General features: G+C 62.5%; 52 protein-coding genes and 2 tRNA genes (1 of these 54 only partly in view). 18 read left to right on the top strand and 36 right to left on the bottom strand.

Going from position 1 to position 57671, the window contains the following annotated elements:
• Positions 1-242: 242 nt before the first annotated feature.
• The 4 genes from ACB033_RS01065 to ACB033_RS01050 all read right to left on the bottom strand — a co-directional run bounded on the left by ACB033_RS01065 (position 243) and on the right by ACB033_RS01050 (position 4530).
• On the bottom strand, positions 243-746 hold the full coding sequence (locus tag ACB033_RS01065) for a GNAT family N-acetyltransferase (RefSeq protein ID WP_139725021.1): 504 nt from the start codon (positions 744-746) through the stop codon (positions 243-245).
• 40 nt (positions 747-786) lie between these two features.
• Positions 787-1968: a MerR family transcriptional regulator gene (locus ACB033_RS01060; protein WP_371140285.1), complete on the bottom strand. Its 1182-nt coding sequence runs from the start codon at positions 1966-1968 to the stop codon at positions 787-789.
• Positions 1969-2117: 149 nt separating this feature from the next.
• On the bottom strand, positions 2118-3848 hold the full coding sequence (recJ, locus tag ACB033_RS01055) for a single-stranded-DNA-specific exonuclease RecJ (protein ID WP_371140284.1): 1731 nt from the start codon (positions 3846-3848) through the stop codon (positions 2118-2120).
• Entirely contained in the window at positions 3811-4530 is a 720-nt protein-coding gene (locus ACB033_RS01050; protein WP_336288837.1) for a disulfide isomerase DsbC N-terminal domain-containing protein, read from the bottom strand. The genes recJ and ACB033_RS01050 overlap by 38 nt, the downstream gene beginning before the upstream one ends.
• A 258-nt stretch (positions 4531-4788) precedes the next feature.
• Here ACB033_RS01050 and mscL point away from each other — a divergent pair, with 258 nt between their 5' ends.
• Positions 4789-5199, top strand: a complete 411-nt coding sequence (gene mscL, locus ACB033_RS01045; protein WP_005298202.1) for a large-conductance mechanosensitive channel protein MscL — start codon at positions 4789-4791, stop codon at positions 5197-5199.
• 167 nt (positions 5200-5366) lie between these two features.
• Entirely contained in the window at positions 5367-6905 is a 1539-nt protein-coding gene (locus ACB033_RS01040; RefSeq protein WP_162519847.1) for a sensor domain-containing diguanylate cyclase, read from the top strand.
• On the opposite strand, the gene xerD is transcribed toward ACB033_RS01040, so the two are convergent.
• Entirely contained in the window at positions 6902-7801 is a 900-nt protein-coding gene (xerD, locus tag ACB033_RS01035) for a site-specific tyrosine recombinase XerD (RefSeq protein ID WP_139725018.1), read from the bottom strand. The genes ACB033_RS01040 and xerD overlap by 4 nt on opposite strands.
• 185 nt (positions 7802-7986) lie before the next feature.
• Here xerD and fldB point away from each other — a divergent pair, with 185 nt between their 5' ends.
• The 4 genes from fldB to ACB033_RS01015 all read left to right on the top strand — a co-directional run bounded on the left by fldB (position 7987) and on the right by ACB033_RS01015 (position 12111).
• Positions 7987-8505 carry a flavodoxin FldB gene (gene fldB / locus ACB033_RS01030; RefSeq protein ID WP_005298196.1) on the top strand — a complete coding sequence of 173 codons (519 nt, stop codon included), beginning with the start codon at positions 7987-7989 and terminating at the stop codon, positions 8503-8505.
• 297 nt (positions 8506-8802) lie between these two features.
• Positions 8803-10203, top strand: coding sequence for a TldD/PmbA family protein (locus ACB033_RS01025; protein ID WP_139725017.1), 1401 nt, complete (start codon positions 8803-8805; stop codon positions 10201-10203).
• Complete coding sequence (locus ACB033_RS01020; protein ID WP_139725016.1) at positions 10203-11543, top strand: TldD/PmbA family protein; 1341 nt, start codon at positions 10203-10205, stop codon at positions 11541-11543. Before ACB033_RS01025 ends, ACB033_RS01020 begins: the two co-directional genes overlap by 1 nt.
• 175 nt (positions 11544-11718) lie before the next feature.
• Positions 11719-12111, top strand: a complete 393-nt coding sequence (locus ACB033_RS01015) for a VOC family protein (RefSeq protein ID WP_043170234.1) — start codon at positions 11719-11721, stop codon at positions 12109-12111.
• A gap of 72 nt (positions 12112-12183) precedes the next feature.
• Here the strand turns inward: ACB033_RS01015 and ACB033_RS01010 are convergent, their stop codons facing one another.
• From ACB033_RS01010 to ACB033_RS00990, 5 genes are all read right to left on the bottom strand, one after another.
• Positions 12184-13110, bottom strand: coding sequence for a L,D-transpeptidase family protein (locus ACB033_RS01010; protein ID WP_139725015.1), 927 nt, complete (start codon positions 13108-13110; stop codon positions 12184-12186).
• 276 nt (positions 13111-13386) lie between these two features.
• Positions 13387-14670, bottom strand: a complete 1284-nt coding sequence (locus ACB033_RS01005; protein ID WP_139725014.1) for a nucleotide disphospho-sugar-binding domain-containing protein — start codon at positions 14668-14670, stop codon at positions 13387-13389.
• Positions 14670-15545, bottom strand: coding sequence for a TauD/TfdA family dioxygenase (locus ACB033_RS01000; protein WP_139725013.1), 876 nt, complete (start codon positions 15543-15545; stop codon positions 14670-14672). Before ACB033_RS01000 ends, ACB033_RS01005 begins: the two co-directional genes overlap by 1 nt.
• 10 nt (positions 15546-15555) lie before the next feature.
• Positions 15556-16530 (bottom strand): L-tyrosine/L-tryptophan isonitrile synthase family protein, encoded by a 975-nt coding sequence (locus ACB033_RS00995; RefSeq protein WP_017788430.1) that lies wholly within the window; start codon positions 16528-16530, stop codon positions 15556-15558.
• Between the two features lie 525 nt (positions 16531-17055).
• A complete protein-coding gene (locus ACB033_RS00990) occupies positions 17056-17904 on the bottom strand; it encodes a patatin family protein (protein ID WP_139725012.1) in 849 nt (282 codons plus the stop codon).
• 140 nt (positions 17905-18044) lie between these two features.
• On the opposite strand from ACB033_RS00990, the gene ACB033_RS00985 reads away from it, so the two are divergent.
• Positions 18045-19406 carry an endonuclease/exonuclease/phosphatase family protein gene (locus ACB033_RS00985; RefSeq protein WP_371140283.1) on the top strand — a complete coding sequence of 454 codons (1362 nt, stop codon included), beginning with the start codon at positions 18045-18047 and terminating at the stop codon, positions 19404-19406.
• 55 nt (positions 19407-19461) lie between these two features.
• Here ACB033_RS00985 and ACB033_RS00980 read toward each other — a convergent pair whose 3' ends face one another.
• Genes ACB033_RS00980 through dsrO form a run of 3 tightly spaced genes read right to left on the bottom strand, consistent with a single transcriptional unit; the run spans position 19462 to position 24453 of the window.
• The gene (locus ACB033_RS00980; protein ID WP_139723809.1) at positions 19462-22569 is read right to left on the bottom strand and encodes a tetrathionate reductase subunit A; all 3108 of its coding nucleotides are present in this window, start codon (positions 22567-22569) and stop codon (positions 19462-19464) included.
• A complete protein-coding gene (nrfD, locus tag ACB033_RS00975) occupies positions 22569-23675 on the bottom strand; it encodes an NrfD/PsrC family molybdoenzyme membrane anchor subunit (RefSeq protein ID WP_139431925.1) in 1107 nt (368 codons plus the stop codon). Before nrfD ends, ACB033_RS00980 begins: the two co-directional genes overlap by 1 nt.
• Positions 23665-24453, bottom strand: a complete 789-nt coding sequence (gene dsrO, locus ACB033_RS00970; protein WP_044800609.1) for a sulfate reduction electron transfer complex DsrMKJOP subunit DsrO — start codon at positions 24451-24453, stop codon at positions 23665-23667. The genes nrfD and dsrO overlap by 11 nt, the downstream gene beginning before the upstream one ends.
• A 258-nt stretch (positions 24454-24711) precedes the next feature.
• Between dsrO and ACB033_RS00965 the strand changes: the two genes are divergently transcribed.
• The 4 genes from ACB033_RS00965 to fumC all read left to right on the top strand — a co-directional run bounded on the left by ACB033_RS00965 (position 24712) and on the right by fumC (position 29741).
• Positions 24712-26643 carry a sensor histidine kinase gene (locus ACB033_RS00965; protein WP_139723811.1) on the top strand — a complete coding sequence of 644 codons (1932 nt, stop codon included), beginning with the start codon at positions 24712-24714 and terminating at the stop codon, positions 26641-26643.
• Position 26644: 1 nt separating this feature from the next.
• A complete protein-coding gene (locus ACB033_RS00960) occupies positions 26645-27256 on the top strand; it encodes a response regulator transcription factor (protein WP_139723813.1) in 612 nt (203 codons plus the stop codon).
• Positions 27257-27544: 288 nt separating this feature from the next.
• Positions 27545-28273: a dipeptidase PepE gene (pepE, locus tag ACB033_RS00955; RefSeq protein ID WP_042006908.1), complete on the top strand. Its 729-nt coding sequence runs from the start codon at positions 27545-27547 to the stop codon at positions 28271-28273.
• A gap of 73 nt (positions 28274-28346) precedes the next feature.
• Positions 28347-29741: a class II fumarate hydratase gene (gene fumC, locus ACB033_RS00950; protein WP_139431592.1), complete on the top strand. Its 1395-nt coding sequence runs from the start codon at positions 28347-28349 to the stop codon at positions 29739-29741.
• 67 nt (positions 29742-29808) lie between these two features.
• Here the strand turns inward: fumC and ACB033_RS00945 are convergent, their stop codons facing one another.
• Entirely contained in the window at positions 29809-30183 is a 375-nt protein-coding gene (locus tag ACB033_RS00945; RefSeq protein WP_139431593.1) for a DUF1090 domain-containing protein, read from the bottom strand.
• 177 nt (positions 30184-30360) lie between these two features.
• Here ACB033_RS00945 and ACB033_RS00940 point away from each other — a divergent pair, with 177 nt between their 5' ends.
• Together ACB033_RS00940 and ACB033_RS00935 are read left to right on the top strand one after the other, a co-directional pair.
• Positions 30361-30714 (top strand): DsrE/DsrF/TusD sulfur relay family protein, encoded by a 354-nt coding sequence (locus tag ACB033_RS00940; RefSeq protein ID WP_005298170.1) that lies wholly within the window; start codon positions 30361-30363, stop codon positions 30712-30714.
• A 135-nt stretch (positions 30715-30849) separates the two neighbouring features.
• Complete coding sequence (locus ACB033_RS00935; RefSeq protein WP_010633118.1) at positions 30850-31932, top strand: protoglobin domain-containing protein; 1083 nt, start codon at positions 30850-30852, stop codon at positions 31930-31932.
• On the opposite strand, the gene ACB033_RS00930 is transcribed toward ACB033_RS00935, so the two are convergent.
• The 16 genes from ACB033_RS00930 to rlmE all read right to left on the bottom strand — a co-directional run bounded on the left by ACB033_RS00930 (position 31926) and on the right by rlmE (position 48665).
• A complete protein-coding gene (locus tag ACB033_RS00930; protein WP_139431594.1) occupies positions 31926-33143 on the bottom strand; it encodes an MFS transporter in 1218 nt (405 codons plus the stop codon). The genes ACB033_RS00935 and ACB033_RS00930 overlap by 7 nt on opposite strands.
• A 128-nt stretch (positions 33144-33271) precedes the next feature.
• Positions 33272-35410 (bottom strand): polyribonucleotide nucleotidyltransferase, encoded by a 2139-nt coding sequence (gene pnp, locus ACB033_RS00925; RefSeq protein WP_005298164.1) that lies wholly within the window; start codon positions 35408-35410, stop codon positions 33272-33274.
• Positions 35411-35577: 167 nt separating this feature from the next.
• Entirely contained in the window at positions 35578-35847 is a 270-nt protein-coding gene (rpsO, locus tag ACB033_RS00920) for a 30S ribosomal protein S15 (protein WP_005298162.1), read from the bottom strand.
• Between the two features lie 143 nt (positions 35848-35990).
• On the bottom strand, positions 35991-36941 hold the full coding sequence (gene truB / locus ACB033_RS00915; protein ID WP_019839525.1) for a tRNA pseudouridine(55) synthase TruB: 951 nt from the start codon (positions 36939-36941) through the stop codon (positions 35991-35993).
• A gap of 1 nt (position 36942) precedes the next feature.
• Entirely contained in the window at positions 36943-37377 is a 435-nt protein-coding gene (gene rbfA / locus ACB033_RS00910) for a 30S ribosome-binding factor RbfA (protein WP_005298154.1), read from the bottom strand.
• A 55-nt stretch (positions 37378-37432) separates the two neighbouring features.
• Complete coding sequence (gene infB / locus ACB033_RS00905) at positions 37433-40135, bottom strand: translation initiation factor IF-2 (RefSeq protein ID WP_005298153.1); 2703 nt, start codon at positions 40133-40135, stop codon at positions 37433-37435.
• 20 nt (positions 40136-40155) lie between these two features.
• Complete coding sequence (gene nusA / locus ACB033_RS00900) at positions 40156-41658, bottom strand: transcription termination factor NusA (RefSeq protein ID WP_005298150.1); 1503 nt, start codon at positions 41656-41658, stop codon at positions 40156-40158.
• Positions 41659-41672: 14 nt separating this feature from the next.
• Positions 41673-42131 carry a ribosome maturation factor RimP gene (gene rimP / locus ACB033_RS00895; RefSeq protein ID WP_005298148.1) on the bottom strand — a complete coding sequence of 153 codons (459 nt, stop codon included), beginning with the start codon at positions 42129-42131 and terminating at the stop codon, positions 41673-41675.
• 166 nt (positions 42132-42297) lie between these two features.
• A tRNA-Met gene (locus tag ACB033_RS00890) sits at positions 42298-42374 on the bottom strand.
• A 92-nt stretch (positions 42375-42466) separates the two neighbouring features.
• A tRNA-Leu gene (locus ACB033_RS00885) sits at positions 42467-42551 on the bottom strand.
• 7 nt (positions 42552-42558) lie between these two features.
• Positions 42559-42885 carry a preprotein translocase subunit SecG gene (gene secG / locus ACB033_RS00880; RefSeq protein ID WP_010633113.1) on the bottom strand — a complete coding sequence of 109 codons (327 nt, stop codon included), beginning with the start codon at positions 42883-42885 and terminating at the stop codon, positions 42559-42561.
• Positions 42886-43650, bottom strand: coding sequence for a triose-phosphate isomerase (tpiA, locus tag ACB033_RS00875; RefSeq protein ID WP_139723815.1), 765 nt, complete (start codon positions 43648-43650; stop codon positions 42886-42888). It abuts the gene before it with no gap.
• Positions 43651-43781: 131 nt separating this feature from the next.
• Complete coding sequence (gene glmM, locus ACB033_RS00870) at positions 43782-45116, bottom strand: phosphoglucosamine mutase (protein ID WP_005298142.1); 1335 nt, start codon at positions 45114-45116, stop codon at positions 43782-43784.
• Positions 45117-45132: 16 nt separating this feature from the next.
• Positions 45133-45978, bottom strand: a complete 846-nt coding sequence (gene folP, locus ACB033_RS00865; protein ID WP_139431597.1) for a dihydropteroate synthase — start codon at positions 45976-45978, stop codon at positions 45133-45135.
• Positions 45979-46040: 62 nt separating this feature from the next.
• Positions 46041-47990, bottom strand: coding sequence for an ATP-dependent zinc metalloprotease FtsH (ftsH, locus tag ACB033_RS00860; protein ID WP_017765155.1), 1950 nt, complete (start codon positions 47988-47990; stop codon positions 46041-46043).
• A 45-nt stretch (positions 47991-48035) separates the two neighbouring features.
• Positions 48036-48665 carry a 23S rRNA (uridine(2552)-2'-O)-methyltransferase RlmE gene (gene rlmE, locus ACB033_RS00855; RefSeq protein WP_005298136.1) on the bottom strand — a complete coding sequence of 210 codons (630 nt, stop codon included), beginning with the start codon at positions 48663-48665 and terminating at the stop codon, positions 48036-48038.
• Between the two features lie 97 nt (positions 48666-48762).
• Between rlmE and yhbY the strand changes: the two genes are divergently transcribed.
• Entirely contained in the window at positions 48763-49059 is a 297-nt protein-coding gene (gene yhbY, locus ACB033_RS00850; RefSeq protein ID WP_005298134.1) for a ribosome assembly RNA-binding protein YhbY, read from the top strand.
• 105 nt (positions 49060-49164) lie between these two features.
• Positions 49165-49758, top strand: a complete 594-nt coding sequence (locus ACB033_RS00845; protein ID WP_010633109.1) for a hypothetical protein — start codon at positions 49165-49167, stop codon at positions 49756-49758.
• 47 nt (positions 49759-49805) lie between these two features.
• On the opposite strand, the gene greA is transcribed toward ACB033_RS00845, so the two are convergent.
• The 3 genes from greA to pomA all read right to left on the bottom strand — a co-directional run bounded on the left by greA (position 49806) and on the right by pomA (position 52100).
• Complete coding sequence (greA, locus tag ACB033_RS00840) at positions 49806-50282, bottom strand: transcription elongation factor GreA (protein ID WP_005298120.1); 477 nt, start codon at positions 50280-50282, stop codon at positions 49806-49808.
• A gap of 154 nt (positions 50283-50436) precedes the next feature.
• On the bottom strand, positions 50437-51333 hold the full coding sequence (locus ACB033_RS00835) for a flagellar motor protein MotB (RefSeq protein WP_005298118.1): 897 nt from the start codon (positions 51331-51333) through the stop codon (positions 50437-50439).
• Between the two features lie 8 nt (positions 51334-51341).
• The gene (gene pomA / locus ACB033_RS00830; protein ID WP_005298116.1) at positions 51342-52100 is read right to left on the bottom strand and encodes a flagellar motor protein PomA; all 759 of its coding nucleotides are present in this window, start codon (positions 52098-52100) and stop codon (positions 51342-51344) included.
• A 219-nt stretch (positions 52101-52319) separates the two neighbouring features.
• Between pomA and xseB the strand changes: the two genes are divergently transcribed.
• The 3 genes from xseB to dxs are packed head-to-tail and all read left to right on the top strand — an operon-like array spanning position 52320 to position 55349.
• Positions 52320-52571 carry an exodeoxyribonuclease VII small subunit gene (gene xseB / locus ACB033_RS00825; protein WP_005298113.1) on the top strand — a complete coding sequence of 84 codons (252 nt, stop codon included), beginning with the start codon at positions 52320-52322 and terminating at the stop codon, positions 52569-52571.
• Positions 52572-53462 (top strand): (2E,6E)-farnesyl diphosphate synthase, encoded by an 891-nt coding sequence (gene ispA / locus ACB033_RS00820; RefSeq protein WP_139723818.1) that lies wholly within the window; start codon positions 52572-52574, stop codon positions 53460-53462.
• A 21-nt stretch (positions 53463-53483) separates the two neighbouring features.
• Entirely contained in the window at positions 53484-55349 is a 1866-nt protein-coding gene (gene dxs, locus ACB033_RS00815; protein WP_042049657.1) for a 1-deoxy-D-xylulose-5-phosphate synthase, read from the top strand.
• Between the two features lie 78 nt (positions 55350-55427).
• Here dxs and ACB033_RS00810 read toward each other — a convergent pair whose 3' ends face one another.
• The 3 genes from ACB033_RS00810 to ACB033_RS00800 form a co-directional block, all read right to left on the bottom strand.
• On the bottom strand, positions 55428-56369 hold the full coding sequence (locus tag ACB033_RS00810) for an ABC transporter permease (protein ID WP_010633105.1): 942 nt from the start codon (positions 56367-56369) through the stop codon (positions 55428-55430).
• 4 nt (positions 56370-56373) lie between these two features.
• On the bottom strand, positions 56374-57348 hold the full coding sequence (locus ACB033_RS00805; RefSeq protein WP_010633104.1) for an ABC transporter permease: 975 nt from the start codon (positions 57346-57348) through the stop codon (positions 56374-56376).
• Between the two features lie 99 nt (positions 57349-57447).
• Positions 57448-57671, bottom strand: the end of a protein-coding gene (locus tag ACB033_RS00800) for an ABC transporter substrate-binding protein (RefSeq protein ID WP_005298104.1). Its footprint extends 1333 nt past the window's final position; 224 of the gene's 1557 nt are visible here — the last part of the coding sequence; the start codon falls outside the window, past its right edge; its stop codon occupies positions 57448-57450.

Here is a 57671-nt window from a genome sequence, read left to right as displayed (position 1 = left end):
AGGCAGGCGATGGCGAGGGCCATCGACCAGGTCGACAGTCGGCCAGGGGGCAGCAAGGGATGCATCCGGTTCAAACAAAGAGGAACAAGAGGGGCGAATTTATCACAATTCCTAGATTTATTGAATTTACCATATGGTAAATCAGCTTTAATCGATGCTAAAAACCCTGATTATCAAAAAATCCAGCAATTAAAAACCACCATGAGAGCAAGCGCCATGACGCCTGCTCTCATGGTGAGGACTCACCCCTGCTCAAAGGCCTGATGGTAGCGCACTTCACCACTGGGCATGGCAGCGCCGAACGAGCGGGCCATGAAGTACTCGGCCGGCACGCCGGGCAGCGTCAACCCCGGCTCGGACACGAAGCCGAAACGACCGTAGAAGCCGGGATCTCCCAGCACCACGCAGCCGGCCGCCCCCATCCCCTTGAGCTCGGCCAGACCCGCCTCCATCAGCCGTGATCCCAGCCCCTTGCCGTGCAGCTCGGGGGAGACGGAAATGGGGCCAAGACCATACCAGTGCAGGCTGCCATCGCTGATGGTCACCGGCGAGAAGCAGAGGTGGCCGACCACTCGCCCCGCCTGCTCCGCCACCAGCGACAGACTGAGTGCCCCGGCCTGGCGCAGGTCGCGCACGATCAGCTGCTCGTTGTGATCGGTATGGGGGGCCTTCAGGAATGCGGCCACGGTCACCGCTTCAATGGCGTCGTGATCGGCGCCCGTTTCGGGTCGAATGAGGATGTTCATAAGGGTTTCTCCGTTTGCTCTCTTTCAATGAATGTTCTGATCAGACTGCCTGCAGGCAGCAGATCACATAGCCATAGCTGCCCAGGTATTGGCGGTGGATGGCCACTTCTCGGCTCAGATCCTGCCAGGCTGGGCTATCCCCCAGCTCGGCGCGATGGCGCGCCAGATTGCGCTCGATGGGATCCAGATAGTTGTGCCAGGCCCTTTGCGGCAACTGGGTGTGCCACAGGCAACGATACCCCGCCTCCTGCACCGTCTTGAGCAGGCCAGCCAGGGTCTGCATGGCGGGATAATCCCGTTGCCAGAACGCCAGCGCCTCCTCTGGCGGCGTGTCCGTCAGCCACACCAGATCGCTCAGCACGATGCAGGCATCAGGGCCGGCAAGGGGCGCCCGCCAGGCTTTGAGCGCATTGGCCACACCTATGGTGTAGGCGCTCCCTTCGGCCCAGATAAGGTCGGCGGGGGCCAGCTCCAGCGGCAGCGCCGCCATGTTGGCGCACAGGGTAGTGACCTGCTCAAAGCCAGCCGCGCTGGCCGATCTGGCCACGGCGGCCAGCGCCTCCTCGTCGAGGTCAATGGCCACGATGGCGGCATCCGTCACCTGTGCCAGCGCCAGGGTGGCGGCGCCGCGCCCACAGCCCATGTCGAGGATCCGGCGAGGCGCCATGGGCAGCGCGGCAAACTGCTGCTGGGTGAAGAGGCTATCCCCCGGCCCCCAATAACTCATGCCATCCAGCAGCAGCTTGAAATCCCGGATGTAGCGCTCATGTTCATTCATGTCTTTGCTCAGCCACTGCAGGTGATAACGCTCTTTTTCACTGAATCCCTGCTTCATCACCCAGGCAAAGTAGGCCTGCGGGGCTTGATGCTGCAGTTGCCGCTGCCAGGCCTTGAACTCGTCGCCGGAGTGCGCACGCAAACCAGCGAGATCCGCCAGCAGATCCCGGGCGCGTTGCATCCGCGCCAGCTCCTCATCCAGCTCCCTGACCCGGGCTGCCAGTGTCGCCTGCTCCAGCTCCCCCGCCAGACAGGCGAGGCACTGCTTGAGGCTGAGCCCGCCGGCCTGCAGGGCCTGCACCATCCGCAGCCGCTGCAGATCTTCATCGTCGTAGTGGCGATAACCGTTGGCGCCCCTCGTTCCCGCAATTACCCCCAGCTTCTCGTAATAGAGCAGGGTGGAGCGGGCCAGGCCGCAGCGCCTGGCCAGTTCGGATATTTTCATGACAGCGACTCGCAGTGGGGTCCGTGACCCGATGAAGGGAAGCTTAAACTGTGAAGCAATAGACGGGTCAACGGCAAAATCCGGGTTCATACCATAAAAAAACGGCCACCCTGAGGTGGCCGTCATCGGCAGCAAGAGAGACTCACGGATCAGAGGCCGGCGGCCTCCAGATGCTCCACCAGCAGTTGCACGCTGCGGTTGCTGCGCCACTCGTTGACGTCGAGCCGGTAGACCAGCCGCACCCGTTTGACCGAGGCATCGGGCCAGCGCTGCAAGTCGACCCCGAAGGCGATGGCATCCACCGCGTGGCCGGAATCCGTGGTCAGCATCATCTTGAGGTGCTTCTCCCCCACCAGCCGCTGCTGCACCAGCACGAACTCGCCATCGAAGAGCGGCTCGGGGAAGGCCTGACCCCAGGGGCCGGAGGCACGAATAAGCTCCGCCAGCTCGAGGGTTAGCTCGTCCGGCAGCAGTTCGCCGTCGGTGAGCAGCACCCCGGTCAAGAGCTCAGGCGTCACCAGCTCACCGATGACCGCCTCGAAGGCGCGACCGAAGGCCTCGATATTGGCCTTGGGCAAGGTCAGCCCCGCCGCCATGGCGTGGCCGCCAAACTTGCCCATCAAGCCGGGGTGACGGGTGTCGAGCAGTTCCAGCGCATCGCGCAGGTGCACCCCGGGGATGGAGCGCCCGGAGCCCTTGAGCTCGGTCTCGCTGCTCTCGGCAAACGCGATGACCGGGCGGTAGTACTTCTCCTTCACCTTGGAGGCCACCAGCCCCACCACCCCCTGATGCCACTCATCCCGGTGCAGCACGATACCCGACGGCACCTCGCCGTCACGAAAACGGATCTGCTCCAGGGTGGCCAGCGCCTCCTGCTGCATCCCCTGCTCGATCTCCTTGCGCTCCTGGTTGAGGCTGTCCATCTCGGACGCCAGCTGGCGCGCCAGGTTGAGGTCGTCACTCAGCAGGCAGGCGACCCCGAGCGACATGTCATCGAGCCGGCCCACCGCGTTGAGACGCGGCCCCAGCGCAAAGCCGAGATCGGCGGCGCACAGGCGACGGCCGTCACGACCGGACACGTCCACCAGCGCCTGGATGCCGGGACGGCAGCGGCCGGCCCGGATCCGCTGCAGCCCCTGATGGACCAGGATGCGGTTGTTGCCATCGAGCGCCACCACGTCGGCCACGGTGCCGAGGGCCACCAGATCCAGGTAATCCGCCACGTTGGGGGCGCGCAGCCCCTGCCGCTCATACCAGCCACTCTGGCGCAGATGGGTGTTGAGGGCCGCCATCAGATAGAAGGCGACCCCGACCCCGGCCAGCGACTTGGAGGGAAAATCGCAGCCATGCTGGTTGGGGTTCACTATCGCGTCGGCGTCAGGCAGCTCCTGGCCCGGCAAATGGTGATCGGTAACCAGTACCTGCATGCCGGCCGCCTTGGCTGCCGCCACCCCGGCGATGCTGGAGATGCCGTTGTCCACCGTGATCAGGAACTCGGCGCCGCGGGCCACCGCCAGCTCGACGATCTCGGGGGTGAGGCCATACCCGAACTCGAAGCGGTTGGGCACCAGAAAATCGATGTGGCGACCCCCCATGGCGCGCAGGGCCAGCACGCACAGGGCCGAGCTGGTGGCGCCATCGCAATCGAAGTCACCGACGATGAGAATGCGCTTTTGCGCCGTCAGCGCCTCGGCCAGCAGGGGCACCGCCTGCGCCATACCGAACAGGCGCTGGGGTGGCAGCAGCTGATTGGCGCTGCGCTCCAGCAGGGCAGGGTCTTCGACCCCACGGCTGGCGAAGATTTGCCGCAGCAAGGGATGAAGGGTGGCGGGCAGATGGGAATCATCCACGCGCGGACGACGACGGATTAGCAGGGGCATCGATGTGATCCAGTATCTTGAGCAGTTGTTCAGGGCTCTGATAACCGCGCAGCAGGTCGCCATTTGGCAGGACCCAGCTCGGCAGCGCCTTGATCCCGAGCCACTGGCTCAGGCCGATATGATGGGCAAGGATCTCATTACAGCCGCTCTCAGGCAAACGATCACTGAGGTCGAGTTCACGCAGCAGCCCGGGATCGCACCAGCGCGCCTGCGCCTCGGCCAGTTCGTCAAAGGGGCCAAGCACCGGCAGCAGCTGCACGCTCACCCCCCTCGCCTGCAAGGCGGGCAACTCTGCCAGAGTGGTGCGACAGCCGCGGCAGGCGAGATCGGTAAACAGGGTTAGGCGGTGGCGCTCGGGCACGGCCTTGAGCTGCATCCGCCGCTCGCCGATCTGGGCCAGGGCCAGCTGCCGCTGTTGACGCTGGCCCAGCATGGTGAGGTTCTTCATGTCGTGGGCCAGATCCAGCATGGTGCCCAGCAGCACATGGTCGCCCCTGGCATCGGTATAGAGGGGCCCCTGCGCCGTGCCCAGCAGATAGAGGCCGGAGACCGGGGTCTCGTCCACCAGGTAGACCTGTACCCCGAGCCGCCGCTCTATGGTCTGTTTCAACAGTTGGGGATCCATCCCCGCGCTGACGGCAAAAGAGCCCAGCAGCATCATTCCCAGCAGTAAATAGTGCACTTTTTTACTCACTTGGCATGAACGAATGGACTCACAAGGTTACTCAGCAAATATGCTCGCCTCAACTGCTTAATTACTGATTGATTAATAGAAGGGTCGCAAAAAAATCCCGATCTGACAGGTTGCCAATCGGGCAAAGCCCCAGCAAGCTAACCGGGACGACAGGAAACACGACGGTCATCCTCTGTTTTCCTGATGCTTTATTATTCAAACACCAGGGCGGTCCAGGCCGCTGCTAGCCCATTTTTGGAGGGGAAAATGAGTCTGATTCAAGAGTTCAAGGCCTTTGCATCCAGAGGCAACGTCATCGACATGGCGGTCGGTATCATCATCGGGGCCGCCTTCGGCAAGATCGTCTCCTCCTTCGTCGGTGACGTGATCATGCCGCCCATCGGCCTGATCCTGGGGGGCGTGGACTTCAGCGACCTCGCCGTGACCCTGAAGGCCGCCGAGGGCAGTGCGCCGGCCGTGGTCATCGCCTACGGCAAGTTCATCCAGACCATCATCGACTTCCTGATCATCTCCTTCGCCATCTTCATGGGGCTCAAGGCCATCAACACCCTGAAGAAGAAGCAGGAAGAGGAAGCTGCGGCACCGGCCGGCCCCACCAAGGATCAGGAGCTGCTGACCGAGATCCGCGATCTGCTCAAATCCCAACAGGGAAAATAAGCGCCAGCTCCTGTCGTGTACTGGAAAAAAACCGCCTTCGGGCGGTTTTTTAGCTACATCAGCAACGGAACACTTTACACTTGGCATCACCCAGACCTTGATCTGCATCCGCCCCCATCCCACGCACATCATGCTTGAATGAATGTAAACCTACAGGAATCATCGCCATGACATCCCCGACAGTGAAGACCAGAGCGAAACATGGTTTCATTCTGCGCTATTTGCTGTTGCTCTCCCTGCCCCTGCTATTGATGACAGCCAGCAACCTCTATCTGTTTTTCATCAAACAACAGAACGTAGTACGTGAGCGCATGGAATTTTTCAGCAGCAGTACGGCCCAGCAATGGGACAACGCGCTGAGCTCGGTCGAAGAGCAACTCAATATTCTGGCGGTGGATCTCGCCAACCATGACGGCGTGCTCCCGCCGGAAATGCGGGCGCGGCACTACTCGGTGTGGCAGCAGCTCAGCCGCTCGGGCAGCCTGCTGAAGGGGCTCTACTATGTGCAGCGGGACAATACCCTGGTCAACTTCAACCACCAGCTCCCCCCTTCCCCCCAGGCAATGGCCAAGCAAGCATGGTATCTGGAGGCCATCCATACGCCGGGGATCAATATCTGGAGTACCCCCTATCTCGACACCGTCCAGCACATTCCGGTGGTGACCCTGTCGCGGGCGGTCTTGAACCACAGCGGCAAGATAGTGGCCGTGATTGGCCTGGACGTCGAGCTGTCGCGAGTCTCGGACCGGATCGGGCGCATGCTGCAGGGCGGCAAGCAGATGACTTACCAGCTCTACGATCGCAGGTATCAGCGCATCGTGGCGCACAGCAACCCGCTGCTGAACGCCACCCCGCTCGACGAGCCCTGGTTATCCCGGCTCCAGGGGAAAAATGGCGCGATCCAGAGCCAAGATGACGAACTCATCGCCTACTACACCCTGGCCAACAACCCCGGCTGGCAGGTCATCATCATCTATCCCTTCAGCAACTCCTTCGTCATCAGGGAGCTGCTGCCCAACATGATGATGGGGCTGTTGCTGTCGCTGGTCATGTTCATCCTGGTGGCCGTCATCTTCCATCAGCGGCTGGAGAACACCATCGGCATGCTGGTGCAGGTGGTGCGCCAGTTGCGGGTCACCCCGCCGGGACAGCCCCTCATCATCCCCCGCATTCCGGGCATCGAGGAGCTGGAGGACGAGATCACCCTGATTTCGGACCAGATGCAGGCGGAGAGCGAGAAGGCCCAGCGCGATGCCCTGACCGGGCTCTACAACCGCCGCTACATGGACACCCTGCTGAGCGGGCTGCACCAGCAACATACCCCCTATGTGCTGGCCATCATCGACATCGACAACTTCAAGCAGATCAACGACCGTCATGGCCACCCCGCCGGCGACAGCGTGCTCAGACGCACCGCCTCCCTGGGCAGCCAGTTGCTGGAGGGCAAGGCCACCCTCTGCCGCTTTGGCGGCGAGGAGCTGGTCGCCATCTTCGAGCAGGGGCGGCTTAAGGAGGCACAGCAGCAGATGGATCAGTGGCGCCGCGCCATGACCACGCAGAACTGGCGCGAACCGGGCTTGACCGTCACCTTCAGCGGCGGGCTGGCCGAGGCGCTGGATGCCCCGCCCGCCGAGGTGCTGGCCCGGGCGGATGCCGCCCTCTATCGCGCCAAGCAGGAGGGGAAAGATCGCCTCTGTCTGGCCTAGGCGCGCGGGTGGTGCTGGCCGTGCAGCGCCTTGAGCCGCTCGTTGGCCACGTGGGTGTAGATCTGGGTGGTGGAGAGATCCGCGTGGCCCAGCAGCATCTGCACCACCCGCAAGTCGGCGCCGTGGTTGAGCAGGTGGGTGGCGAAGGCGTGGCGCAGGGTGTGGGGAGATAGCTCCCCGCAGATGCCGGCCCGCAGGGCATAGAGCTTGATGCGGTGCCAGAAGGTCTGGCGGGTCATCATCTGGGCCCGCTTGGAGGGGAACACCACGTCCGAGCTGGTGCCCCCCAGCAGCAGGCCGCGCCCCTCCCGGTAGTAACGCTCCAGCCAGTGCACCGCCTCCTCGCCCATGGGAACCAGCCGCTCCTTGTTGCCCTTGCCCACCACCCGCACCAGCCCCTGGCGCAGGCTGACATGCTCGGCGGTGAGTCCCACCAGCTCGGAGACCCGCAGTCCGGTGGCGTAGAGCAGCTCGAGCATCGCCTTGTCGCGCAGCTCCAGCGGGTCGTCCACCAGCGGCGCTTGCAGCAGCGCCTCCACCTCGGCTTCGCTGAGATCCGATGGCAGCTTCTTGGGCAGTTTGGGCCCCTCCAGCAGCACGGTGGGATCGTCGCTGCGCAGCTTCTCGCGGTTGAGATACTGGTAGAAACGGCGCAGGGCCGACAGGAAACGGGCCGTGCTGCTGGCCGCGAACTGGTGGTCCACCCGCCAGGCGAGGTAGTGCTGGATGTCGTCCAGCCCCGCCAGCAGCAGGGAGCCCCCCTGCTCATCGAGCCAGAGGGAGAATTTTTCCAGATCGGTGCGATAGGAGCTGACCGTGTTGTCGGACAGCCCCCGTTCGAGCCAGAGGGCGTCGAGAAACGGCTCGATCAGGGGATGGGATTCAGCTTTGCTCATGGTACGCCGCGCTCAGGGAAACAGGCCCCCATTGTAACGTGTCGACCCACCCGGCCCGCAAGGCAGGCTTGTCCATGGCCCGGCAAGAAGTGAAGCGCGCCGGGCAATCTGCTAGACTGGCGCCCTCCCCCCGGGCGCCGCTGTGCCGGTCACGCCCCTTGCCTACTGCGATCAAGAGAAGAGCGATGAAGATAGGTTTGTTTTACGGCTCTACCACCTGCTACACCGAGATGGCCGCCGAGAAGATCCGCACCCTCATTGGCCCGGAGCTGGTCGATCTCCACAACATCAAGGACGTGCCCCTCATCCGCATGCAGGAGTACGACATCCTGATCCTGGGCATCTCCACCTGGGACTTCGGCGAGCTGCAGGAGGACTGGGAATCCCGCTGGGAAGACATTGCCGACCTGCATCTGGAGGGGCGCATCATCGCCCTGTTTGGCCTCGGCGATCAGCTGGGCTATGGCGAATGGTTCCAGGATGCCCTCGGCATGCTCCATGACCAGCTGGTGCCCAAGGGGGTCAAGCTGGTGGGCTACTGGCCCAACGAGGGGTACGAGTTCGACGCCTCCAAGGCGCTCATCGACGATGGTCGTCACTTCGTCGGCCTGGCCCTCGACGACGCCAATCAGTACGACCAGACCGAATCGCGCATCGAGCAGTGGGTCGACCAGATTTTGAGCGAGATCCACGAACTGCTGTGACGCCGGGTTTTCTGACAGCAGTGGCGATGGCCCCCTGCCATCGCCCGCTCCCCGTACGGCATGTCGAAAAGGCCTTGTGACAGGCCCCTTGAACAGACGTCAGCTGCGACGCTTCCCCGCCTGCCGCCCCAGGTTTCGGACCACCGGGCGCATAAATCGCACCGATTTTCTCAATCGGTATCATCGCATGACGCTATAGCGACTTTTTTATGCTGGTCTGCAACAATGGAAGCGACACCCCATAACAATCACAGCCGGGTGTCGGAAGCAAACGGACAGACCAGAAAAGGACATTCTATGACCCCATTCTCCCTGTTGGCCCCCGCCATCGCCCGCGACGTGCTCGATCACGCGCTGGCGCTGGGTGCCGACTTCGCCGAGCTGTTTGTGGAGCGCAAGCGCCGCAGCCAGCTCAGCCTGCTCTCAAGCCAGATAGAAAATATCAGCGGTGGCCTCGATTTCGGCATCGGCGTGCGCCTGTGCTACGGCCACAAGGTGCTCTACGGCTACACCAACCTGGCCGATCGCAACGAACTCTTGCGCATCGTCACCCTGCTGGCGGCCAAGGACAGGCGTGACCCCGTGGTCACCGCCACCGCCTTCGATTTCACCCGCCTGAACGATCGCAACCCGATCGCCCTGCCCCTGTCGGCCGACAAGCTGCTGGAGCAGAAGATCGCCTACCTGCACGCCATGGATGCCGCGGCCCGCGCCGAGAGTGACAAGGTGAGCCAGTTTGCCGGCAACGTGCTGGGCTGGGAGCAGGAGGTAGAGATCTTCAACAGCGAAGGGGTGCAGGTGAGCGATCGCCGCCACTACAACCGCATCATGGCCCAGACCATCGCCGCCCTTGGCAGCGAACAGAGCGTCGGTTACGAAGCCCCCGGTGCCATGATGGGCTGGGAGCACGCCGCCAGTATCGATCCCCGCGAGCTGGCCCTCACCGCCACCCGCCAGGCGCTGGTGAAGCTGGGGGCGGCTCCCTGCCCGAGCGGCAAGCTGCCGGTCATCATGGAGAGCGGCTTTGGCGGCGTCATCTTCCACGAGGCGTGCGGCCACCTGCTGGAGACCACCTCGGTGGCCAAGAAGGCCTCGGTATTCCACGACAAGATGGGCCAGCTCATCGCCAATCCGGTGGTCAACGCGGTGGACGAAGGCTTGCAGGGCAACGCCTGGGGCTCCATCAACGTCGATGACGAGGGGATGGCGACCCAGCACACCCAGCTCATCAAGGATGGCGTGCTGACCGGCTTCCTGGTGGACCGAATGGGGGCCCTTCGCACCGGCTACGCCCGTACCGGCTCCGGGCGCCGTGAATCCTACAAGTTCGCGCCGGCCTCGCGCATGCGCAACACCTACATAGAGCCGGGCAATCACAGCCTGGACGACATGCTGGCGACGGTGGAGCACGGCATCTATGCCAAGCGGATGGGGGGCGGCTCGGTGCAACCCGGCACCGGCGAGTTCAACTTCAACGTGCAGGAAGCCTACCTCATCGAACACGGCAAGATCACCCGACCCCTCAAGTCGGCCACCCTGATCGGCACCGGCCCGCAGGTGCTCAAGGAGATCTCCATGGTGGGGCGCGATCTCGCCCTCTCCGCCGGCATGTGCGGCTCGGTCTCCGGCTCCATTCCCGCCTCGGTCGGCCAGCCGCCGCTCAAGGTTGACAATATTCTGGTCGGAGGGAACGCCTGATGAGCCAGCTCGACATGAACCAACTGCTGACCCGCCTGCTGGACCAGGTCGCCGATCTTGGTGCCGAGGCGGACATCATCGCCAACCAGGACAAGGCCTTCTCTCTCAAAGCCGACAAGGGCGAGCTCAGCGAATACAAGGTCACCAGCAGCCAGCAGATCGGCATTCGGCTGATAAAAGAAGGCCGGGTCGGCATCGCCTATTCGGAGTCTCTCGACGAGTCTGCGCTGGCCGCCATGGTGCAGGATGCGCTCGACGCCAGCCGCTTCGCCAAGGTGGACCCGGATCAGACCATCGCCGTGCAGCAGAGCCGGCTCACCACCGGCTACGCCGAGATCAATCAGCCCGACACCACTCCCGTGGAGGAGAAGATTGCCCTGGCCCTGCGCCTCGAGTCGGAGATGCTGGCGCTGCCGGACGTGACCGGCGCCCCCTACAACAGCTTCTTCGAGGGGGAGAGCCGGCTGTGGCTCGCCAACAGCCAGGGCAGCCTCTGTCAGCACCAGGCGTTCAGCGTCGGCTGCTACAGCTCAGCCCTCATCGAGCGCGACGGCCGTCAGTCCATGTTCTCCCAGGGGCAGTATGAGCGCCGCTTCGATGCGCTGGACAGCCAGACCCTCATCCAGCAGATCCACGCCGTGGCCGACGGCCTGCTGGCGGGAGACGCGGTGCCGAGCGGTCACTACAGCGCCATCTTCGACACCAATGCCCTGGCCAGCCTGTTCGGCTGCTTCCAGGCCGCGCTGTCGGGCAAGTGGGCGCAGCAGGGGATCAACCCCTGGCGGGGCAAGCTGGGCCAAAGCGTGGCTTCCCGCTGGCTCACCCTGGAGAGCCGGGCCTATATGCCGGGCGGCATGCACATCAAGGCCTTCGATGGCGAGGGTGCCCCCACCCGGGATCTGCTGCTGATCGGCGAAGGGGAGCTCAAGACCCTGCTGCACAACAGCGCCACCGCCCGCCACTTCGGTGTGGCCAGCAACGGCTCGGCGGCCCGCAGTGCCCGCAGTGCGCTGGATGTCAGCCCGCGCCACCTGGTGTTCGGGCTCGGCCCCCACAGCGAGGCCGAGGCGCAAGCCGGCGAGTATCTGGAGCTGGTCAAGCTGGACGGCCTGCACTCCGGCGCCGATGCGGTGAGCGGCGACTTCTCGTTCGGCGCCTCCGGCTTCCTGTGCCGGGACGGCGTGCGGGTGGCACCGGTACGCGGCATCACGGTGGCGGGCAACTTCTACCGCCTGCTGAGTGAGCTGGAAGCAGTCGGCAACCTGCTGCACCACGACGATGGCAAGAGCTTCTATGCCCCGCTCATCCGCTTTGGCGGGCTGAGCATCGCGGGCAAGTAACTGTATATCGAGGGAAAAAACCTCCAGTTCCTCACCCAAAAGCGGCGCCATCAGGCGCCGCTTTTTTAGCTCTGGCGCTCCTCATGGGCCGCTCCTAACCTCTAAGAAGCTGTCTACGACCTGCCGCGAGAGGCCGTCAGCAAGGAACAGAGCCGCCGGTCGCATCGGCCAGCACATGCAGGAGATCACCAAGATGGACAATACCCTGGTCTGGGCCGACATTCCGACACGGGATCTGGATCGCGCCATGGCCTTCTACTCGGCCCTGCTCGACGTGCCGGTCACGCCGATACAGGAGGAGATCCGCTTCGCCATGCTGCGCCACGACGGCAACAACGCGGCGGCCTGTCTCGGTCCCATGGACAAGTACCACCAGCCGGGGCACTCGGGCCCCCTCATCTACCTCGCCCTTGGCGATCGCCTGCAGGAGGCCGAGCAGCTGGTGCCCAGCATCGGCGGACGGGTGCTGGAGCCCCTGCACAGCATCGGCAGCGGCCATGGCTCACGGGTCATCATCGAAGATACCGAGGGCAACTGGCTGGCCCTCTATGCCCCGCCGGCCGGCTGATGACGGCGGCTCCCAGAAACAACAACGGCGACCCGATGGTCGCCGTTGTGCATTAGTGGGTCTCCCGGGTCATCAGACCTGCGGGTTAAGACGAGTCGGCATGCCGGTACGCTGTTCCAGCACCTGCTTGACCACGTTGGAGTCGCTCTCCGCGTGGGCGATGAAGCGGGTGGTGGCCGGAGTCATAGGCAGCGGCACGGAGGCGGTGGAGTTGAACTCCTCCTCGGTGCGCGACAGCGGCTCGTGCACTTCCATGTAACGGCCGCCATCCGGCTCGACCGTGGTCTTGACCGGCTGGTTGACGAACTGGACGCGAGTGCCGACCGGCACGTTGTCGAACAGGTACTTGATGTCGTCGGCGCGCAGACGCACGCAACCGCTGCTCACCCGCAGACCGATGCCGAAGGTGGCGTTGGTACCGTGAATGGCGTACAGGTTGCCGATGTAGAGCGCGTGCAGCCCCATGGGGTTGTCCGGGCCGGCCGGCCAGACCGCAGGCAGGGTCTTGCCCTGGGCTGCGTAGCGGCGACGGATGTTCTCGGTCGGGGTCCAGGTCGGGTTGGCACGCTTGCGCTCAACCTTGGTGATCCAGTTCTCCGGGGTGTTGACCCCCAGCTGGCCGATGCCGATGGGCAGCACCTGCACCACCTTCTTGCCTTTCGGGTAGTAGTAGAGGCGCATCTCGGCCACGTTGATGACGATCCCTTCGCGGGGAGCGTTGGGCAGGATCAGCTGATGGGGAATGATCAGCTTGCTGCCAGCCTTGGGCAGGTAGGGGTCGACGCCCGGGTTGGCTTCCATGATGTTGGTCAGACCCAGCTGGAAGTCAGAGGCGATCTGCTCCAGCGGACGGTTGTCCGCGGGCACCACGTATTCCTGGTTCTCGCCGATCAGGCGGCTGTTGGCGGCGGGCAGCTGGTATTCAACGGCGGCAGCATGCTGGCCGGCCAGTGCCAGCGTACATAAAAGAGCCGAAGCGGCAATGCGAAGGGGATTCATAAAATTCCTGTGTGGTTTCCTGTACCAAGTTGGCCGAAGGCCGTGTCATCCTCGGTTGCGCCGGGGCGCAAAGGTGGCGTCCGCGGTCGATTACCGAGCGCGCATTCTTTCCTGAGTCGGCCAAAATTTCAACGTCGAAAACGCTCTTTTTTGCATGAAAAAGCGCATCCGGCGCCACCGGCACAGCCTGCTGTCATGATGGCCACGCTAGCAGCCCCAAACTGAGCAGAAGCTGAACAAAAAGGGAGGCCGCCTGGCCTCCCCTTCATCACGCTATCAAGGTCGTCCGCCGAGCAGACCCGCCACGCTCGTGGCGATGGCGGCGCGGCCATCGAGCGCCGCCATCTCCTCGGCCAGCAGCCGCGCCCGGGCGCGGTAGCGCGGCTCACTCACCACCTTGCGCACCGCTGTGGCCACGGCCTCTGCCGTCGGCTCGTTGCTGTGCAGATTGATGCCGGCCCCGCTCCAGGCCACCCGGGTCGCCACCTCCGCCTTGTCCTCTCCGGTGCCCGCCACCACCAGCGGCACCCCGTGGGCCAGCGCGGACTGCACCGAGCCGTAGCCGCCGTTGGTCACCAGGGCGGCGGCGCGGGGCAGCGCCAGCTCGAACGGCACGTGGTCGGTGACGATGGCATTGGCCGGGATGGCATCGCCCAGCAGCGCCGGATCCCGCCCGCCGGTGGTCAGCAGCAGTTGCAGCTCGTCGCCGGCCAGCCCCTGCATGGCCGGCAGCAGCAACTGCCCCAGATCCACGTTGGCCAGGGTGCCCTGGCTGACGATGACCAGCGGTCGCTCATCGAGCCTCTCCCACCAGGGCGGCGGCGTCAGCTCAAGCCGGGGTGGCAGCAGCGGGCCGACATAACGGATCACCCCCTCGAGTTCTGGCCGCTCATATTCAAAGCCGGCGCAGGAGAGCTGCAAGAAGGCATCGGGCGCCGTCACCATCACGTCGGTGAAGGGGGCCGTCAGCGGCGGCGCACCCGCCTCGGCCAGGGCGGCATCGAAGCGCTGTTGCACCTCTCTTTGCAGTTGCCGGGTCGGCTCATCGAGCCAGGGCAGCTCGCCAAGGGAGCGGCGCAGCTCGGGGGGAATGCGTGGGCCGTAGAAGATGGCGTCCGGACTCGAGTAAGAGACAGGGTTCACCCCCAGCATCAGGATCGGCACCGGCCGGCCATGGGGCTGCTGCAACAAGGGCAGCACGCCGTAGAAGCCGTTCTCCACCAGCAGCAGATCCACCCCCTCCGCCGCGATCAGCGCCCGCAGCTGCCTGTCGTGCTGCGCCATGGGGGCGGCGAAGAAACGCTTGAGCGCCAGCGCCATCTGGGCGGTACCGCTCAGGCTGGCCCGCTCGGGAAAGTGCCGCTCCAGCGCCCGGTAGTCAAAGTCCACCTCGGGGGCGAAGGGCACAAATTCAGCGCCGCTCTGCCGGATCCCTTTTTCGAACAGGGCACCACACAGCATCAGCACCCTGTGCCCCTCCCCCACCAGCAGGCGGGCCACCGCCAGCATAGGATTGACGTGGCCCGGGGTCGCGGTGGCCGCCAGCAAAATGGTCGCCATCACGCCGCCCCTTGCGGCGCCAGCGCCGGGTTGAGACAGACCGGGCTGGCCTGGATGTGGACCCGCTGGATGTGGCGAGCGGAGCGGGCGGTGAACCCCTCGCGGCCGTGCAGCAGACCGAGGTTGTCGGCGATCAGCACATCTCCCCCTTGCCACTGGTGGGCATAGAAGTAGCGCGGGTCGTAGAGCCGCTCGTGCAGATCCTGCAGGAAGGCGGCCTGCTCGGCCGGTGCCACCCCTTCGATGTCGAGGGCATGCTGGTTGAGAAAACGCACTCCCTCGCGCGGCGGCTCGTTGTAGCGCAGCACCGTCTCGCCGCTCACCGGGTGGGGCACCAGTAGTGGCGAGCTCACCTGGCCGCCGTAGTGCACCACCTGCTTGATGCGATAGGTGATGTGCACCCGCTCCCAGCGGGCCAGCCGCTCACCGTCCAACTCGGTGAGCAGCTGGCGGGTATTGATGAAGGTGGTACGCCCCCCTTCGTCCGCCGCCGGGGCGTGCACGCAGTGAAACAGCTGGAACTCGGGCAGGGTCGGCTTGTACATGCCGTCCCAGTGCAGCGGCACATAGCTGGAGTCGAAGATGTGGTCGGTGGCGTTCTCGTGCTCCTTCACGTCCAGCACGGCGCCGAAGGGCCACATCATGATCTCGCCCCACCCCTCGCCGTAGCGGGTCAGCCGCTCGGGATCGGTGAAGCCCGACTCGAACCCGCGCAGGATCAGCACGCCGTGGCGGCGGGCCAGCTCGCGCAGCGCCTCGATAGCCAGGCTCTGCACCGGTTGGGCGTTGCGGGCCGGTTCAATCAACAGGCCGAACGGGGCCTGTGGCAGGATGCGGCAGCGCTCGCCGCCGAGGGTAACGATGGATGCAGTCATGGGAAACTCCTCAGGCAGCGGCCTGCTTGCCGTTGATCAGGTAGTGGCTCGGACGGCCGTGGATGTGGACCAGCTCATGCTCCATCGCCAGCACGTCGCGCCGCTTCATCAGCACGAACTGGCCATCCAGGTTGGCCGCCACCCCGTGCCAGGGGGTGAGCCAGTCATCCCGGGTCGGCAGCATGTGGATGCCCATCTTCAGGCTGTGGCTCGCCTGGGGGTGGATGGAGAGGCGGATCGCCTCGGGGAAGCGCTCCGCCAGCAGGTTGCCCCAGGCGCGGCTGCGCTGGATCACCGCATGGGTGCGCCCCTTGGCATCCCGCTGCAGCGCCGTGTTGGAGAGCGGGGTGTCCGGCAGCTGGCTGTCTTCATAGAGGAAGCGGGTCATGGCGCGATAGAGGCGAATGCCCTCCTCGGTGCTTCTCACCTCCTGGGCAATCAGCTCCAGCGGCTCGGCGTAGCGCTCCACCAACTGTTCGCGCAGGGTGTCGAAGTCGCGGCTGGCGCAAAACTCGGCCATGCCCGCCACCATCCCCAGGTGGAAGACCCCGAGATGGGTCGCCCCCAGCTCCAGGATCAGTTGCTCGATATGGGCCTGATAGGCATCGATGGCCGGATCGGGCACCCGGATGAGGTCACCGAACACGTGGCCGTCCGAGCAGATGAGGATCCGCATGCCGGGCGCATAGTGCAGCTGGATGCGCTGGCAGAGGTGGTTGAGAAAACTGAGGGAGAGCCGCTCCGCCATGTCCGGCAGAGAGCCCAGCACCTTGTTAGGATTGGGCGACTTGGTGGGAAAGGCGGGCAACACGCAGAGGATGGTCTCGCCCCGCTCGATGAAGTCTTGCAGACGGGGGATCTGGATGGCGGCCACCTCTGCCTCCTCCTGCTGCCGATCCAGGATGGGATCGGGGAAACGGCGGCGATAAGGCAACAGCTCGGCAAATATATTCTGGGCAATTTGATGGGAAGATAAACCACTCATTATTCCGGCTCCTTTGGCAGGATTAAAATCAATAAAGATGACTCTTTATCAATGCGTCCAGTCTCTGTTGTTATTATTTGTGTATCCGTTTGCTACCCAAACGAATCGAGAGGGGACAGTAGCCGAGATAAAGTCAGGCTATCAATTCGCCATTGATGTAAACAGCTTCAACCCTGCGCTAATAATCTTTACCGCATAAGCAATTCACATTTATCTATATGAATAAAAACAAAATAATGAATATTTAAACGATTACCAAAATCCCTTTTTCCAAAAAGTTCCCCAGCCATTATTTTATTTTGTCACAAGTTGACTCAGCCATTATTTAGCAGAGCTTAATAGTGATAGCGGCTCAACGGAATAATAGTGACCATTTCGCCGAAAATATCGTAAGCAATTATTTATTCACATAATAAGCCGATGCGCCATGGCCGGGTTCCGGGATGGTGCAGACACAAAAAAACCGGGTTGCCCCGGTCTTTGCATCTCGTCCCAGCGATGCTGCCTATGGTCTACCGAATCTCCTCAGGCCGGCACCGGCTCCGCCGCCAGATAGTCGAGAGCTGCCTGCCAGCCCATCCGGTAACCCTGCTCCAGCCGCGCCCGGTCGGTGGTCATGCGGCCGACCCGAAAGTTCGCCGGCGGCACTATGACCCGGATGCGGCAATCGGCCGGTGGCTGGCGGATGAAGTCGATGGCATCGTTGTAGCTTTGATAGCGCGAGAGGCTGGCGCGAGCCAGGGCCGGCGTCTCGCGCAGCAGGTAGCGATGCAGGGCGGGCAGGCGCGGCGCCCGCTTGCGATAGCCCAGCGGGCGGGAGAGCACCACTGTGATGTCGCGCGCCCCCTGCTCATAGGCGTGGCGCACCGGAATGGAGTCGGCCACCCCGCCGTCCGTCATGGCCTCCCCGTCGATGCGCACGAAATCCCGGTAGACCAGCGGCACCGAGCAGGAGGCCTTGATCTGCTGCTCCAGCTCGGCGGCATTGGCCTTGAGGTAGGCGGCCTGGCCGTCCGCGACCCGGGTGGTCACCACGGTCAGCGGCACCGGGTTGGCGGCAAAGCGCGCCAGATCGAGCCGGCACTCGCGAATGGTAATGGCCCACAGCCAGTCGAGATCGAGCCAGTGGCCGCCGCGCAAGAACTTGGCCAGGTTGATGAACTCGGGACGGCAGGAGTAGTCGGTGATGACGTTGTGGTTGCGCCCCTGCTGACCGGCCAGAAAGGCCGCCAGATTGACCGCCCCGGCCGATACCCCGATGCAGTGATCAAACGCCGTGCGGCCCTTGGCCAGAAACGCATCCAGCACCCCGGCGGCGAAAATGCCGCGCATGGCGCCCCCCTCGACCACCAGGGCCGTCTGTCTCCGACTCATCTCGCCTCCCCGTTTTGCTCTGTGAATGGTCTCACACTTTGGCCCATTCAGAGCCCGGCTGCCGGCCGGGATCCCTATAATGGGCACGCCTTCGCTCCCCATGAGCAAGGTATAACTTATTGATGCTACGGAATATTACAATGAAAAATATCAGCAAATCCCTACTGGCCGCTGCCATTTCCCTCGGATTGATGGCAGGCTGTAACAGCCAAAATGACTCCGAGACCCCGACCCCCATGGTTCGCTTCGCTACCTTCAACCTCTCCTTCGATCGCACCGCCGCCGGCATGCTCGCCGGTGAACTGGCCCTCAGTCGCACCGAGCAGGATGCTCTGCTGGCCCGCCTCGCCGATGGCACCTTGAGCGGCACCGAGAAGACCAAGGCCCTCGACGTGCAGCAGATCCGCAACATCGCCGAAATCATCCAGCGCACCCGGCCGGACGTGTTCCTGCTCAACGAATTCGACAATGACGGCAAGGGCAGCGACACCACGGACCTCAAAGCCTTCAACGACAACTACCTGGCCCACGCCCAGCACGACGAGGTGAAGGCCATCAGCTACCCGGTGCTGCAGAACTTTGCCACCAACACCGGCCTGATGAGCGGCCATGACCTCAACCTGGACGGCAAGGTCAACAACGGGCCGGACGACGCCTGGGGCTTTGGCAACTACCACGGCCAGTACGCCTTCGCCGTGATGTCCCAGTACCCCATCGATACCAAGCAGATCCGCACCTTCCAGAAATTCAAGTGGAAGGACATGCCGGGCGAAGCAAACCCGGTCATCGACGACTGCAACAATGCCAAGGCGCCGATCCCGGCCGGCCGCCAGTGCGGCGATGCCTGGTATGACGACGCCGCCTGGCAGGCCTTCCCGCTCTCGTCCAAGAACCACGCCGACGTGCCGGTGCGCATCAAGCGCGGCAACAAGGAGGAGGTGATCCACTTCCTCATCTCCCACCCGACCCCGCCCATCTTCGGCAACGCGGCGCGCCACAACGTCAAGCACAACCGGGCCGAAGTCGCCTTCTGGCAGGACTACGTGGAGACCGCCAGCTACATGGTGGATGACGCCGGCAAGGCCGGTGGCCTGCCTGCGGGTGCCAAGTTCGTCATCGCCGGCGATCTCAACGCCGATCCCCAGATTGGCGATGGGGATCTCACCGCCATTCAGGATCTGCACAACCATGTGCTGGTCAATCAGGCCGTCACCAACGGCGCCCTGATCCCGGTCAGCCAGGGCGGCCCCGAGTGCCTCGCCAGCCAGCCGGATCTGTGCAAGCGCAACAACAACCGCCCCACCCCGGAGCGCATCACCAGCAGCAGCGGCCTGCAGCTCGACCACGTGCTGCCCTCCGCCAACCTAAACGCGGTCGCCTCCGGCGTGTTCTGGCCGGCCAGCTTCGAGCCTGGCTACCACCTGGTGTATGACGCCAAGCTGGGCATCGCCAAGGGTGTCAGCTCGGATCACCGCCTGGTGTGGGTCGACTTCAAGCTGTGACAGTGACGCAGAGCAGATAAGCAACGGGGCCCGCAGGCCCCGTTTTCATTGGTCGTCATACCAGCTTCTCCACCCGGGCCGGCAGCCCCTGACGGGCCGACGAGCCGATGGCCCAGTCCACCAGGGGGTAGCGGCCATGGCGGCTGGGATCCAGCACCGCCAGATCGTTCAGATTGACTCCGGCTCCGCGCAGCGGATTGGCAACCACTTTCTGGCCGTCTATCCAGTGTTCCCGCGCCCCCAGCTCCTTGTGGCCGAAACCGTGCTCGATGGCGATGGCATCGGCCTGCACCCCTGCCACGCACTCGGCCACCCCGATCACGCTGCCATCCGGGGTGCTGACCCGCACCCTGTCCCCGCTCTCGATCCCCAGCTGCGCCGCCGTTTGCGCATTGAGCCGCACCCGGTTGCTGGGGTTCACCTGGCGCAGGCGATCCGAGCCGATACTCATGGAGCTCATGGTGTGGGACTTGTAGCTGGTGAGCAGCAGCGGCCACTGGGCCGGCTTGAACGCCTCGTTGAGCGGCGTACCATCCGCCAGCTGGGGGCGGAAAAAGCGCGGAGTGCCACTCAGGAACTTGCCGCTTTGGCTGTGACGGCGGCTACCCACCTCGGGGTTCCACACCATCAGCGGCTTGGGCCAGCGCTTGCTCGGCTGACCCGCGTCGTCGCGCCCCTTGACTGCCGGTTCGAAGCGCCCGCCGCGGGCGAAGAGGTAGGCGGCGCGACCCGCCTCCTCCACACTCAGGGTGGCGTTGAGGGTGGGCATAATGCGTTCCACCCCAGACCAGGCGAGATCCTCAGGATCTATGGCCGGCACCGGCTCGCCGAGATAGGCGACGTTGGCCGCCCCGTAGAGGGAGAAGTCCGCCGCCTTGTGCAGGGCATGCACCTTGCCATCCGCCCCTTTGAGTGCCCCCTCGCCAAAGCCCGGCAACCCCAGCCGTTTGGCCACCGCGATAAAGAAGGACTCCATGCAGACCGGATCCCCCTCGGCGGTCTTGGCGACGCGAGGCTCCACGATGGGCCAGCGGCCGGTGGAGACCTTGGTCATCACCCCGTGCCAGGCGGTGGCCCAGCCCCAGGACTCGTAGGTCAGGGTATCCGGCACTATGTAATCCGACAGCGCCGACGACTCGTTGATGAAGCTGTCGATGCTGACCACAAGGGGCAGCACGGCAGGGTCTTTGAGCTGCTCGCCTATGGCCTTGCTGAGCCCGGCCTGACCGTAGAGGGGGTTGCCCATGTGGTTGATCCAGGCCTTGATCCGGTAGGGGTAGCCGTTCACCGCCGCAGTCAGGTGCTCGCCGAGCAGGGGGCCCGAGATCGGGAACCAGGGCTCTTGCGCCGGATAGGGGTTCTGACCCGCCTCGCGCTTGCGCCGATACTCAGAGGTCTTCTCGTAGGGGAACTTGGAGCGTGACAGGAAGACCCCGGCGGGCTTGACCATGCCGGGGAAGCTCGCCAGATCGTAGCGCGGCCCCGCCCCGAAGGGATCGAACTTGCCGCCGCTCGCCACGGCGCCGCCCCGAGCGTTCAAGTTCCCGATCATGACGTTGAGCATCATGATGGCCCAGGCCGAGTAGAAGCCGTTGGCGCTCATGGTGCCGCCGTGGGAGACCACTGCCGCCCGGGTGCCGTGGCTGGTGAACTCCCGCGCCAGCGCCTCGATGTCGGCCACCGGCACGGCGCACTCGGCGCTATATTGCGCGAGGGAGTGCTCCCGGCACGCCTCGGCCAGCAGCTGGAAGCTGCTCTTCACCATCAGCTCCCCCTTGGGGCCCTGAATGAGGCGATCCACCCAGAGGTTGGCCCGTTCACACTGACCGGCGGGTCTCGGCTCGCCGCTTCCCATCTCCTCTACCAGCATGGCGTCCCCCTCCCCATAGGCTTCCCCATCAAAGGGCAAGCCAAGATCGCTTGAACGCAGCATCTGGCCGAAGCGCGGGTGGGACTCGTCGCACAGCACCAGATGGCTGGCGTTGCAAAAACCGCGATAACCGGCCCGCTCGGCCGCCTCGGCATTGGGCGCTGCCAGGAAGGGCTCGGCGTAGCGACTGTTGTCGATGATCCAGCGCAGCATGGCCATGGCCAGCGCCGAGTCGGTGGCAGGGCGGATGGGCAGCCAGCGGTTGGCGGGGGCGGACGGCATGTTCACCGTGTTGGGCAGGCTGGGGGCCACTACCACGTAGGAGAACGGCTTGCCCGGCCGCGCCCGGTTCGCCGCCAGCTGACGGGACTGGCGCTTGAAGGGGTTGCCCGATTGCTGGGGCGAGGTGCCCATGAACAGCAGGAAGTCGCTCTCGTCCCAGTCAGGCTTGAGGTGGGCGTTCTTCTCCAGATCGTCGAGCAGGGCGCCGGCCCCGACCCGGAACGACAGGCCGCAATAAGCACCGTGGTTGGCGAAGTTGCGGGTGCCGAAGCTGTTGAAGGTGAAGCGCTTGATGAAGTGATCTCGCCCCTCGTCCGAGGCGTTGCTCACCAGCAGCTGGTTGGCCCTGGGGCCGTACTCCGGGTTGACCGGGTCGAGCGGCTCGGCGAGGTTGCGAATGGCCCGCAGCCCCTCAACCTGGCCCTCGCCAAACAGATCGCCCCCCTCCACCACCTCGGCCACCAACTGCTCGAAGGGGATGCTCTGCCAGCGACCACTGCCACGGGGCCCCACCCGCTTGAGACAACGGGTGACCCGCTGCGGGCTGTCGAGCTGCTCCAGCATGGCGTTGCCACGGGCGCAGGCGGTGGAGCGCCCGTCCAGCCCCCCTTCCTGGTAGCCGCTGGTAGCGAGCAGCGCCTGCTTGACCGGGGTCTTGAAGTCGATGTGATGACGGGCGGAGAGGGGATGATAGGGGTTGCCCAGGATCCGCACTATCTGGTCGCGCTCGTTGTCGATGCGAGCCCGCACTCCGCACAGGGTCCAGCAGCCGAGGCACATGGTGTTGGCAACCCGCTGGGCCGGGTTGGGGTGCAGCTCTCCCTGCTCGTCAACCCGGTACTCCACGGCCAGCGAGTTGCCATGGATGGGATCCCGGGTCGGCTGGCCCGAGCTGCCGGTGGCGAGACCGCTCGCCACCTGCTTGAGGGTGTCGCTGTAACCGGCGACGAACAGCCCGGTGCCACCGGCGATGGCGGCGCCCTTGAGAAACTTGCGTTTGCTGTGATCCATCAGAGTGCCTCGCGTGCAAAAGGAGTGGGTGCCTTGATGGCGGGGGAAACAGAGGGGCGCACCAGCTCCGAGAGGGCCACCAGCAGGGCCAGCAGCAGACCAAAGGTGCCGAGAATGCCGAGCACACCGGCCGGGCCCCAGGCGATTTCATAGAGGTAGACGCCGGCCCCGTACTTGGGTGCGAGCTGCCCCTGAATGAGCACCAGCCAGCGCAGGCCCCACACCAGGTGCAGCCCCAGCAGCGCCAGCCCCCAGAGTGACAGGCGAGCAGAGATCCTTCGCCGCACCAGCATCAACAGGCTAGCCAGCCCCAGGGTCAGCAACAGCCAGTGGGCCGCCAACCGCCAGCTCGGGTCGAGCCGATAGAGGGCTGCAGCCTCTGCCGCCGAGGCACCGCCAAACAGGGCCCAGCCCAGCAGGGAGAGCGCCAGCAGGCCTAACGTCCAGCCGCTCTGGCGCAGCAGGGTCGACTCGGTCTGGGCACGCCAGCCCGCCAGCAAGCGATTGAGCAGCAGCAGGGCACTCTGGGCCCCCAGCACGGCGCTCAGGGTCAACAGCCAGGGCAACCAGGGGGTATGCCAGAGCGGGCGCGCCGCCACCGCCATGGTCTCAAGCCCGGTGTAGAGGGCGATGCTGAGCCCGCTCAGGGCGGCCAGCAAAGAGAGGGGCCGCTGCCAAACGTGCCCCGACCAGCTTCCCAGGCAGAGCAGCCGGGCAAGGCGGGCTATCTTGTCCCCTTCTGCGCCGCGCCGGGCCAGGGCAGGCCTTAGCAGCAGCCAGCCGAGCAGCATGGAGAGCAGGCTGAACAGCGGCAGCAGATAGGCGCCATACCACATGACGGAGCCAAAACGCGTCTGGGCGTAGAAGTGCCAGGCCCGGGCCGGCTGGTGCAGATCCGCGGTCAGGGCGATGGGAGCCACCAGACCAGCCGCCACCATCAGCACCGCCGCCAGGGTCTGCAGCCGCGGGTCCGGCGCCTTGCGCCACAGCTCAAACGCGCCGAGCCAGAGGGCCCCGTAGGCGAGGCCGATGAGAAAGAAATATTGCACCGCCCAGGGCAGCCAGGTGATGGGCTGAGCCGGGGCCAGCAGTTCGTTAATGACCATGGGCTATCTCCTTGCCATCGTCGGTGAGCAGGGTGCGCAGGGCCGGGTTGCCGTCGACCTTGCTGACGAAGGCCTCGTCCATGCCGAGATAAAAGACCCGCGGCTGGGTATTGGCCTCCGGCTTGAGCACCTTGAGCGCCGGCTCGTGTTGGCGCAGCAAGCGGCTTATCCGGCTCTTGGGATCGTTCAAATCACCTATGATGCGCGCCTCGCCGACGCAGCTCTCGACGCAGGCGGGCAAGAGCCCCGCCTCCAGCCGATGGGCGCAGAAGGTGCACTTGTCGGCGGTGTTGGTCTCATGGTTGATGAAGCGGGCATCGTAGGGGCAGGCCTGCACGCAGTAACCGCAGCCGACGCACCAGTCGTTGTTGACCACGACGATGCCGTCGTCGCGCTGGAAGGTGGCGCCAGTGGGGCAGACATCGAGGCAGGCGGGCTCGGCGCAGTGGTTGCACAGCCTCGGCAACATCAAGAGAGAGGCGGGAGCCGCGAGGGCGGCCACGTCGCTCACCTCGTACTGGCTCACCGTGGTGCGAAACTGGCCGAGGGGAGGCTGATTTTCGATGGTGCAGGCCACGGTGCAGGCCTGACAGCCGACGCAGCGGCGCAGGTCGATCAGCATGCCGTAACGCTTGCGCCCGTCCCCCCGGCTGATGGCCGCCCGCCCGTTGCGGGGAGCGGGAACGGACTGCGCCTGAACCTGGGTGACGGGGATCAGGGCAGCCCCTGCGGTGAGGGCGGCGATCCCGGATAACAATCGGCGCTTGCTGGGCTCCATGGCGTCTTTCCTTCTGCTGAGCTGGCTTGAAAGGGGTTGGGCCGATTGTCCTCAACGCAGGAAGTCGCCTCTATTGTGGTTTTCCACATACCGGGAGCCGGGTTGATCCAGCGCAATAAAAAATACCCCAGCCCTGCTGAACTGTGACCGGGGCAGCGTTTGCCCCCCCTCCCGGCCCCGTTCGCGTGCAAGCGCGCGCCCCGGTGATAAACTGCCCCTTTGCACCGAGAGGAGAGCCCCCTGCACGCCCCAGTTCCCTTGCCCCTGCTCAGCCTGCTGCTCTGGCTCGCGCTGTCAGCCCTGCCGCTGCGGGTGCAAGCCGCCCCAACCCCCTCTTCGCCAGCGCCGGCCCGACAGGAATCCGCACCATCCCAGGCTACGCCGGTGCAGGCCATGGCCGAGCCGATACGCATCGGCGTGCTGGCGACCCGCGGCCCGGCCCTGGCCAGAGCCCAGTGGCAACCGCTGCTGCGCTGGCTGGCACAGCGCGTGCCCGGCCATCGCTTCGTGCTGCATCCGCTGGGGCTCGATGAACTGGCCGAGGCCGTCGCCCGCGAGCACCTCGATTTCGTCATCACCAACCCGGGCCAGTCGGTGAGTCTGGCGCGCCAGTACCCGCTGGCCTGGCTCGCCACCCTCAAGAGCCCGGCCGGGGGGGACAACCTCGCCATCGGCGCCGCCCTGGTGGTGCCCGCCCGGGCCCCCTACCGACACTGGCGTGACCTCGAGGGGCAAGCTGTCGCCGCCGTCTCGGAGAACGCCTTCGGCGGCTACCTCGCCTATCGCTTCGAGGCGGGCGAACAGGGGGTTCGGCTGGAGCACTTCTTCTCCACCGTGCAGTTCACCGGCTTTCCGCTGGACCGGCTCATCGAGCGGCTGACGGCAGGGGAGGTGGCCGCCGCCATCGTGCCGGTGTGCCAGCTGGAGCGCATGGAGCGGGAGGGCAAGGTCGCCAGGGGGACGTTTCGGGTGCTGGACGATCAGGCGCCGGCCGGCTTTGGTTGCCAGAGCTCGACCCGGCTCTACCCCAACTGGTCTTTCGCCAAGACAGAGCGGGCCTCCCCCGCGCTGGCGCTGGCGGTGACCCGCGCGCTGTACGATCTGCCCGCTGATAGCGAGGCGGCCATCGCCGCCGATTCGGCGGGCTGGACCGTGCCCACCAGCGAGCTCGCCATCGACCGCCTGCTCAAGGCGCTGGATCGCCACCCGCTGCAGGGCCCCTGGTGGCAAGCGGCCTGGCACTGGCTGCGCCAGCATCAGCAGTGGGGCTGGGGTGCTTTGGTGCTGGTACTACTGCTGGGGGGCCACCACCTGCTGCTGCAATACCTGTTCAACCGCAGCCAGCGCCGGCTGCTCAAAGCCCGCCACCAGCTCGAGCAGAAGGGACGCCAGCTGGCACAGGCCAGACGGCTCGCCGAACTGGGCGAGCTGGGCGCCAACGTGGCCCACGAGATCAATCAGCCCCTCAGCGCCATCGCCAACTACAGCCAGGGAGCCTTGTTGCGACTGGACAAATTGGCACAGGATCCGACCCAGTCTGCCGCCCAGGCCTCCCTGCGTCAGGCCCTGGAGCAGATAGGGCTCCAGGTCCAGCGCATCACCCAGACCGTCAACCGGCTCAGGGCCCGGCTGCAGAAGCGCCCTCCCCGCTTCGCGCCTTGCGACCTGCCCACCCTGGTGGCGGAGTTGCGCCCCCTGCTGGAGCAGATGCTGGCGCCGCTCGACGTCGCCTTCACCCTGCACTGGCGGGGCCAGCCGCGCCGGCTCCCTCTGGATGGCACCGGGATGGAGCAGTTGCTGGTCAACCTCATCAAGAATGGCGCCGAGAGTGCGGCGAAGAGGGTGCGCGCCGCTGTTCACTCTCCTGCTCACCCCCCTAAGCAGGCACCGGCACAGGAGCCTGCCCGGGTCGAGCTGCTGATCGCCTTCGAGTCTCAGAGCCTGCTGCTGGAGATCCGCGACAACGGCGTCGGCCTGAGGGTCCCCGCCACCGAACTGCAGCAGGCGTTTTACAGCGACAAGCCGGACGGCATGGGGCTGGGGCTCGCCATCTGCCGGGAGGTGGTCGAGAGCCATCGCGGCCAGTTCAGTCTGGAGAACCTGAGCCCCCACGGCTGTCTGGCCCGGGTCATCCTGCCCGTGCCACCATCCAAAACCCTCCCTTCATCCACCGACATGCCGAGGAACTGAGATGATGTCCCCCTTCCGCCCCCCGCTCTATCTGGTCGACGACGACGAGGCCGTGCTCGACTCCCTGCGCTTCATGCTGGAGAGCTGCGACGAGCGGCAGCTGTTCAGCTTTGCCGATGGCAAGCGCTTCCTAGCCGAGGTCGACCTGCACCAGCCCGCCTGCCTCATCCTAGACTGCCGCATGCCGGGGCTGTCGGGCCCCGAGGTGCAGCTGCGGCTGAAGGCGGCCCAGAGCCCCATCGCCATCCTCTTTCTCACCGGCCACGGCGAGGTGCCGCTGGCGGTGGAGTCCCTCAAGCAGGGGGCGGTGGATTTCTTGCAAAAGCCGGTGCAGCTGGCCCCCCTGCTCGCCGCCATCGCACGGGCCGAGCAGGCGACCCTGAGCGCGGCCACCCGTTTCGCCCAGCTGACCGCCTATCAGCGGCTCACCCCGCGCGAGCACCAGCTGCTGCAGCTCATCGCCCGGGGCCACAAGAATCAGCAGATAGCGCAGGATCTCTGCATCTCGGTGCGCACCGTCGAGGTGTGCCGCGCCAGCCTGATGAAACGCCTCGAGGCCGATTCCCTGGCCGAGCTGATGCTGCTCTATGCAAACGTCCACTCAGCCCCCTGAGCCCTACCCGAAGGAGTGACCCGGCTTGCCGGGCCGATGCCCATCACCCATCGCTGGCGCAAAGGATCTCTTTGGCTTAGGGCACACGAGTGCCAAGCAGCCCTGACCAGCGCCAGTAGATCCCTCGCCAGCTTCATAAGGCCTCACTTTGGTCAAAAAAAGGTCTCATCAGGGTACATGGCGAGTCGATCACAGAACCCGGCACCGGATCGGGCTAGAATGGGGGCTTCCGTCACCCGGCCGGGGCCGGTGACCTCTTCGCGCTTTCACTTATCGAGGACACGCTTCATGGAACTGCTTCTTCTCAGCAACGGCAAAGCCACCGAATGTCCGGGCCTGCTCGGCTGGGCCCGGGATCGGGTGCAGACCCTGCTCGCCCGCAAACAGGTCAAGCGCATCCTGCTCATCCCCTACGCGGTGATCCGCAGCGACTGGGATGCCCGTGCCCTGGAGCTCAGCGAGAGCCTGGGAGTGGAGGCCATCAGCATCCACCAGTTCGACGATCCGGTGGACGCCATCCAGCAGGCGGAGGCCATCTTCATCAGCGGCGGCAACACCTGGCGCCTCAACCAGCTGCTGCACGAAAACGGCCTGGTGGTGCCCATCCAGCGCGCCGTGCGCGAGCGAGGCGTGCCCTATGTGGGCTGGAGCGCCGGTTGCAACGTGGCGACCCCGAGCATTCGCACCACCAATGACATGCCGGTCTGCAGCGCCGCCGTACTGCCGGCACTGGGGCTGTTCCCGCTGCAGATCAACCCCCACTACCTGGACGCCAGCATCAGCGGCCACATGGGGGAGACCCGCGACGAGCGCCTGGCCGAGTTCTGCGCCATCAACCCGAGCGAACACGTGGTCGCCCTGCGCGAGGCGAGCCTGCTGCAGGTAAGTGGTGAGCAGATCGAGTACTGGAGCGCCCGCGGCGAAGGCTTCAAGATCTTCAAGCACGCCGAGACCACCCAGGAGTTCAGCACGGCGGCGCCGCTGGCCGAGCTGACGCCGTTTCGCCCCCGCGGCTGATTGGCACTGACCGGCGGATAATTCGACAGGGGCGCAGGATGTCGCCCCTTTTTCGCAATGAAGGGAGAACGAGATGAAGAGCAGGAGTGAACACGACAGCTTCGGCGAAATAGCCGTACCGGCCGACCGGCTGTGGGGAGCCCAGACCCAGCGCTCCCTGCAGCACTTCGATATCTCCGGCGAGCGCCAGCCGATGGCGCTGATCCACGCGCTGGCCCGCATCAAGTCAGCCTGTGCCAAGGTCAACCACGCCAAGGGGCTGCTGCCCGCCCGCACGGCGCAGGCCATCATGAGCGCCGCCGACGAGATCCTGTGCGGCCAGCATGATGAGGAGTTCCCGCTGCGGGTATGGCAGACCGGCTCCGGCACCCAGACCAACATGAACCTCAACGAGGTACTGGCCAACCGGGCCAGCGAGCTGCTCGGCGGAACCCGTGGCGAGGGGCGGCTGGTGCACCCCAACGACGAGGTGAACAAGAGCCAGTCGAGCAACGACGTCTTCCCGAGCGCCATGAACCTGGCAGCCGTCACCACCCTCACCAGGCAACTGCTGCCCGCCCTGGCCACCCTGAGCACCACCCTGGCCAACAAGGCGGCTGCCTTCGACGACATCGTCAAGATAGGCCGCACCCATCTGCAGGATGCCACCCCGCTCACCCTGGGGCAGGAGTTCTCTGGCTGGGTGGCCCAGCTCGAGCAGGGGGAGCGCCATATCCGCGCAGCCCTGCCCCATCTGTGCGAGCTGGCGCTGGGGGGTACTGCCGTCGGCACCGGCCTCAACACCCCGCCCGGCTTTGCCGATGCGGTGGCCGCCACCCTGGCCGAGCAGACCGGCCTGCCGCTGGTGAGCGCGCCCAACAAGTTCGAGGCGCTGGCCGCCAGCGACGCCCTGGTCCATGGCCACGGCGCCCTCAAGACGCTGGCCGCCTCCCTCATGAAGATCGCCAACGACGTGCGCTGGCTGGCGAGCGGCCCCCGCAGCGGGCTCGGCGAGCTGCTCATCCCGGAGAACGAGCCTGGCTCCTCCATCATGCCCGGCAAGGTCAACCCGACCCAGTGCGAGGCGCTCACCATGCTGTGCGCCCAGGTGATGGGCAACGACGTGGCCATCAACATCGGCGGCGCCAGCGGCAACTTCGAGCTCAACGTGTTCAGGCCGATGATCGCCCACAACTTCCTGCAAAGCGTGCGGCTGCTGGCGGACGGTATGCAGAGCTTCCACGACCATTGCGCGGTCGGCATCAGCCCGAACCAGCCTCGCATCGACGAGCTGCTGGCCCGCTCCCTGATGCTGGTAACGGCCCTCAACCCCCATATCGGCTATGACAAGGCGGCAGAGATCGCCAAACGGGCCCACCATGAGGGGCTCAGCCTGCGGGAGGCAGCCATCGCCTCCGGTCACCTTACGGCGCAGCAGTTCGATGCCTGGGTGGTGCCGGCCGACATGGTGGGTCGGCGCGGCAGCTGAAGCACCCTGGCGGAAGACATGAGATAAAAAAGAAGCCGGACTGCGCCGGCTTCTTTTTATCGACAAATCAGGATTTGGTAAGCTTGCTGAGCGCGTCCAGCTCGCGCTGGGCGGCCAGCAATTTGGTCTGGGCTTCTTCCAGCTTGGCCTGCTTCTTGGCGATCTTGTCGGGCTTGCCCGTCACCCGGGCGTTTTGCAGCTCGACTAACCGCTCGTTGACCTGCTCCTTGAGCTCGGCCACCCGCTGCTGCTGCTCCTTGAACAGGCCCGCATCGGTGCAGTGGGTCTCGATATTGCGCAGGGCCCGCTCCAGCCCGGCCACCTGGTCCCCGTTGTCGTGCGCCTTGGCAATGGCCAGTTGCTCCTTGACGGCCTGCTGGCGCGCCTTGCAACCGACAGACTCACTGCCATAGGCCTGACCGGCCAACAGCAGCATGCTCATTCCGATAACCTTCCACATAACGACCTCGTTCCCCTGTCATGTTTGATGGCCGCCTATCAGACCGTACTCGGCCGGCCGGGTCAAGGCGCGGGCAAACCGCTACGACAGAGTTTGTGCGACGTCACGCCAATGGCGGGCTGCTGGGTCTACAATGGCGACTTTCATGAGGAGTCTGTTATGAATCAAGAGATTGTCATCATCGCCAACGGCGCCCCCTATGGCAGCGAATCCCTGTTCAATGCCCTGCGCCTGGCCATCGCCCTGGGCGAACAGGGCGGTACCAGCCTGAAACTGTTTCTGATGTCCGATGCGGTCAGCGCCGCCCTGGCGGGCCAGGCCCCGGCCGAGGGCTACAACCTGCGCCAGATGCTGGAGATCCTGCTGGCCCAGGGGGTCACCATCCGCCTTTGCAAGACCTGTACCGATGCTCGCGGCATCACGGCACTGCCGCTGATCGAGGGGATCGAGATCGGCACCCTGCCGCTGCTGGCCCAATGGACTCTGGCCGCCCACAAGGTGCTCACCTTCTAGCACAAGGCAAAAAATGGGCGCAGAGTTGATCTGTCACAACCCTGCGCCATTTGAAAACCTGCTCCAGACTGTTACTGTCTACACTGTCAATTACATAACAATGCGTGCGCCTTCATTTTTGCTCGGGAAACTGTCATGAACCCAACCGAACAGACGCTGCTGGAACAGATGCGGATCACAGAGTTCGAAATCGCCCATCGCAAGGAGCTGCTGCTGCTGGACGAGCAGGATTTCCTCCTGCTCGCCAGCTATCGTCCCAAGATCGAGCCCCACATCGACGCCCTGGTCGACAAGTTCTACACCCTGCAGACCGGGATCACCGAGATTGCCCTGCTGATCGGCGATGCCGACACCCTGACCCGACTGCGGGCGGCCCAGCGCCGCTACATTCTCGACCTGTTCAGCGGCCTGTATGACCTGGAGTACGTCAACAACCGGCTGCGCATCGGGCTGGTGCACAAGCGGATCGGGGTGGAACCCAAGCTCTACCTGGCCGCAATCAACACCCTGAAAGGGCTGCTCATCGAGGATATCTTCACCCAGATCCCCAGCGAGCAGGAGCGGGTCACCATGCTCACTGCCCTCGACAAGCTGTTCCTGTTCGACATCACCCTGGTGTTTGAGACCTATATCCGCAGCCTGGTGTCGGAGATCGAATCCTCCAAGGAGAAATCCGAGCTTTACGCCAAGGCGCTGGAGGAGAAGGTACGCGAACGCACCCAGCAACTGGAGGAGATGAGCCGGACCGATGCCCTCACCGGCCTGCTCAGCGTGCGCCATCTGCAGGAGAACCTCACCCGCACCCTGCGCACCTGCCAGCGTCGCTCCGAGCCTGTGGTCATCGCCTACCTCGACATCAATGACTTCAAGCAGATCAACGACACCCAGGGCCATCAGCGCGGGGACGAGATCCTGCGCATCGTCGGCGACTGCATTCGCCAGGTGTCGCGGGTGGAAGATAGCTGCTTCCGCTACGGCGGGGATGAATTCTGCCTGATCCTGCCCAACTGCAACGAGGATCAGGCCAGGGACGTCTTCCTGCCCCGTCTCAACAAGACACTGGCCGAACGGACCGGTGACGTGACCCTCAGCATAGGGCTGGTGCAGACCGGGCCGGTGCAGTTCGACGAGGGCAACAGCCTGATCCGGCTGGCGGACGAGCGCATGTATGCCGCCAAGAAGGCGATGAAACAGGTCGCCCAGAAGGGTACTCACTGACCCGGGTTGGCCCGGGCCAGCTCGGGGCGCGGAATGCGGGCGCCCCACTCATAGAGCAGGAAGGTCAGCAGACAGAGCAGCGCCATCAACGCATAGAGCAGCTGCCCGTTCCACTGGGCAAGGATCCAGCCTCCCAGCAGAGCGCCGATGGCGCCACCCAGCCCGGCCAGCGCGCCGGCCCCGAAGTAGCTCCCCTTCAGATGCGGGGGCGACATCTGATCGATCAGCACGTTGAGCAGCGGGAACAGTATGGTCTCCCCCACGCTCAGCATCAGCACGGCACCGATCCAGTGCGACCACTGCTGCGGATCCCCCAGCGCAAACAGCACCTGAGCCCCCAGAAACAGGGTAATGCCGACCTGCAGGCGCACCTTGCCCGACCAGCGGGCCAGCAGATGCAGCAGGGGAAACTGCAACAGCACCACGGTCAGGGCATTGGTGGCCACCAGGATGGCGATGAGGCTCGCCACCTCCGGGGTCCCGGCCCGGGTCAGGTACTGCACCAGCGGGGAGTGGAACTGGGAATAGACCAGGTTCATCAGCAGGTTAGCCAGCACCAGCAGCAAGAAGCCCCGATCCCGCCACAGCACCTTGATGGCCACCCGCAAGCCCAGCTCGTTGCCACGGGTCACCGCAACCCTGCTTTGCGCAAATCCCCAGAGGAAGGCAGCCCCCAGCAGCAGATAGCTGCCGCTGAGCAGCAGGAAGGTCTGCTGCTGGGCATTGATGCCCAGGGTCACCCCCAGCAAGGGGCCGAGGGCCGCCCCCAGGTTGAGCAGAAAGTAACGCAGGTGCAGCGCCAGCTCGCGGGCCTTGGCCGAAGCCAGGCTGTCGGCCATCAACGCCTTGCCGGGCGCATCGATGAGCCCGGAGGAGAGGCCGCTGCCGAGCACCCCGAGCCCGAGCCAGAACACAGAGTGGGAAAAGCCGAGCAGGCCGTAGCAGAGCACGGAGACCAGGCAGCCCGCCAGCAGGATGTTGCGCCGCCCCAGCTTGTCGGAGAGCCAGCCACCATAGAAGCTGACCAGAGTGGAGATGGCTGCGGTCGCACCCAGCATGGCGCCGATGGCGGTCGCCGAGAGACCATACTCCCGATAGAGCAAGATGGAGAGAAACGGCCAGACCATGTAATAGCTGGTGCGCACCATGAAGGTGCCCAGGATCACGGTCCAGACCAGGGGAGGAAACTGTCTGAGGAGGGCCCACGACATCACACTGCTCCTTGTTGCCCGTCGCGCGAGAAGCCTTTCGTTATAACAAGGGGCCTCAAGAGAGACAACATCAGGCCACAAATATAAAAAAAGCCGACCCAGAGGTCGGCTTTTCACGGCTCGGCGACTTATTCGGCAGCCGGCTCTTCGACGGCAACGGCAGCCGGAGCGGCGGCAGCTTCGGTCGGGGCGTTCGCTTCCTTGATGGAGAGACGTACGCGGCCCTGACGGTCCACTTCCAGTACCTTCACCTTCACCACGTCACCGATCTTCAGGTAGTCGGCCACGTTCTGCACGCGTGCATCGGTGATCTGGGAGATGTGTACCAGACCGTCTTTGCCCGGCAGGATGTTGACGAAGGCGCCGAAGTCGGCCAGACGGACGACCTTGCCTTCGTAGATGCGGTTCACTTCGATCTCGGCGGTGATGGCCTCGATGCGGCGGATCGCTTCCTTGGCGGCATCACCGTCAACGGCGGCGATGCGGACGGTACCGTCATCATCCAGCTCGATGTTGGTGCCGGTCTCTTCGGTCAGGGCGCGGATCACGGAACCACCCTTGCCGATGACGTCCTTGATCTTCTCCGGGTTGATCTTGATGGTGTGGATGCGCGGGGCGAAATCGGAGATCTCGGCACGCGGCGCCTGGATGGCTTCGTCCATCACTTTCAGGATGTGCAGGCGAGCACCACGAGCTTGCTTCAGGGCAATCTCCATGATCTCTTTGGTGATGCCTTCGATCTTGATGTCCATCTGCAGGGCGGTCACACCTTCAGTGGTACCGGCAACCTTGAAGTCCATGTCGCCCAAGTGATCTTCGTCACCCAGGATGTCGGACAGCACGACGAAACCTTCTTCTTCCTTCACCAGACCCATGGCGATACCGGCAACGGAGGCCTTGATCGGCACACCGGCGTCCATCAGCGCCAGGGAGGAACCACAGACGGAGGCCATGGAGGAGGAGCCGTTGGATTCGGTGATTTCAGAGACCACGCGTACCACGTACGGGAACTCATCGGCGCTCGGCATCACGGCAGCAACGCCGCGCTTGGCCAGACGGCCGTGACCGATTTCGCGGCGCTTCGGGCTACCCATCATGCCGGTCTCACCGACGCAGTATGGCGGGAAGTTGTAGTGCAGCATGAAGCGATCGGCGCGGTTGCCGGTCAGCTCGTCGATGTTCTGGGCGTCACGCTCGGTACCCAGGGTTGCAACGACCATGGCCTGGGTTTCACCGCGGGTGAACAGGGCGGAGCCGTGGGCACGCGGCAGTACGCCGGTGGCGACGGACAGGGCGCGGATCATCTCAGGATCGCGACCATCGATACGCGGCTCGCCACGTACCACGCGACCACGAACGATGCGGCTTTCCAGGCTGTGGAACTCTTCGCCGATCTTCTTGGCATCTTCTTCCACGCCGGAAGCGATGACTTGTTCAACCACGCGAGCCTTGATGGCACCGATGGTTTCGTAACGCACGGCCTTCTCGGTGATGCGGTAGGCTTCACCCAGCTCAGCTGTCGCCAGCTCGGCAACCTTGGCTTTCAGCGCTTCGTTGACGGCAGGCGCAGTCCAGTTCCACGGCTTGGTGCCGACGTCGGCAGCGAATTCGTTGATGGCGTTGATAACGGCCTGCATCTGCTCGTGACCAAAGACCACGGCGCCCAGCATCACCTCTTCGGAGAGGATGGCCGCTTCGGATTCCACCATCAGCACGGCGTTGGCGGTACCGGCAACCACCAGATCCAGATCGCTCTGGGGCAGTTCGGTAGTGGTCGGGTTCAGCACGTACTGACCGTTCATGTAACCCACGCGGGCTGCACCGATCGGGCCGCCGAACGGGATGCCGGAGATGGCCAGCGCCGCGGAGGCACCGATCATGGCAACGATGTCGGGAGAGACGGCCGGGTTCACGGACATGACGGTGGCAACCACCTGAACCTCATTGAGGAAGCCTTCCGGGAACAGCGGACGAATAGGACGGTCGATCAGACGGGAGATCAGGGTCTCGCCTTCGCTCGGGCGACCTTCACGACGGAAGAAACCACCCGGGATACGACCAGCAGCATAGGTACGCTCCTGATAGTTGACGGTCAGCGGGAAGAAATCACGGCCGTGATCGGCCTCTTTCTTGCCAACGACGGTCACAAATACGCAGGTATCGTCCATGCTGACCATGACGGCCGCAGTGGCTTGACGGGCCATCACACCGGTTTCCAGAGTGACGGTGTGTTGACCGTACTGGAATGACTTTACAATAGGATTCACGTGAATTTCCTTTTTACAATTTGGCGCTTTAAATTCGCGTGCAATTATACTTGATTCGATGCAAAAGGTAAGCAGTGACACAAATTCTGTGAGGGCGGCAACAGCCTGACGCGCAATAAAAAAGGGGAACCCGGAGGTTCCCCTTTTTCGCGAAATCTGATGGTCGATTAACGACGCAGACCCAGCTTGGCGATCAGAGCAGCGTAACGCTGAACGTCTTTACGCTTCAGGTAGTCCAGCAGCTTACGACGCTGGGAAACCATGCGCAGCAGACCGCGACGACCGTGGTGATCCTTGGAGTGCTCCTTGAAGTGACCTTGCAGATGGTTGATCTGGGCAGTCAGCAGGGCAACTTGCACTTCGGGGGAACCAGTGTCGTTGGCGCAACGAGCGTTGTCAGCAACGATTTGAGCTTTGATCTCAGCATTTAGAGACATGGTAATACTCCAGTAGAGTGTTTAAAGGTTCACAGCCAATCTCTAATTCAGCCGTGAAATGAGGGCGGTATCATAATCGTCCCCGCCCCTTTTCGCAACGATAAAGACGCGCAACGGGCAAGCAACCTGATACCGCCTGAGGATCACTCCTCGTCGTGGTAGCGCACCAGACGCTTGGGCGCGACGCGTCCCTCGTCGTCGATCTCGCCAACCCCGATGAATTCGCGCTCCGGGCCGACCGTCATGCGGACCTGGCCGCTCTGCGGGCTGCCTGCCACCTGCACGGCCTGGCCCTGGTTCACATAGGCGGCCACGGCAGCCAGCATGTTCACCTCGGGCAGGGAAGCCACCGCGGTATCCATCGGCAGCAGCAGGGGATCCAGCTGCTCGCGCGGCGGAATGCTCTCGGCCTTGGCCTGCTCGAAGATGCACTCGAGCTGCTCCAGGGTCAGCATCCGCTCATAGGGGTAGCTGGCCACCTGGGTGCGGCGCAGCTGGGTGACGTGGGCGCCACAGCCCAGCACTTCCCCCAGATCGTCCACCAGGGAGCGGATGTAGGTACCCTTGCTGCAGTGCACCTCAAGTCGCACCTCATCCCCTTCAAAGCTCAGCAGTTTGAGCTCGAAAACGGTGATGGGACGGGCTTCACGCTCGATCTCGATGCCTTCACGGGCATATTCGTAGAGCGGACGGCCGTTGTGCTTGAGAGCCGAATACATGGACGGCACCTGCATGATGGGGCCGCGGAACTGGTCCAGCGCCTCGATCAGGGTACCCACGGCCACGTTCACCGGACGGGTGGAGACCACCTCGCCATCGGAGTCGCTGGTGTTGGTGCGCTCGCCCAGCTTGGCGGTCACCTCATAGCGCTTGTCCGCCTCCAGCAGATACTGGGAGAACTTGGTGGCCTCGCCGAGGCAGATCGGCAGCATGCCGGTTGCCAGCGGATCCAGGGCGCCGGTGTGACCGGCCTTGGCGGCGTTGTAAATCCGTTTGACCTTCTGCAACACATCGTTGGAGGTCAGGCCGGTCGGCTTGTCCAGCAGCAGGATACCGTGTACGTCACGGCCCTTGAAACGACGTCTACGAGACATCTCAGGCTTTATCCTCAGTAGTGTCATCCGGTGCGGCTTCGTCTTCTTCACGACCGGATTCGGCCATGCGACGCTTGTCTTCGCGGATGGTGTTGGTCACCAGGTTGGAGAGGCGCATCCCCTCAACCAGGGTCTGATCATAGAAGAAGCGCAACTCGGGCACCACGCGCAGGCGCATGGCACTGCCCAGCAGGCTGCGGATGTAGCCGGCGGCTTCGGTCAGCGCCTTGAGCCCTTCCTTGATGCGCTCGGCATCATTTTCCAGCTGCAAGAAGGTGACATACACCTTGGCGTAATTGAGGTCACGGGACACTTCCACATCGGAAACGGTCACCATGCCGATGCGCGGGTCTTTTACCTCGCGCTGCAGAATGAGCGCGATTTCGCGCTGGATCTGCTGTCCGACCCGACGGGTCCGGCTAAATTCTCTGGCCATATTCTATCCTGCGATAAAAGGGGGCCGCGGCCCCCTATTTAATCTGACTCTTGGCTTACAGAGTCCGTTGGATTTCAACGGTCTCGTAAACTTCGATCTGGTCGCCTTCGCGTACGTCGTTGTAGTTCTTAACCGCGATACCACACTCGTAGCCGTTCTTGACTTCGTTGACGTCATCCTTGAAGCGACGCAGGGATTCCAGCTCGCCTTCATAGATAACCACGTTGTCGCGCAGAACGCGAATACGGTTGGAACGCTTGACCACACCTTCGGTAACCATACAGCCGGCAACGGCGCCGAACTTCGGTGACTTGAAGACGCTGCGCACTTCGGCCAGACCGATGATTTCCTGACGGTACTCGGGGGCCAACATGCCGCTCATGGCCTGCTTCACTTCGTCGATCAGGTCATAGATGACGGAGTAGTAACGCAGATCCAGGCTCTCGGCATCGATGACCTTGCGAGCAGAAGCATCGGCACGGACGTTGAAGCCCACCAGGATGGCGCTGGACGCGGCCGCCAGGGTGGCGTCGGTCTCGGTGATACCACCCACGCCGGAACCAACGATCTTCACCTTCACTTCGTCGGTGGAGAGCTTGACCAGCGCATCGCAGATCGCTTCCACGGAACCCTGTACGTCGGCCTTGATCACCACGTTCACTTCGGACACTTCGCCTTCGGTCATGTTGGCGAACATGTTCTCCAGCTTGGCCTTCTGCTGGCGAGCCAGCTTGACTTCGCGGAACTTGCCCTGACGATAGAGCGCCACTTCACGGGCTTTCTTCTCGTCACGCACAACGGTGGCTTCGTCACCGGCAGAGGGAACGCCGGACAGGCCGAGGATTTCCACCGGCAGGGACGGACCCGCTTCCTTGATCTCGCGACCCAGCTCATCACGCATGGCACGGACACGGCCGTATTCGAGACCACACAACACGATGTCGCCCTGACGCAGGGTACCTTCCTGTACCAGCACGGTGGCAACCGGACCACGGCCCTTGTCGAGGAAGGACTCGATCACGACGCCGTTGGCCATGCCGTCAACCACGGCTTTCAGCTCCAGGACTTCAGCCTGGATCAGAATGGCTTCCAGCAGGTCGTCGATGCCTTCGCCAGACTTGGCGGAGACGTGCACGAACTGGCAGTCACCACCCCAGTCTTCGGACATGACGTTGTAGCGGGCCAGCTCGGTCTTGACGCGATCCGGATCCGCTTCCGGCTTGTCGATCTTGTTGACCGCAACAACCAGCGGCACACCGGCAGCCTTGGCGTGCTGGATGGCTTCGATGGTCTGCGGCATCACGCCGTCGTCTGCTGCAACGACCAGCACCACGATGTCGGTTGCCTTGGCACCACGAGCACGCATGGAGGTAAACGCCGCGTGACCCGGGGTATCCAGGAAGGTGATCATGCCGCTGTCGGTCTGTACGTGGTACGCACCGATGTGCTGGGTAATACCACCGGCTTCACCGGCAGCCACCTTGGCTTTACGGATGTAGTCCAGCAGCGAGGTCTTGCCGTGGTCAACGTGACCCATGATGGTCACGACCGGCGCGCGCGGCTTGGCTTCGGAGGTCTCGTCACGATCGGACAGCACCGCCTCTTCCAGCTCGTTCTCACGACGCAGCACCACCTTGTGACCCATCTCCTCGGCGACCAGCTGAGCGGTCTCCTGGTCGATCACCTGGTTGATGGTGGCCATGGCACCCATCTTCATCATCACCTTGATGACTTCAACACCCTTGACGGCCATCTTGTTGGCGAGCTCAGCCACAGTGATGGTCTCGCCGATGATGACGTCACGGTTGACGGCGGCAGCCGGCTTGTTGAAGCCGTGCTTCATCGCGTTCGGGGTAGCCACCTTGCCACGCTTGCCTTTACGGGCGCGCGGGTCACGGGAGTTACGGTCGTTGCGATCGTCGTCGCGGCGACCGGCCTTCTTCGGCCCCTTGGCAGCAGCAGCGGTGCGGCGGCTGGTCTCTTCCTTGCGATCCAGTTCATCTTCAGCAGCCTGGGCGTGCTTGGAGGTGGTCACATGGTAATCGCTGCTCTCTTTGGCGCGAGCGGCTTCTTCTTCAGCCCAGCGGGCTGCGTTCTGTTCCGCCATGACACGAGCCTCTTCGGCTTTCTTGGCGGCGAGTTCTTCAGCCTTTTGCAAAGCTGTTTGTTCCTGTTGGCGCTTCAGTTCTTCTGCTTCGCGCTTGGCCATCTTTTCTGCCTCTTGCTGAGCTGTGCTACTGGCTGCTTTGGCGGGCTGTTGAGCCTGTCGAGCCTTTTGTTGTGCCTCGATCCGCGCCTTTTCCTCAGCTTCACGACGAGCCTGCTCAGCCTCACGGCGAGCCTTCTCTTCAGCATCGAGACGAGCCTTCTCTTCGGCTTCGCGACGAGCTTTTTCTTCTGCTTCCAAACGCGCTTTTTCCTCGGCTTCCGCCTGACGCTGTTCATCTTCCAGCGCCGAGCGTCTTACATAGGTGCGAGACTTGCGCACTTCTACCTGCACTTCCTTGTTCTTGCCGCCAGTCCCCTGAACACTGATGGTGCTCTTGGTCTTGCGTTGCAAGGTCATGCGGGCAGGTGCGGCGACCTCGTCACCTCCATGCTGTTTCTTCAGGTGAGTCAGCAGAGTCTGTTTCTCAGACTCGCTGACCATGTCGTCGGCCTTGCTCTTGCTGATACCGGCATCGACAAACTGCTGGAGAAGACGATCAACCGGTGTGTCGATGTCAGTGGCAAGTTGTTTGACTGATACTTCTGCCATTCATTTTCCTCCGTTTGATCTTAACTAGACTGCTCTTCTCCGAACCAACAGATATTGCGAGCAGCCATAATCAGCTCACCGGCCTTCTCGGCGGTCAGCCCTTCGATATCAGCAAGGTCATCGATGCCTTGCTCTGCCAAATCTTCCAGGGTACCGATGCCGCGAGCGGCCAGGGCGTACGCCATTTCACGGCCGAGGCCGTTCAGATTGAGCAGTTCTTCGGAAGGTTCAACACCTTCAAAGGATTCTTCTTTGGCCAGCGCCTTGGTGGTCAGGGCGTCTTTGGCACGCTTGCGCAGCTCTTCGACCATGTCTTCATCCAGACCGTCGATGGCCAGCAGCTCGTTGACCGGTACGAAGGCGATCTCTTCCAGGGTGGAGAAGCCCTCTTCCATCAGCAGGCCGGCGAAATCGTCATCGATGTCGAGGGTGCTGGTGAACAGGTTCATGATGCGGTCGTTTTCGGCCTGGTGCTTGGCACGCATGTCCTCGACTGTCATCACGTTCAGTTCCCAACCGGTCAGCTGGGAGGCCAGACGCACGTTCTGACCGTTGCGGCCGATGGCCTGAGCCAGGTTGGCGGCTTCCACGGCGATGTCCATGGTGTGGTTGTCTTCATCGACGATGATGGAGGCCACATCGGCCGGCGCCATGGCGTTGATCACGTACTGGGCCGGGTTGTCATCGTACAGCACGATGTCGGCGCGCTCGCCGCTCAGCTCGGCGGAGACCGCCTGAACGCGGGCACCGCGCATGCCGATACAGGCACCGATCGGGTCGATGCGGCGATCGTTGGTCTTGACCGCGATCTTGGCGCGGGAACCCGGATCACGGGCGGCGCCCATGATTTCGATCATCTCTTCGCCGATTTCCGGCACTTCGATGCGGAACAGCTCTTTCAGGAAGTCCGGGCTGGAGCGGCTGACGAACAGCTGGGAACCACGGGCTTCCGGACGCACAGCGTAAAGCAGACCACGGATGCGGTCGCCCGGACGGAAGGTCTCGCGCGGCAGCATGTCGTCACGGAAGATCACGGCCTCGGCGTTGCTGCCCAGATCCAGGATCACGTTGTCGCGGTTGCTCTTCTTGACCACGCCACTGATGATGGTGCCTTCTTTGTCCTTGAACTGGTCAACGACTTGTGAACGCTCGGCTTCGCGCACTTTCTGCACGATGACCTGCTTGGCGGTCTGGGTGGTGATGCGGTCGAAGGTGACGGAGTCGATCTGATCTTCAACATATTCACCGATCTGGATGTCCGGCTGCTCGATCTGCGCCGCTTCCAGGGTGATCTCGGCGTAGGGGTTCTCCATGGCGGCCTGATCCGCGATGACGACCCAGCGGCGATAGGTGTCGTAGTCGCCGGTCTTGCGATCGATCTCTACCCGAACTTCGATCTCGCCTTCATATTTTTTCTTGGTCGCCGTCGCCAGTGCGGTTTCCAGAGCCTGGAAAATCTTCTCGCGGGGAACCGCCTTCTCGTTGGACACTGCGTCAACGACCAGCAAAATCTCTTTATTCATATCCGATAGCCTCGTTAACCAAAGTTCGGCACTATGTTCGCTTTTTGGATATTGGTGAAAGCCAACACTTCGTCCTTACCATCTACCGTCAGAGTGATCATGTCGCCCTGCACGGCTTTGATTACGCCTTTGAACTTGCGGCGGTTGTTTGTTGCCATCCGAAGCGAAACCGCCGCCTCTTGGCCAACGTATTTTTCGAACTGGGCAACCTTGAACAGGGGGCGATCCAGACCCGGGGAGGACACCTCGAGGTAATACTCCTCGGTGATGGGATCCTCGACGTCCATGATGGCGCCAACCTGATGGCTGACTTCTGCACAGTTCTCGACGCTCACGCCATGCTCGCCGTCGATGTAGACGCGCAAGGTGGAGTGTTTACCCGCACGGATAAACTCGATACCCCACAGTTCAAAACCCAAGGCAACGACAGGAGCCTCGAGCAGATCGGTCAAACGTTGTTCCAACGTAGCCAAAGTCACCCTCCGAAAAACAAAAAAAGGGCATAAAGCCCAGATAGAAATAGATTCAGAGTAAATTGCACATAACAAAAAGCCCCGATATCAAATCGGGGCTTGGCGCTTTACCCTGATTGTCGCCTCGCAGCGACCGCCTTCCTGAGCGTAGGAAATGCGTGAAATTTGGTTGCGGGGGCCGGATTTGAACCGACGACCTTCGGGTTATGAGCCCGACGAGCTACCATGCTGCTCCACCCCGCGTCCGAAATCGTGCGAGATTATAGCCACTTCACTCTCGTCACACAAGACTGACTGGCTATAACACACCTGGTCACCCAGGCTGACTGCTTAATTGGTGCCGTGGGCGGGACTCGAACCCGCACACCCTAGAGCACTACCCCCTCAAGATAGCGTGTCTACCAATTCCACCACCACGGCAAAACTCTTACTCGGGAACGTCAGTGTCTTTCTTTACTGGCGCTTTGCTCTGCTCAACCTGTTGGGTCTGTTGCAGATTTTCCCATTCACTACCCTGTTTGACCTTGTTGCTGGACATAGAGCCGAGCACCAGGCTAATCAAAAAGAACAGAGTAGCCAAAATCGCTGTTGTGCGGGTCAGGAAACTGCCTGAACCACCGGAGCCGAATACGGTATTCGATGCCCCTGCGCCGAAGGAGGCGCCCATGTCAGCCCCTTTACCTTGCTGAATCATCACCAGACCAATCAGAGCCAGTGATACCAGCAGATAAACGACCAAAAGAATCTCGTACATTTAACTTGCACCCTTTGCCGCTTCAACAATTCCTAAAAACGTCTGGTCATCGAGACTTGCTCCACCAATCAGGCCGCCGTCAATGTCGGGCTGGGCAAACAACTCTCTCGCATTGGCCGGTGTCACGCTCCCACCATAGATGATTCTGACTTTCTCACCTATGACCGGAGTATCCTCCGCCAAGCGACCACGTATAAAGGAATGAACCTCTTGTGCCTGCTCGGGTGTGGCGCATTTACCTGTACCTACAGCCCAAATCGGCTCGTAGGCGATGATAGCATTATCGAAAGCCATCGCGCCATTTTTCTCTATGACGATATCCAGCTCTTCGGCAATAACCTCGAAGGTTCTTCTCGCCTGCCTTGCCGCACCCGACTCCCCCAAACAGAGGATTGGAACAAGTCCTGCCGACCTGGCCGCCGCAAACTTCTCTGCAACGATAAAACTGGTCTCACCAAAGAGACGCCTGCGCTCGGAGTGCCCTACCAATACGTATCGACACCCTGCCTCAACCAGCATCTGACACGAGATTTCACCCGTGTAAGCGCCATGTCTGTGCTGGCTCACATTCTGAGCCCCCAACTTCATCACCCTCTGCTCACCGAGCAGAGCTGCCGTGAAGTCGAGATGCACATGGGATGGACACAAGACCACGTCTACCTGTTCACCAATACCTTTCAGGCATTGGCCGGCAAACTGCTCTAACTGCGACCTACTACCGTGTAACTTCCAGTTGGCTGCTACAAACGGCTTGCGATGTCCCATCGGCAACTCCCTTGCGAAAGCGGGGCTGATAATATCCAGAGGATTGTCAGCTGACAAGCGCTATTTTTAAATTTTTGAATCGTTTGAACAAGATACAACCAGGACGGCTAAAAAGCCGCCCCATTTGTTCATTAAAACGCCGATTCAACCTGTTGTGCAATGCGTTGTGCCATGTCACGCACCTGTTGCTCGTGCTCCCCCTCCACCATCACGCGGATCAGGGGTTCAGTGCCGGACTTGCGCAGCAGCACACGGCCACGACCAGCCAACTCCTGTTCCACCCTGGCCACTTCCTGCTGTACGGCGTCAGCCGCCAGCGGGTCCTTGCCTTCGGCAAAGCGCACGTTGACCAGCACCTGCGGGAACTTGTTCATGCCGGAACGCAGCTTGGCCAGCGGCATCTCCGCGGTACAGATGGCGGTCAGCACCTGCAGGGCGGCGACGATGCCATCCCCGGTGGTGGTCTGATCCAGGCAGATGATGTGACCGGAGTTCTCGCCACCGATGCGCCAGCCCTTCTCGTTCATCATCTCCAGCACATAGCGGTCACCCACCTTGGCGCGGGCGAACGGAATGCCCAGGGTCTGCAACGCCAGCTCCAGCCCCATGTTGGCCATCAGAGTGCCGACAACACCGCCCTTGAGGCGACCGTTACGCAGGGCATCGCGGGCGATGATGTAGAGGATCTCGTCACCGTCGATGATATAGCCGGTGTGATCCACCATCACCAGGCGATCGCCATCGCCGTCGAAGGCAACGCCAAGATCAGCCTTGCACTCCAGCACCTTGGCGGCCAGTGCCTCCGGGGCGGTCGAGCCGACACCATCATTGATGTTGAGACCATCCGGGCTGCAGCCGATGGCGATCACCTCGGCCCCCAGTTCGCGGAAAACGGAAGGCGCGATGTGATAGGTGGCACCATGGCCGCAATCCACCACCATTTTCAGCCCTTCCAGGCTCAGATTGGAGGGGAAGGTGCTCTTGCAGAATTCGATGTAACGACCGGCGGCATCGTCGATGCGCAACGCCTTGCCAAGCTCGGCGGACTCCACGCACTTCAGTTCGTGATCCAGCTCGGCTTCGATGGCCAGCTCGACCTCGTCAGGCAGCTTGGTACCATCGGCGGAGAAAAACTTGATGCCGTTGTCGTAATAGGGGTTGTGGGAAGCACTGATCACGATGCCTGCCTCGGCACGGAAGGTGCGGGTCAGGTAGGCAACGGCCGGAGTGGGCATGGGGCCCATCAGAATGGCCTTGAGACCGGCGGCGGAAAGACCCGCTTCCAGCGCCGACTCCAGCATGTAGCCGGAGATACGGGTATCCTTGCCGATCAGCACCTTGCGGGTACCCTTCTTGGAGAGCACCTTGCCCGCGGCCCAGCCCAGTTTCATCACGAAATCTGGAGTGATCGGGTATTCACCCACCTTGCCGCGTACACCGTCGGTGCCAAAATACTTTCTTGCCATAGTCTGTTCTCGATTTTTATTTAGATATGAAATCTTGTCCCGTCATGACCATCCAGCCTGTGCGCAGAGCATCCATGGTCGCTCGCACATCGTGCACCCGGATGATCCGGGCTCCACGCTGCATCCCGACAAGGGCACAGGCCAGGCTGCCGGCCAGCCGTTCATCAACCGGGCGACCGAGCAAGTTGCCTATCATAGACTTTCGCGACATGCCGACCAAGAGCGGCAGCTGGTAATCGAGCAATGACTCCTGCTGTGCCAGCAGCTGATAGTTATGCGCAAGGGTCTTGCCAAAACCGTAGCCAGGGTCCAGGAGCAGCTGTTCACGAGCGATACCGGCCGTCAAGCAGGCGGCGATCCGCTCATCAAAGAAGGCTCTCACCTCCCCCAACAGGTCATCGTAATGGGGCTCGGCCTGCATGGTTCTCGGTTGCCCCTGCATGTGCATCAGACACACAGGGACGTCGGCAGCGGCGGCCGCAGCCAGCGCCCCTGGTTCGAGCAGGGCTCGTACGTCGTTGATAAGATGGGCCCCCGCCACGCAGCCCTCCCGCATCACCGCCGCCTTGGATGTGTCGAGGGAGATCATCACGTCGAGCTCACGCGCCATGCGCTCCACCACGGGAAGGACCCTGTCCAGTTCCTCTTGTTCGCTCACGTCGGGAGCACCGGGACGGGTCGATTCACCACCGATGTCGATGAGGGTTGCCCCCTCCGCCACCATCTGGCGTGCATGGGTCATCGCACGCTCCAGCTGGTTGAAATGACCGCCGTCGGAGAAGGAGTCCGGTGTCACATTGAGGATCCCCATGACATGGGGACGTTCGAGGGAGAGGCTGAGCCCCTTGCTGATTAGCTGCATCTTCACTTCCATGGACATAAAGAAAAACCCCGGGGCCAGCCCGGGGTTTGTATCATCACGATTTATTTGGCAGGCAGGTCGTTGGCCTTGTCGATATCGACATCGGCAACCTGTTCCGCCTCGGTCACGGTCGGCTTGGGCTCGGGTGCCACAGTAGCACCACCCTGCGGGGTATCGCCGTGCTCGTCATGCCAGTTGCTGGGAGCACGCACTTCGCGACGAGCCATCAGATCATCGATCTGTTTGGCATCGATGGTTTCGTACTTCATCAGCGCATCTTTCATGCTGTGCAGCACGTCCATGTTGTCCAGCAGGATCTGCTTGGCACGGTCGTAGTTGCGGTCGATCACCTGCTTGACCTCGGCATCGATAATGCGAGCGGTGTCATCGGACATGTGCTTGGCCTTGGCCATGCTGCGGCCGAGGAACACCTCGCCATCTTCTTCCGCGTAGAGCATGGGACCGAGACGCTCGGACATGCCCCACTGGGTCACCATCTTGCGGGCGATGTCGGTGGCACGCTCGATGTCGTTGGATGCACCGGTCGATACCTTCTCGGCACCGTAGATCAGCTCTTCCGCCAGACGACCACCGTACAGGCTGGAGATCATGGACTCCAGATGCTGCTTGGAGTGGCTCCAGCGATCCTGCTCCGGCAGGTACATGGTCACACCCAGCGCACGACCGCGCGGAATGATGGAGACCTTGTAGACAGGGTCATGATCCGGTACCACGCGACCAATGATGGCGTGACCCGCTTCATGATAAGCCGTCATCTCCTTCTCGGACTCTTTCATCACCATGGAGCGACGTTCTGCGCCCATCATGATCTTGTCCTTCGCCTTCTCGAACTCGGCCATGGACACCACGCGGCGGCTTTCGCGCGCGGAGAACAGAGCGGCTTCGTTGACCAGGTTGGCCAGATCGGCACCGGAGAAACCAGGAGTACCGCGGGCAATCAGCGCCGGGTTGACGTCATCCGCCAGCGGCACCTTGCGCATATGCACCTTGAGGATCTGCTCGCGGCCACGCACATCCGGCAGACCGACTACGACCTGCCGGTCGAAACGGCCCGGACGCAGCAAGGCAGGATCCAGTACGTCAGGACGGTTGGTAGCGGCGATGACGATGATGCCTTCATTGCCCTCAAAGCCATCCATCTCGACCAGCATCTGGTTCAAAGTCTGCTCGCGTTCATCGTGACCACCGCCCAGACCGGCGCCACGCTGGCGACCGACGGCGTCGATCTCATCGATGAAGATGATGCAGGGGGAGGATTTCTTGGCCTGCTCGAACATGTCGCGTACCCGGGAGGCACCCACACCCACGAACATTTCCACGAAGTCCGAACCTGAAATGGTGAAGAACGGCACCTTGGCCTCACCCGCAATGGCCTTGGCCAGCAGGGTCTTACCGGTACCGGGAGGACCTACCAGCAGTACCCCAGTCGGGATCTTGCCGCCCAGTTTCTGGAATTTGCTCGGGTCGCGCAGATAGTCTACCAGCTCCTTGACCTCTTCCTTGGCCTCATCGCAACCGGCTACGTCGGCGAAGGTGGTCTTGATCTGATCCTCACTCATCAGGCGAGCCTTGCTCTTGCCAAACGACATGGCACCTTTGCCACCGCCGCCCTGCATCTGACGCATGAAGAAGACCCAGACACCGATCAGCAGCAGCATCGGGAACCAGGAGATAAAGATGGAGGTGATCAGAGACGGCTCTTCCGGCTTCTCGCCCATCACTTTGACATTGTGATTGAGCATGTCGTTGAGCAGCTGGGGATCCGGCGCCGGGATGATGGTGGTGAAGCGTTCACCGGTGCGCTTGACGCCATTAATGACCTTGCCATCCATCCGTACTTCACGGATCTGCTCTTGGGTCACTTCTTTAACGAAGCTGGAATAGTCCAGCTGGCGACTGGTGGTATCGCTGGGGCTGAAGCTATTGAACACCGACATCAACACGACGGCGATGACCAGCCACAGGATTAGGTTTTTCGCCATGTCACTCAAATCAGTAACCTCGCAGACTGACAGTTAACGATGAAGGTTAGGGTACTACAGTTTAAAACCGGTAGCCACAATGTAGACTTCTCGTGAACGGGCACGAGACGAGTCTGGTTTACGAATCTTGACAGCAGAGAAAAGCTTACGGATTTCATTGAGATAGATGTCAAACCCCTCCCCCTGAAATACCTTGACCACGAAACTGCCGTTGGAACGCAGGACCTGATTGCACATGTCCAGCGCCAGTTCGACCAGATACATGGAACGGGCCTGATCCACCTGCTGGGTACCGCTCATGTTGGGTGCCATGTCGGACATGACAACGTCAACCTTGTCCGGACCAACCCGCTCAAGCAGAGCTCCCAGTACAGTTTCCTCCCGAAAGTCTCCCTGCAGGAAATCGACACCGGCGATGGAATCCATCGGCAGAATATCACAGGCGATCACCCGGCCCTTGTCACCGACCTGATCGATGGCAAACTGGGACCATCCACCGGGGGCCGCCCCCAGGTCCACCACCGTCATGCCGGGCTTGAGCAGTTTGTCCTTGCCCTGGATCTCGTCGATCTTGAACACGGCACGGGAACGCAGCCCCAACTTCTGGGCTTTCTTGACGTATTGATCGTCAAAATGCTCTTTTAACCAGCGGGTTGAACTGGGGGAATGTTTTTTCTGGGTCATGATTGTCGACTTTAAAAAACCACAAGGGTTATTAGTATTAAGGGCTAAGTGGGGGTAGAATACGCCCCTTTCAACCCTGACTTATGAAGAAATTGCCATGATTCTCAACAATAAACAGAAACAGTACCTCAAGGGCCTTGCCCACAGTCTGAAGCCGGTCGTCCTGCTGGGACAACACGGTCTGACCGAAGGTGTGCTGGCCGAGATCGATCTGGCGCTCAACCACCACGAGCTGATCAAGGTTAAGGTTGCGTCTGAAGATCGTGAGATGAAACAGCTAGTTATGGATGCCATCGTCCGTGAAACCGGCGCGGTGAAAGTACAGAGCATCGGCCACGTGCTGACCATCTACCGTCAGGCCAACGAGCCGAAAATCCAACTGCCCCGCAAGTAACAGGAAAGAGCATCGCTCTTTCCTCTCATTTTCTCTCTTCCCAAGTCGCTTGCCAAAGTAGTCGCCAGGCCCTTAACCTGCGATGAATACTCGTGGAAACCCGCTATGGATCACCATCAGATTCTCACCGAAGATGAACTGGCCATGCTACGGGACTTGGGAAACGATCAGGAGACGGCCGCCGGACAACCCCTGAGCGGTTATCTCGCCACCCCCCTGCTTGGCCTGTTGCAACGCGCCGACCAGCTGGTACTGGAAGCCCGCTTCGCCGGACACCAGCTCCGTTTCCCACTGCGTTTCACTCAGGGCGATGACGGCTTCGTCGAACCACGCATCGCCGCCCCCGTCATCAAGGAGCTGGGTTACCCTCATCCGCGCACCTGGCGGCTGGATGAACAGGCCCGCTTCCAGATGGGAGAAGAGGACTACCTGGTGCACAGCCTGTCGCTGGACGGGCTGGTGGTGGAAGGCTTACCGGCCGAGCTGGCCATGGATACCACGCTGGCAGGCACCCTGCTGATCGAAGGTCTCCCTCCTCTGCCCCTCAGCGCAGAGCCGGTCAGGCGGATCCACCGTCGCAACGGCATACAGGGCTGGGCACTGCACTTCCAGATGGCCAGAGAGGATCTTGAACAACTGCGCGGATGGATGTTTCAGCGCCATCAGGACGCCTTCACCCAGGCTTATCAGCCCCGCTGAATACAAACAGGGGAGCCGGGCTCCCCTGTTGCTGGCTGGTCGCTACCTCAGAGGTAGGCGACTTCCAGGATCTCGTACTCCACGTCGCCGGATGGCGTCTTGACGATGGCGACATCGTCCACTTCCTTGCCGATCAGGGCGCGGGCAATGGGCGAATTCACGGAGATCATGTTCTGCTTGATGTCCGCCTCATCGTCACCCACGATGCGGTAGACCACCTCTTCTTCCGTCTCGCTCTTGAGCAGCGTCACGGTCGCCCCGAAGATGATACGACCATTGTTGGTCATCTTGGTGACGTCGATCACCTGAGCGTTGGATAGCTTGCTCTCAATTTCCTGGATACGGCCTTCACAGAAGCCTTGCTGCTCGCGGGCAGCATGATATTCGGCGTTTTCTTTCAGATCACCATGTTCACGGGCATCTGCAATCGCTTCGATAATCTGCGGACGAAGCTCGGTCTTGAGATATTCGAGCTCTTCACGCAGCTTTTCAGCGCCGCGAACAGTCATCGGAGTATGATTCATAGTCGAAACCTGGGTTGCTTGAAAAGAGAAGCTGCGGCTATCAGAGAGAGCCGCAGCTGTCGGTTCGGATGAGGCATCTTAATATGAAGCCGGCACAAAATCCATGTCGGTCCCTGCGAGGCAGATCGCGCTTTGGCATCACAATTGTCTGTGACTATTTCTGCTCCTGGGCGCTGATCGGCGCAGATACCGTCGGTTTGCCCTGCATGATAGAGATCTCCACCCGCCGGTTCATGCGCCGGTTCTCCGGTGTCGTGTTGGGCACCAGCGGCTGAGTATCCGCCATGCCCTGCACCACCAGCCGGCTGCCATCAAAACCGGGCACCTTGATCATCTGGTGGGCCACCGCCACCGCCCGCTGGGAGGAGAGCTCCCAGTTGGACTGGAACAGCTCATCCTCGGTGGCTACGTTGTCGGTATGACCGGAGATGGTGATCTCGCCGGGTACATCCTTGAGCAAGGCGGCAACCTTGCGCACCACAGGCCAGAACTGGGGCTGCAGGAAGGCAGAGCCCGCCGGGAAGGCGGCTTTCTCGCGGATCCGGATGATGATCTGCTGGCCCAGCGCCTCGATCTCGATCGCCCCATCCTGGATCTGCGCCTTCATCTGATCCGCCAGCGCCTTGGCCAGCGCATTGGACTGCTCCTGCTGCTGTTTCTGCGCCTCCTGCTGGGTGTCGCCCCCCACCAGCTTGTCTTCGCTCTTGTCATGACCACCAGCCTTGTCGGCATCACCGGGCTGGAATTCCAGCTCGGTCTGGGTCATGTCGATGGTCTGCTGCATGATGGTATCGATGGGTGTTGGTTCCGGGCGACCCGGTCTGAACTCCTGGGCAATGACGGAGGTTCCCTTGGGGATGTCCTTCACCTCGAGAATGTTCTGGACCCCGAACGCCTTCTCCATGGAGCCGGCAATCTGCTTGAACTTCTGCACATCCATCTCGGCAAACGAGAGCAGCAGCACGAAGAAGCACATCAAGAGCGACATCAGATCGGCGAAAGTGCCCATGTAACCGGGCAGCCCGGGGGGCGGACATTTGCAATCAGACATACAGCCCCCTATTCATCGCCATTGTTGCGTTTCGACTGGTTGAGGTAGTTCTGCAACATGGACTGGATCACCCGCGGATTCTGGCCATCCTGGATGCCCATGATGGCGTCCAGCACCAGGCAGCGACTCAGCTTCTCCTCACCGCTGCGCAGCTCCAGCTTGTCGGCGATGGGGATGGCAAGCATGTTGGCCTCAATGGCGCCGTACAGAGTGGTGAGCAAGGCTACCGCCATGGCCGGGCCGATGGATTTGGGATCGCTCATGTTGGCCAGCATGGCCACCAGCCCGACCAGGGTACCTATCATCCCCATGGCCGGCCCCAGATCCCCCAGCGACCGAAACACCTTGATGGCGATGACATGGCGCTCGGCGGTGAGCTCTATGTCTTTTTCCATCACGGCACGGATGACGTCGGCGTCGTGACCGTCCACCAGCATGTCGATGCCCTTTTTCATGAAGGGGTTGGGCACCTCGGCCGCTTCCAGCGCCAGAAAACCGCCCTTGCGGGCCGCATCGGCCAGCTCGACTGCCTTGACGATCAGATCGTCAAGCTTGTCTCCCTTGTACATGAATGCCTTGCCGGCCACCTTGAACGCCATCAGGAACTGGCCGATGTTGAACTTCATCATGGCGATAAAGATGGAGCCTAACACCGTGATGCAGATTGAAGGAACGTCAATGTACATCCCCACAGGGCCACCCAGCAGCATGCCATAGATGACCACCCCAAATCCCAGCACTATGCCAATCAGACTACCTAGATCCACATCCCTACTCCTGTCAGCTGAAATTTGTTGTATCTGTAGTTTGTTGAATTTTCTGCTATTGGCTCACCAGCGGCAAGGGCCGCTACCATTTTCCCCTTTGGAAGATGGCTTATTATCGGCCACTTTTCCGAGAGTTTAAGCCGATGGCATTTTTCTGCCTCCCCCCTGCCCGCCGTCGATGTTAAGATAAGCCGTTTTTTTCAATCCCCGAGGATGGACATGGCCAGTAAAAAAATCGACCGCCTGAGTTTTGATGCCACTCTGGAAGAGCTGGAAACCATAGTTCATCAACTGGAACAGGGCTCCCTGCCGCTGGAAGAGGCCCTCAAGCAGTTCGAACAGGGCATTCACCTGGTGCGTGCCGGCCAGCAGAAGCTGGAGCAGGCCGAGCAGAAGATCCAGATCCTGCTGACTCAGGCCGATGGCAGCGAGCACGCAGTTCCCTTCCAGCCAGAGCAAGGAGAGGAGTGAGTGACGCTGGACGATTTTTCCCGCCTGCACCGGCAACGTATTGACGACTGTCTCTCTGCACAACTTGAATCCTTGCCACCCATGGCCCCTCGCCTGCGCGATGCCATGCGCTATGGCCTGCTGCTGGGTGGCAAGCGGGTGCGCCCCTTTCTGGTCTACGCCGTCGGCGAGATGCTGGGCGTCAAGAGCGAGCTGCTGGACGGCCCCGCCGCCGCGGTGGAGTGCATCCACGCCTACTCCCTGCTGCACGACGATCTGCCCGCCATGGATGACGACGATCTGCGTCGCGGTCAACCGACAGTACACAAGGCATTTGATGAAGGCACCGCCATCCTGGCCGGCGACGCCCTGCAGACCCTGGCCTTCTCCATTCTGGCTGATCACCCGATGCCGGATTCGCTGCTGGGCAACCGGGTGCGAATGCTGAGCCGGCTGGCCCGCGCCTCCGGCTATCTCGGCATGTGCGGTGGCCAGGCGCTGGACCTGCAGGCGGAGGGGCGTCAGATCACCCTGGCCGAGCTGGAGCAGGTACACCGCCACAAGACCGGAGCCCTCATCGAGTGCGCCGTGGCGCTCGGCGCCCTGTGCAAGGCCGACGTGGATGAAACTACCCTGAGCGCGCTGCAAAGCTATGCCGCCGCCATCGGTCTCGCCTTCCAGGTGCAGGATGACATCCTCGACATCACGGGTGACACCGCCACCCTCGGCAAGCGACAGGGTTCCGATCTGGCGCTGGAAAAGAGTACCTATCCGGCGCTGCTGGGGCTCGACAATGCCCGTGAGCTGGCTCGCGAACTGCATGGTAAAGCCTTAACAGCCTTGCAATCTTTGCCCTACAATACCGACATTCTGGAAGCGTTTGCCGATTACATCATCGAGCGAACCCACTAAACGCTGGATAACAGTAACAATATGAGCGTTGATATAAGCAATTTCCCCAACCTGGCCCTCGCGGATACGCCGGTCGAGTTGCGATCCCTGCCCTTCGAGCGACTGCCTGTGCTGTGCAACGAACTGCGTGAATATCTGCTGCGTTCGGTGAGTCGCTCCAGTGGTCATCTTGCCTCCGGGCTCGGCACCGTCGAACTGACGGTGGCGCTGCACTACGTCTACAACACCCCGTTCGATCGACTGGTGTGGGACGTGGGCCACCAGGCTTATCCCCACAAGATCCTGACCGGTCGCCGCGATCGGATGCAGAGCATCCGCCAGAAAGACGGTTTGCACCCCTTCCCCTGGCGCGGCGAGAGCGAGTATGACGTGCTCTCCGTCGGTCACTCCAGCACCTCCATCGGTGCGGCGCTCGGCATGGCCGTGGCGGCCGAGAGCGAAGGGCTGGGGCGCAAGGTGGTGGCGGTGATCGGCGATGGCGCCATCACCGCCGGCATGGCGTTCGAGGCGCTCAATCACGCCGGCGATGTTCACAAGGACATGCTGGTGGTGCTCAACGACAACGAGATGTCCATCTCCGAGAATGTCGGGGCACTGAACAACCACCTGGCCCGCATCATGTCCGGCAAGCTCTACACCACCATCCGCGAGGGTGGCAAGAAGGTGCTGGCCGGCCTGCCGCCGGTCAAGGAGCTGGCCAAGCGGGCCGAGGAACACCTCAAGGGAATGGTGGTGCCCGGCACCCTGTTCGAGGAGTTCGGCTTCAACTACATAGGTCCCATCGACGGCCACGACATCGAGGCTCTGGTCGAGACCCTGCGCAACATGCGCAATCTCAAGGGGCCGCAGCTGCTGCACGTCAAGACCAAGAAGGGCAAGGGCTACGAGCCCGCCGAGAAGGACCCCATCGGTTATCACGGCGTGCCCAAGTTCAATCCGGACGAGTGCACCCTGCCCAAGGCGAGTGGCGGCAAGCCGAGCTTCTCCGCCATCTTCGGCCAGTGGCTGTGCGACATGGCGGCCAAGGATGAGCGGCTGGTCGGCATCACCCCGGCCATGCGCGAAGGCTCCGGCCTGGTGAAGTTCAGCCAGCAGTATCCGGATCGCTACTTCGACGTGGCCATCGCCGAGCAGCACGCGGTCACCTTCGCCGCCGGTCTCGCCATCGCCGACCAGAAGCCGGTGGTCGCCATCTACTCGAGCTTCCTGCAGCGGGCCTACGACCAGCTGATCCACGATGTGGCGCTGCAAGAGCTGCCGGTGCTGTTCGCCATCGACCGAGCCGGTCTGGTGGGGGCTGACGGCCCGACCCATCAGGGGGCATTCGATATCAGCTTCCTGCGCACCGTGCCCAACATGGTGATCATGACCCCGTCCGACGAGAACGAGTGCCGTCAGATGCTCTACACCGGCTACCAGTGCAACGGGCCGGCGGCGGTACGCTACCCCCGCGGCAGCGGCACCGGCATCCAGGTGGAGAGCGAGATGCAGGCGCTGGCGCTCGGCAAGGGGCGGATTGTGCGTCAGGGCAAGGGCACCGCCATCCTGGCGTTCGGCACCCTGCTGCAACAGGCCAAAGCGGCTGCCGAGGCGCTCGACGCCACCCTGGTGGACATGCGTTTCGTCAAGCCGATGGACGAGGCCCTGGTGCTCTCCCTGGCCGCGACCCACGATCAGTTCGTCACCCTCGAGGACAACGCCATCATGGGTGGCGCGGGCTCTGCGGTGAACGAGCTGCTGATGCGCAGCAAACAGTGCAAGCCGGTGCTCAACCTCGGCCTGCCGGATCGCTTCGTGGAGCAGGGTACCCAGGAGGAGATCTACGCTCTGCTGGGGCTCGATGGCGCCGGCATCCAGCGCAGCATCGAGCAGTGGCTGCAGGCTTGATCCCTCAGCACACATAGCAAAAGGGCGCCGTTATGGCGCCCTTTTCGTTTGTCTGTCTCGTTTGTTTATCTGTGACCATCAGCCCTTGTAGAGCTTGGGATTGAACACATCCCGCAGCCAGTCACCCAACAGGTTGATGACCAGCACCAGCACCACCAGGCAGATGCCCGGGAAGGCGGTGATCCACCAGGAGCCGGAGAAGATGTAGTTGAAGCCTACGCTGATGAGCGAGCCCAGCGACGGCTGATCCACCGGCATCCCCAACCCCAGGAAGGAGAGCGCCGCCTCGCTCATGATGGCGTTGGCCACCTGCACCGTGGAGATGACCAGGATCGGCGACAGGCAGTTGGGCAGAATGTGGCGGAACATGATCCGCGGGGCACGAAAGCCCATCACCTTGGCCGCTTCCACATACTCCTTTTTCTTCTCCGCCAGCACCGAGGCGCGCACGGTTCGGGCGTACTGCGGCCACTCGGCGATACCGATGATCACCACCAGCATCAGGATGGCGAACTTCGAGTAGAACTCGGAGCCAAAGGTAGCCTGGAAGATGGCGGAGATGATGATCGCCACCATCATGGTGGAAAACGACAGCTGCACATCGGCAAAGCGCATCAGCAGGCTGTCGATGCGGCCACCGAAGTAGCCGGCCAGCAGGCCGATGACGATGCCGAGCACCAGCTGCAGCCCCACCGCGAACAGACCTATGGTGAGCGAGATGCGGGCGCCATAGAGGATGGTGCTCCAGATGTCGCGACCCTGGTTGTCGGTACCGAGCCAGAAACGCTCCTCACCCCCTGCCAGCCAGGAGGGCGGCAGTTCGGCATCCATCAGATCGAAGCTGGTCTGGTCATAGACGTTGTACGGGGCGAGCCAAGGCGCCAGCATGGCGGCCAGCACGAATACCACGAACACCGCAAAGCTGAACATGGCTACCTTGTCCCGCAGGAAGTAGTAGACGATGTCGGAATTTTTGAATCGAGCCCAACGGCTTGGGCTTGCAGTTACTGCATTGCTCATGTGCTTACCCCTTAGCGGTCAAGTTGACGGTCGGGTTGATCAACCCGTAGAGCAGGTCGACCAGGGTATTGGTCACCACGAAAATGAGCCCGACGAAGATGACGTAGGCGGTGATGAGGGGCGTATCGACCCGGTGGATCGCCTCGAGGAACAAAAAGCCGGTCCCCGGCCACTGGAACACGCTCTCGGTCAGTATGGTGTAGGCCACCATGGTACCGATCTGCACGCCGCCAACGGTAATGACCGGCAGCATGGTGTTCTTCAGGGCGTGCTGATAGTAGACCTTGTTGTTGTCCAGCCCCTTGGCGCGGGCGAACTTGACGTACTCGGAGGAGAGCTGCTCCAGCATCTCGGAGCGCACCAGCCGGATGAACAGCGGCAGCATGATGGAGGAGAGCGCTACGCAGGGCAGGATCAAATGCTTGATGCCGTCCCAAGTGAAGAAGCCCGACTCCCAGCCCAGCAGATTGTAGGTCTCGCCGCGGCCATAGGCCGGCAGCCAGCCCAGCTGGATGGAGAAGAGGTACATCAGCATGATGGCGGTCAGGAACACCGGGATCGAGATGCCGATGCTGCTCCCCGCCATGATGATCTTGGTCGGTATGCTGTGCGGGCGGATCGCCGAGTAGACCCCAAGCGGAATGGAGACCACCACGATGATCAGCGCAGCACCAAACACCAGCTCAAGAGTAGCCACCAGCTTGTCGAGGATGACCTCGAGGGCTGGTCGCTTGAAGAAGTAGGAAGTACCCAGATCCCCGTGTACCGCGTTCTTCAAGAAGCGGCTGTATTTGACGAGGAAAGGATCGTTGAGGCCCATCTTCTCGCGCAATTCGTGGCGCTGGGCTTCGGAGACGGATTGTCCCACCAGCTCGCGCAGCGGATCCCCCAGATTGTCCTGGATGGAGAAGGCGACCAGGCTGATGACGAACATCACTATCACGGCCTGATAGAACCGTTTCAGCAGGAATGTAAACATGCTTGTCCTTCTACGTGGCCTGTGTCATGGCACAGGCTTCTGTTAGCAGGCGGGGTGGCCGGCTGACCACCCCGCCCCGTCCTTCCTTGCGATTTGCGCTTACTTGCCGACCACCAGGTCACCCAGGTAAGGGAAGTTCATTACGTTGACCACCGGCTTGATGTCGGCGTTCTTCTTGGCGCCGTAGGCCAGATCTTCCCAGTGCAGCGGCACGTAGGCGGCGTCGTCGATCAGCATGGCTTCGACCTTCTTCAGCATCTCGGCGCGCTTGGCCGGGTCGGTCTCGGCGTTGGCCTGCTCGACCAGCTTGTCAGCCTCGGCGT

It is taken from the genome of Aeromonas sp. S15(2024) (assembly GCF_041402265.1).
Classification (GTDB): Bacteria; Pseudomonadota; Gammaproteobacteria; order Enterobacterales; family Aeromonadaceae; genus Aeromonas; species Aeromonas dhakensis.
This window is presented reverse-complemented; position numbering and strand designations above follow the sequence as displayed.

Excerpts from the sequence above, each read along its gene's own strand:
- fldB (WP_005298196.1), top strand. The coding sequence starts at position 7,987 with ATGAAGATAGGTTTGTTTTACGGCTCTACCACCTGCTACACCGAGATG.
- ACB033_RS01015 (WP_043170234.1), top strand. The coding sequence starts at position 11,719 with ATGCAGGAGATCACCAAGATGGACAATACCCTGGTCTGGGCCGACATT.
- ACB033_RS00990 (WP_139725012.1), bottom strand. The coding sequence starts at position 17,904 with ATGAGTCGGAGACAGACGGCCCTGGTGGTCGAGGGGGGCGCCATGCGC.
- ACB033_RS00805 (WP_010633104.1), bottom strand. The coding sequence starts at position 57,348 with ATGTTTACATTCCTGCTGAAACGGTTCTATCAGGCCGTGATAGTGATG.
- nrfD (WP_139431925.1), bottom strand. The coding sequence starts at position 23,675 with ATGGTCATTAACGAACTGCTGGCCCCGGCTCAGCCCATCACCTGGCTG.
- rlmE (WP_005298136.1), bottom strand. The coding sequence starts at position 48,665 with ATGACCCAGAAAAAACATTCCCCCAGTTCAACCCGCTGGTTAAAAGAG.
- ACB033_RS01060 (WP_371140285.1), bottom strand. The coding sequence starts at position 1,968 with ATGAAAATATCCGAACTGGCCAGGCGCTGCGGCCTGGCCCGCTCCACC.
- ACB033_RS01040 (WP_162519847.1), top strand. The coding sequence starts at position 5,367 with ATGACATCCCCGACAGTGAAGACCAGAGCGAAACATGGTTTCATTCTG.
- greA (WP_005298120.1), bottom strand. The coding sequence starts at position 50,282 with ATGAATCATACTCCGATGACTGTTCGCGGCGCTGAAAAGCTGCGTGAA.
- xerD (WP_139725018.1), bottom strand. The coding sequence starts at position 7,801 with ATGAGCAAAGCTGAATCCCATCCCCTGATCGAGCCGTTTCTCGACGCC.
- ACB033_RS01020 (WP_139725016.1), top strand. The coding sequence starts at position 10,203 with ATGAGCCAGCTCGACATGAACCAACTGCTGACCCGCCTGCTGGACCAG.
- ACB033_RS00945 (WP_139431593.1), bottom strand. The coding sequence starts at position 30,183 with ATGAGCATGCTGCTGTTGGCCGGTCAGGCCTATGGCAGTGAGTCTGTC.
- infB (WP_005298153.1), bottom strand. The coding sequence starts at position 40,135 with ATGGCAGAAGTATCAGTCAAACAACTTGCCACTGACATCGACACACCG.
- folP (WP_139431597.1), bottom strand. The coding sequence starts at position 45,978 with ATGCAGCTAATCAGCAAGGGGCTCAGCCTCTCCCTCGAACGTCCCCAT.
- pepE (WP_042006908.1), top strand. The coding sequence starts at position 27,545 with ATGGAACTGCTTCTTCTCAGCAACGGCAAAGCCACCGAATGTCCGGGC.
- mscL (WP_005298202.1), top strand. The coding sequence starts at position 4,789 with ATGAGTCTGATTCAAGAGTTCAAGGCCTTTGCATCCAGAGGCAACGTC.
- glmM (WP_005298142.1), bottom strand. The coding sequence starts at position 45,116 with ATGGCAAGAAAGTATTTTGGCACCGACGGTGTACGCGGCAAGGTGGGT.
- ACB033_RS00835 (WP_005298118.1), bottom strand. The coding sequence starts at position 51,333 with ATGTCTGATTGCAAATGTCCGCCCCCCGGGCTGCCCGGTTACATGGGC.
- ACB033_RS00960 (WP_139723813.1), top strand. The coding sequence starts at position 26,645 with ATGATGTCCCCCTTCCGCCCCCCGCTCTATCTGGTCGACGACGACGAG.
- truB (WP_019839525.1), bottom strand. The coding sequence starts at position 36,941 with ATGTCTCGTAGACGTCGTTTCAAGGGCCGTGACGTACACGGTATCCTG.
- ACB033_RS00845 (WP_010633109.1), top strand. The coding sequence starts at position 49,165 with ATGGATCACCATCAGATTCTCACCGAAGATGAACTGGCCATGCTACGG.
- ACB033_RS00985 (WP_371140283.1), top strand. The coding sequence starts at position 18,045 with ATGAAAAATATCAGCAAATCCCTACTGGCCGCTGCCATTTCCCTCGGA.
- ACB033_RS00980 (WP_139723809.1), bottom strand. The coding sequence starts at position 22,569 with ATGGATCACAGCAAACGCAAGTTTCTCAAGGGCGCCGCCATCGCCGGT.
- fumC (WP_139431592.1), top strand. The coding sequence starts at position 28,347 with ATGAAGAGCAGGAGTGAACACGACAGCTTCGGCGAAATAGCCGTACCG.
- ACB033_RS00930 (WP_139431594.1), bottom strand. The coding sequence starts at position 33,143 with ATGTCGTGGGCCCTCCTCAGACAGTTTCCTCCCCTGGTCTGGACCGTG.
- rpsO (WP_005298162.1), bottom strand. The coding sequence starts at position 35,847 with ATGTCTCTAAATGCTGAGATCAAAGCTCAAATCGTTGCTGACAACGCT.
- ACB033_RS00810 (WP_010633105.1), bottom strand. The coding sequence starts at position 56,369 with ATGAGCAATGCAGTAACTGCAAGCCCAAGCCGTTGGGCTCGATTCAAA.
- yhbY (WP_005298134.1), top strand. The coding sequence starts at position 48,763 with ATGATTCTCAACAATAAACAGAAACAGTACCTCAAGGGCCTTGCCCAC.
- tpiA (WP_139723815.1), bottom strand. The coding sequence starts at position 43,650 with ATGGGACATCGCAAGCCGTTTGTAGCAGCCAACTGGAAGTTACACGGT.
- ACB033_RS00935 (WP_010633118.1), top strand. The coding sequence starts at position 30,850 with ATGAACCCAACCGAACAGACGCTGCTGGAACAGATGCGGATCACAGAG.
- ACB033_RS00995 (WP_017788430.1), bottom strand. The coding sequence starts at position 16,530 with ATGAGTGGTTTATCTTCCCATCAAATTGCCCAGAATATATTTGCCGAG.
- ACB033_RS01065 (WP_139725021.1), bottom strand. The coding sequence starts at position 746 with ATGAACATCCTCATTCGACCCGAAACGGGCGCCGATCACGACGCCATT.
- dsrO (WP_044800609.1), bottom strand. The coding sequence starts at position 24,453 with ATGGAGCCCAGCAAGCGCCGATTGTTATCCGGGATCGCCGCCCTCACC.
- nusA (WP_005298150.1), bottom strand. The coding sequence starts at position 41,658 with ATGAATAAAGAGATTTTGCTGGTCGTTGACGCAGTGTCCAACGAGAAG.
- ACB033_RS01025 (WP_139725017.1), top strand. The coding sequence starts at position 8,803 with ATGACCCCATTCTCCCTGTTGGCCCCCGCCATCGCCCGCGACGTGCTC.
- ACB033_RS01000 (WP_139725013.1), bottom strand. The coding sequence starts at position 15,545 with ATGACTGCATCCATCGTTACCCTCGGCGGCGAGCGCTGCCGCATCCTG.
- ACB033_RS01005 (WP_139725014.1), bottom strand. The coding sequence starts at position 14,670 with ATGGCGACCATTTTGCTGGCGGCCACCGCGACCCCGGGCCACGTCAAT.
- dxs (WP_042049657.1), top strand. The coding sequence starts at position 53,484 with ATGAGCGTTGATATAAGCAATTTCCCCAACCTGGCCCTCGCGGATACG.
- recJ (WP_371140284.1), bottom strand. The coding sequence starts at position 3,848 with ATGCCCCTGCTAATCCGTCGTCGTCCGCGCGTGGATGATTCCCATCTG.
- ACB033_RS00940 (WP_005298170.1), top strand. The coding sequence starts at position 30,361 with ATGAATCAAGAGATTGTCATCATCGCCAACGGCGCCCCCTATGGCAGC.
- ACB033_RS01010 (WP_139725015.1), bottom strand. The coding sequence starts at position 13,110 with ATGAATCCCCTTCGCATTGCCGCTTCGGCTCTTTTATGTACGCTGGCA.
- rbfA (WP_005298154.1), bottom strand. The coding sequence starts at position 37,377 with ATGGCCAGAGAATTTAGCCGGACCCGTCGGGTCGGACAGCAGATCCAG.
- xseB (WP_005298113.1), top strand. The coding sequence starts at position 52,320 with ATGGCCAGTAAAAAAATCGACCGCCTGAGTTTTGATGCCACTCTGGAA.
- secG (WP_010633113.1), bottom strand. The coding sequence starts at position 42,885 with ATGTACGAGATTCTTTTGGTCGTTTATCTGCTGGTATCACTGGCTCTG.